This window comes from Streptococcus anginosus subsp. whileyi MAS624 (assembly GCF_000478925.1).
Taxonomy (GTDB): domain Bacteria; phylum Bacillota; class Bacilli; order Lactobacillales; family Streptococcaceae; genus Streptococcus; species Streptococcus whileyi.
Window position 1 is genome coordinate 1,367,789 of sequence record NZ_AP013072.1, and the last position, 57,010, is coordinate 1,424,798.

66 protein-coding genes, 1 pseudogene and 2 other annotated features (1 of these 69 only partly in view) are annotated in these 57,010 nt (G+C 38.5%); of the genes and pseudogenes, 9 read left to right on the forward strand and 58 right to left on the reverse strand.

Annotated features, from left to right (window positions below):
• Positions 1–36: 36 nt before the first annotated feature.
• The 30 genes from ANG_RS06935 to ANG_RS07075 all read right to left on the reverse strand — a co-directional run bounded on the left by ANG_RS06935 (position 37) and on the right by ANG_RS07075 (position 23,568).
• Positions 37–1,302, reverse strand: a complete 1,266-nt coding sequence (locus ANG_RS06935; RefSeq protein WP_001019353.1) for a tyrosine-type recombinase/integrase — start codon at positions 1,300–1,302, stop codon at positions 37–39.
• 96 nt (positions 1,303–1,398) lie between these two features.
• Positions 1,399–1,662: a MerR family transcriptional regulator gene (locus ANG_RS06940; RefSeq protein WP_000097742.1), complete on the reverse strand. Its 264-nt coding sequence runs from the start codon at positions 1,660–1,662 to the stop codon at positions 1,399–1,401.
• Positions 1,663–1,740: 78 nt separating this feature from the next.
• Complete coding sequence (locus ANG_RS11485; RefSeq protein WP_231847263.1) at positions 1,741–2,298, reverse strand: hypothetical protein; 558 nt, start codon at positions 2,296–2,298, stop codon at positions 1,741–1,743.
• A 59-nt stretch (positions 2,299–2,357) separates the two neighbouring features.
• Entirely contained in the window at positions 2,358–2,990 is a 633-nt protein-coding gene (locus tag ANG_RS11490; protein WP_231847265.1) for a replication initiation factor domain-containing protein, read from the reverse strand.
• A gap of 318 nt (positions 2,991–3,308) precedes the next feature.
• Entirely contained in the window at positions 3,309–4,055 is a 747-nt protein-coding gene (locus ANG_RS06950) for a type IV secretory system conjugative DNA transfer family protein (protein WP_025271559.1), read from the reverse strand.
• 13 nt (positions 4,056–4,068) lie between these two features.
• The gene (locus ANG_RS06955) at positions 4,069–4,536 is read right to left on the reverse strand and encodes a hypothetical protein (protein ID WP_024053244.1); all 468 of its coding nucleotides are present in this window, start codon (positions 4,534–4,536) and stop codon (positions 4,069–4,071) included.
• A 47-nt stretch (positions 4,537–4,583) separates the two neighbouring features.
• Entirely contained in the window at positions 4,584–4,880 is a 297-nt protein-coding gene (locus ANG_RS06960; protein WP_021002216.1) for a hypothetical protein, read from the reverse strand.
• Positions 4,881–4,943: 63 nt separating this feature from the next.
• On the reverse strand, positions 4,944–5,879 hold the full coding sequence (locus ANG_RS06965; protein ID WP_020999450.1) for an IS30 family transposase: 936 nt from the start codon (positions 5,877–5,879) through the stop codon (positions 4,944–4,946).
• A gap of 133 nt (positions 5,880–6,012) precedes the next feature.
• The gene (locus ANG_RS06970; RefSeq protein WP_025271857.1) at positions 6,013–6,303 is read right to left on the reverse strand and encodes a hypothetical protein; all 291 of its coding nucleotides are present in this window, start codon (positions 6,301–6,303) and stop codon (positions 6,013–6,015) included.
• A gap of 95 nt (positions 6,304–6,398) precedes the next feature.
• Positions 6,399–6,788, reverse strand: a complete 390-nt coding sequence (locus ANG_RS06975; RefSeq protein WP_003033500.1) for a hypothetical protein — start codon at positions 6,786–6,788, stop codon at positions 6,399–6,401.
• Complete coding sequence (locus ANG_RS06980) at positions 6,767–8,008, reverse strand: replication initiation factor domain-containing protein (protein ID WP_003033496.1); 1,242 nt, start codon at positions 8,006–8,008, stop codon at positions 6,767–6,769. The genes ANG_RS06975 and ANG_RS06980 overlap by 22 nt, the downstream gene beginning before the upstream one ends.
• Before the next feature lie 282 nt (positions 8,009–8,290).
• The gene (locus ANG_RS06985; RefSeq protein ID WP_025271858.1) at positions 8,291–9,964 is read right to left on the reverse strand and encodes an FtsK/SpoIIIE domain-containing protein; all 1,674 of its coding nucleotides are present in this window, start codon (positions 9,962–9,964) and stop codon (positions 8,291–8,293) included.
• Between the two features lie 10 nt (positions 9,965–9,974).
• The gene (locus tag ANG_RS06990; RefSeq protein WP_003033304.1) at positions 9,975–10,838 is read right to left on the reverse strand and encodes an IS982 family transposase; all 864 of its coding nucleotides are present in this window, start codon (positions 10,836–10,838) and stop codon (positions 9,975–9,977) included.
• Between the two features lie 236 nt (positions 10,839–11,074).
• Complete coding sequence (locus ANG_RS06995; RefSeq protein WP_003035004.1) at positions 11,075–11,782, reverse strand: glucosaminidase domain-containing protein; 708 nt, start codon at positions 11,780–11,782, stop codon at positions 11,075–11,077.
• A 120-nt stretch (positions 11,783–11,902) separates the two neighbouring features.
• Entirely contained in the window at positions 11,903–12,490 is a 588-nt protein-coding gene (yihA, locus tag ANG_RS07000) for a ribosome biogenesis GTP-binding protein YihA/YsxC (protein WP_003035043.1), read from the reverse strand.
• An 11-nt stretch (positions 12,491–12,501) separates the two neighbouring features.
• Positions 12,502–13,734, reverse strand: a complete 1,233-nt coding sequence (gene clpX, locus ANG_RS07005; protein ID WP_003027977.1) for an ATP-dependent Clp protease ATP-binding subunit ClpX — start codon at positions 13,732–13,734, stop codon at positions 12,502–12,504.
• A gap of 37 nt (positions 13,735–13,771) precedes the next feature.
• Entirely contained in the window at positions 13,772–13,945 is a 174-nt protein-coding gene (locus ANG_RS11110; protein ID WP_003035049.1) for a hypothetical protein, read from the reverse strand.
• The gene (locus ANG_RS07015) at positions 13,945–14,457 is read right to left on the reverse strand and encodes a dihydrofolate reductase (protein WP_003035097.1); all 513 of its coding nucleotides are present in this window, start codon (positions 14,455–14,457) and stop codon (positions 13,945–13,947) included. Before ANG_RS07015 ends, ANG_RS11110 begins: the two co-directional genes overlap by 1 nt.
• Positions 14,458–14,643: 186 nt before the next feature.
• On the reverse strand, positions 14,644–15,483 hold the full coding sequence (locus ANG_RS07020) for a thymidylate synthase (protein WP_025271859.1): 840 nt from the start codon (positions 15,481–15,483) through the stop codon (positions 14,644–14,646).
• Positions 15,484–15,568: 85 nt separating this feature from the next.
• Entirely contained in the window at positions 15,569–16,786 is a 1,218-nt protein-coding gene (locus tag ANG_RS07025; protein ID WP_003034942.1) for a voltage-gated chloride channel family protein, read from the reverse strand.
• Positions 16,787–16,801: 15 nt separating this feature from the next.
• Positions 16,802–17,065, reverse strand: a complete 264-nt coding sequence (locus tag ANG_RS07030; protein ID WP_003035068.1) for a chorismate mutase — start codon at positions 17,063–17,065, stop codon at positions 16,802–16,804.
• Between the two features lie 38 nt (positions 17,066–17,103).
• Positions 17,104–17,946, reverse strand: coding sequence for a hypothetical protein (locus ANG_RS07035; RefSeq protein WP_025271860.1), 843 nt, complete (start codon positions 17,944–17,946; stop codon positions 17,104–17,106).
• Between the two features lie 197 nt (positions 17,947–18,143).
• Positions 18,144–18,779, reverse strand: a complete 636-nt coding sequence (locus ANG_RS07040; RefSeq protein ID WP_003035071.1) for a Pr6Pr family membrane protein — start codon at positions 18,777–18,779, stop codon at positions 18,144–18,146.
• Positions 18,780–18,786: 7 nt separating this feature from the next.
• Positions 18,787–19,128: a zinc ribbon domain-containing protein YjdM gene (locus ANG_RS07045; RefSeq protein ID WP_003035020.1), complete on the reverse strand. Its 342-nt coding sequence runs from the start codon at positions 19,126–19,128 to the stop codon at positions 18,787–18,789.
• 84 nt (positions 19,129–19,212) lie between these two features.
• Positions 19,213–20,181 carry a phosphotransferase gene (locus ANG_RS07050; RefSeq protein WP_003035041.1) on the reverse strand — a complete coding sequence of 323 codons (969 nt, stop codon included), beginning with the start codon at positions 20,179–20,181 and terminating at the stop codon, positions 19,213–19,215.
• A gap of 44 nt (positions 20,182–20,225) precedes the next feature.
• Positions 20,226–20,567 carry an amino acid kinase family protein gene (locus tag ANG_RS07055; protein ID WP_267471890.1) on the reverse strand — a complete coding sequence of 114 codons (342 nt, stop codon included), beginning with the start codon at positions 20,565–20,567 and terminating at the stop codon, positions 20,226–20,228.
• Positions 20,568–20,714: 147 nt separating this feature from the next.
• On the reverse strand, positions 20,715–21,611 hold the full coding sequence (locus ANG_RS07060) for an RluA family pseudouridine synthase (protein WP_003035060.1): 897 nt from the start codon (positions 21,609–21,611) through the stop codon (positions 20,715–20,717).
• On the reverse strand, positions 21,601–22,062 hold the full coding sequence (gene lspA / locus ANG_RS07065; protein WP_003032263.1) for a signal peptidase II: 462 nt from the start codon (positions 22,060–22,062) through the stop codon (positions 21,601–21,603). The genes ANG_RS07060 and lspA overlap by 11 nt, the downstream gene beginning before the upstream one ends.
• A complete protein-coding gene (locus ANG_RS07070; protein WP_003034976.1) occupies positions 22,059–22,967 on the reverse strand; it encodes a LysR family transcriptional regulator in 909 nt (302 codons plus the stop codon). The genes lspA and ANG_RS07070 overlap by 4 nt, the downstream gene beginning before the upstream one ends.
• Positions 22,968–23,127: 160 nt before the next feature.
• The gene (locus tag ANG_RS07075; RefSeq protein WP_020999552.1) at positions 23,128–23,568 is read right to left on the reverse strand and encodes a hypothetical protein; all 441 of its coding nucleotides are present in this window, start codon (positions 23,566–23,568) and stop codon (positions 23,128–23,130) included.
• Between the two features lie 173 nt (positions 23,569–23,741).
• Here ANG_RS07075 and ANG_RS07080 point away from each other — a divergent pair, with 173 nt between their 5' ends.
• Both ANG_RS07080 and ANG_RS07085 read left to right on the forward strand, forming a co-directional pair.
• Positions 23,742–23,999 carry a metal-sensitive transcriptional regulator gene (locus ANG_RS07080; RefSeq protein ID WP_003024959.1) on the forward strand — a complete coding sequence of 86 codons (258 nt, stop codon included), beginning with the start codon at positions 23,742–23,744 and terminating at the stop codon, positions 23,997–23,999.
• A gap of 781 nt (positions 24,000–24,780) precedes the next feature.
• Positions 24,781–25,269 carry a prolyl-tRNA synthetase associated domain-containing protein gene (locus ANG_RS07085; protein WP_003035018.1) on the forward strand — a complete coding sequence of 163 codons (489 nt, stop codon included), beginning with the start codon at positions 24,781–24,783 and terminating at the stop codon, positions 25,267–25,269.
• Positions 25,270–25,317: 48 nt separating this feature from the next.
• Here ANG_RS07085 and ANG_RS07090 read toward each other — a convergent pair whose 3' ends face one another.
• From ANG_RS07090 to ANG_RS07140, 11 genes and pseudogenes are all read right to left on the reverse strand, one after another.
• The gene (locus ANG_RS07090) at positions 25,318–25,614 is read right to left on the reverse strand and encodes a rhodanese-like domain-containing protein (RefSeq protein WP_003034922.1); all 297 of its coding nucleotides are present in this window, start codon (positions 25,612–25,614) and stop codon (positions 25,318–25,320) included.
• The gene (locus tag ANG_RS07095; RefSeq protein WP_003035025.1) at positions 25,604–27,259 is read right to left on the reverse strand and encodes an FAD-dependent oxidoreductase; all 1,656 of its coding nucleotides are present in this window, start codon (positions 27,257–27,259) and stop codon (positions 25,604–25,606) included. Before ANG_RS07095 ends, ANG_RS07090 begins: the two co-directional genes overlap by 11 nt.
• A 22-nt stretch (positions 27,260–27,281) precedes the next feature.
• A pseudogene (locus ANG_RS11205) lies at positions 27,282–27,505 on the reverse strand (rhodanese-like domain-containing protein).
• A gap of 180 nt (positions 27,506–27,685) precedes the next feature.
• Complete coding sequence (rpmA, locus tag ANG_RS07105; protein WP_003032879.1) at positions 27,686–27,979, reverse strand: 50S ribosomal protein L27; 294 nt, start codon at positions 27,977–27,979, stop codon at positions 27,686–27,688.
• Between the two features lie 17 nt (positions 27,980–27,996).
• Positions 27,997–28,341 (reverse strand): ribosomal-processing cysteine protease Prp, encoded by a 345-nt coding sequence (locus ANG_RS07110; RefSeq protein ID WP_003035082.1) that lies wholly within the window; start codon positions 28,339–28,341, stop codon positions 27,997–27,999.
• A 16-nt stretch (positions 28,342–28,357) separates the two neighbouring features.
• A complete protein-coding gene (gene rplU / locus ANG_RS07115) occupies positions 28,358–28,672 on the reverse strand; it encodes a 50S ribosomal protein L21 (protein WP_003035040.1) in 315 nt (104 codons plus the stop codon).
• Between the two features lie 34 nt (positions 28,673–28,706).
• Positions 28,707–28,778: a sequence feature (ribosomal protein L21 leader region), on the reverse strand.
• A 135-nt stretch (positions 28,779–28,913) separates the two neighbouring features.
• Positions 28,914–30,128, reverse strand: coding sequence for a tRNA uracil 4-sulfurtransferase ThiI (thiI, locus tag ANG_RS07120; RefSeq protein ID WP_003035081.1), 1,215 nt, complete (start codon positions 30,126–30,128; stop codon positions 28,914–28,916).
• Positions 30,129–30,131: 3 nt separating this feature from the next.
• Positions 30,132–31,274, reverse strand: a complete 1,143-nt coding sequence (locus ANG_RS07125; RefSeq protein ID WP_020999550.1) for a cysteine desulfurase family protein — start codon at positions 31,272–31,274, stop codon at positions 30,132–30,134.
• Positions 31,275–31,386: 112 nt separating this feature from the next.
• Positions 31,387–33,306 carry a fructose-bisphosphatase class III gene (locus tag ANG_RS07130; protein ID WP_003034979.1) on the reverse strand — a complete coding sequence of 640 codons (1,920 nt, stop codon included), beginning with the start codon at positions 33,304–33,306 and terminating at the stop codon, positions 31,387–31,389.
• Positions 33,307–33,348: 42 nt separating this feature from the next.
• Positions 33,349–34,167, reverse strand: a complete 819-nt coding sequence (locus tag ANG_RS07135; RefSeq protein WP_003034963.1) for a pyruvate, water dikinase regulatory protein — start codon at positions 34,165–34,167, stop codon at positions 33,349–33,351.
• A gap of 13 nt (positions 34,168–34,180) precedes the next feature.
• Positions 34,181–34,810 (reverse strand): CBS domain-containing protein, encoded by a 630-nt coding sequence (locus ANG_RS07140; protein WP_003034927.1) that lies wholly within the window; start codon positions 34,808–34,810, stop codon positions 34,181–34,183.
• Positions 34,811–34,986: 176 nt separating this feature from the next.
• Here ANG_RS07140 and ppdK point away from each other — a divergent pair, with 176 nt between their 5' ends.
• Both ppdK and ANG_RS07150 read left to right on the forward strand, forming a co-directional pair.
• The gene (ppdK, locus tag ANG_RS07145; protein ID WP_025271861.1) at positions 34,987–37,596 is read left to right on the forward strand and encodes a pyruvate, phosphate dikinase; all 2,610 of its coding nucleotides are present in this window, start codon (positions 34,987–34,989) and stop codon (positions 37,594–37,596) included.
• Between the two features lie 199 nt (positions 37,597–37,795).
• Positions 37,796–38,224, forward strand: a complete 429-nt coding sequence (locus tag ANG_RS07150; RefSeq protein ID WP_003034958.1) for a DUF6556 family protein — start codon at positions 37,796–37,798, stop codon at positions 38,222–38,224.
• 243 nt (positions 38,225–38,467) lie between these two features.
• On the opposite strand, the gene ANG_RS07155 is transcribed toward ANG_RS07150, so the two are convergent.
• The 7 genes from ANG_RS07155 to lepA all read right to left on the reverse strand — a co-directional run bounded on the left by ANG_RS07155 (position 38,468) and on the right by lepA (position 46,019).
• A complete protein-coding gene (locus ANG_RS07155; protein ID WP_003034905.1) occupies positions 38,468–39,538 on the reverse strand; it encodes an ABC transporter substrate-binding protein in 1,071 nt (356 codons plus the stop codon).
• Positions 39,535–40,308 carry an ABC transporter permease gene (locus tag ANG_RS07160; RefSeq protein ID WP_003034885.1) on the reverse strand — a complete coding sequence of 258 codons (774 nt, stop codon included), beginning with the start codon at positions 40,306–40,308 and terminating at the stop codon, positions 39,535–39,537. Before ANG_RS07160 ends, ANG_RS07155 begins: the two co-directional genes overlap by 4 nt.
• The gene (locus ANG_RS07165; protein ID WP_003034879.1) at positions 40,305–41,111 is read right to left on the reverse strand and encodes an ABC transporter permease; all 807 of its coding nucleotides are present in this window, start codon (positions 41,109–41,111) and stop codon (positions 40,305–40,307) included. Before ANG_RS07165 ends, ANG_RS07160 begins: the two co-directional genes overlap by 4 nt.
• A complete protein-coding gene (locus tag ANG_RS07170) occupies positions 41,092–42,249 on the reverse strand; it encodes an ABC transporter ATP-binding protein (protein WP_003035037.1) in 1,158 nt (385 codons plus the stop codon). The genes ANG_RS07165 and ANG_RS07170 overlap by 20 nt, the downstream gene beginning before the upstream one ends.
• A 96-nt stretch (positions 42,250–42,345) precedes the next feature.
• Positions 42,346–43,248, reverse strand: a complete 903-nt coding sequence (gene murB, locus ANG_RS07175) for a UDP-N-acetylmuramate dehydrogenase (RefSeq protein WP_003035047.1) — start codon at positions 43,246–43,248, stop codon at positions 42,346–42,348.
• A 194-nt stretch (positions 43,249–43,442) separates the two neighbouring features.
• Complete coding sequence (locus ANG_RS07180; protein WP_003035027.1) at positions 43,443–44,087, reverse strand: hypothetical protein; 645 nt, start codon at positions 44,085–44,087, stop codon at positions 43,443–43,445.
• Positions 44,088–44,195: 108 nt separating this feature from the next.
• The gene (gene lepA / locus ANG_RS07185; RefSeq protein WP_003035034.1) at positions 44,196–46,019 is read right to left on the reverse strand and encodes a translation elongation factor 4; all 1,824 of its coding nucleotides are present in this window, start codon (positions 46,017–46,019) and stop codon (positions 44,196–44,198) included.
• Positions 46,020–46,155: 136 nt separating this feature from the next.
• On the opposite strand from lepA, the gene ANG_RS07190 reads away from it, so the two are divergent.
• On the forward strand, positions 46,156–46,971 hold the full coding sequence (locus tag ANG_RS07190) for a Cof-type HAD-IIB family hydrolase (RefSeq protein ID WP_025271862.1): 816 nt from the start codon (positions 46,156–46,158) through the stop codon (positions 46,969–46,971).
• 132 nt (positions 46,972–47,103) lie between these two features.
• Positions 47,104–48,327 carry a peptidase T gene (gene pepT, locus ANG_RS07195; RefSeq protein WP_003035052.1) on the forward strand — a complete coding sequence of 408 codons (1,224 nt, stop codon included), beginning with the start codon at positions 47,104–47,106 and terminating at the stop codon, positions 48,325–48,327.
• A 59-nt stretch (positions 48,328–48,386) separates the two neighbouring features.
• Here the strand turns inward: pepT and ANG_RS07200 are convergent, their stop codons facing one another.
• Positions 48,387–49,067, reverse strand: a complete 681-nt coding sequence (locus ANG_RS07200) for a YoaK family protein (protein ID WP_025271863.1) — start codon at positions 49,065–49,067, stop codon at positions 48,387–48,389.
• 39 nt (positions 49,068–49,106) lie between these two features.
• Positions 49,107–49,742 (reverse strand): uridine kinase, encoded by a 636-nt coding sequence (gene udk, locus ANG_RS07205; RefSeq protein ID WP_003035036.1) that lies wholly within the window; start codon positions 49,740–49,742, stop codon positions 49,107–49,109.
• 104 nt (positions 49,743–49,846) lie between these two features.
• On the opposite strand from udk, the gene ANG_RS07210 reads away from it, so the two are divergent.
• Together ANG_RS07210 and ANG_RS07215 are read left to right on the forward strand one after the other, a co-directional pair.
• A complete protein-coding gene (locus ANG_RS07210) occupies positions 49,847–50,836 on the forward strand; it encodes a Gfo/Idh/MocA family protein (protein WP_020999547.1) in 990 nt (329 codons plus the stop codon).
• Positions 50,820–51,908: a DEAD/DEAH box helicase gene (locus ANG_RS07215; protein WP_025271864.1), complete on the forward strand. Its 1,089-nt coding sequence runs from the start codon at positions 50,820–50,822 to the stop codon at positions 51,906–51,908. Before ANG_RS07210 ends, ANG_RS07215 begins: the two co-directional genes overlap by 17 nt.
• A 52-nt stretch (positions 51,909–51,960) precedes the next feature.
• On the opposite strand, the gene ANG_RS07220 is transcribed toward ANG_RS07215, so the two are convergent.
• The 7 genes from ANG_RS07220 to ANG_RS07250 form a co-directional block, all read right to left on the reverse strand.
• The gene (locus tag ANG_RS07220; RefSeq protein ID WP_025271865.1) at positions 51,961–53,325 is read right to left on the reverse strand and encodes a polysaccharide deacetylase family protein; all 1,365 of its coding nucleotides are present in this window, start codon (positions 53,323–53,325) and stop codon (positions 51,961–51,963) included.
• A gap of 101 nt (positions 53,326–53,426) precedes the next feature.
• Positions 53,427–53,813 (reverse strand): lactoylglutathione lyase, encoded by a 387-nt coding sequence (gloA, locus tag ANG_RS07225; protein WP_003034949.1) that lies wholly within the window; start codon positions 53,811–53,813, stop codon positions 53,427–53,429.
• A 278-nt stretch (positions 53,814–54,091) separates the two neighbouring features.
• Positions 54,092–54,451 carry a 50S ribosomal protein L20 gene (gene rplT, locus ANG_RS07230; RefSeq protein ID WP_000124834.1) on the reverse strand — a complete coding sequence of 120 codons (360 nt, stop codon included), beginning with the start codon at positions 54,449–54,451 and terminating at the stop codon, positions 54,092–54,094.
• Positions 54,452–54,497: 46 nt separating this feature from the next.
• Positions 54,498–54,698, reverse strand: coding sequence for a 50S ribosomal protein L35 (gene rpmI / locus ANG_RS07235; RefSeq protein ID WP_003034914.1), 201 nt, complete (start codon positions 54,696–54,698; stop codon positions 54,498–54,500).
• A gap of 33 nt (positions 54,699–54,731) precedes the next feature.
• Complete coding sequence (gene infC, locus ANG_RS07240) at positions 54,732–55,262, reverse strand: translation initiation factor IF-3 (protein ID WP_003025051.1); 531 nt, start codon at positions 55,260–55,262, stop codon at positions 54,732–54,734.
• 15 nt (positions 55,263–55,277) lie between these two features.
• Positions 55,278–55,407, reverse strand: a sequence feature (ribosomal protein L20 leader region).
• A gap of 26 nt (positions 55,408–55,433) precedes the next feature.
• Positions 55,434–56,111 (reverse strand): (d)CMP kinase, encoded by a 678-nt coding sequence (cmk, locus tag ANG_RS07245; RefSeq protein ID WP_003035090.1) that lies wholly within the window; start codon positions 56,109–56,111, stop codon positions 55,434–55,436.
• Positions 56,112–56,120: 9 nt separating this feature from the next.
• A complete protein-coding gene (locus ANG_RS07250) occupies positions 56,121–56,573 on the reverse strand; it encodes an SAG1386/EF1546 family surface-associated protein (protein WP_003035029.1) in 453 nt (150 codons plus the stop codon).
• 45 nt (positions 56,574–56,618) lie between these two features.
• On the opposite strand from ANG_RS07250, the gene ANG_RS07255 reads away from it, so the two are divergent.
• The gene (locus ANG_RS07255; protein WP_003035062.1) at positions 56,619–56,816 is read left to right on the forward strand and encodes a ferredoxin; all 198 of its coding nucleotides are present in this window, start codon (positions 56,619–56,621) and stop codon (positions 56,814–56,816) included.
• Here ANG_RS07255 and ANG_RS07260 read toward each other — a convergent pair.
• Positions 56,803–57,010: the 3' end of an EbsA family protein gene (locus ANG_RS07260; protein WP_003035038.1), read on the reverse strand. The gene runs 287 nt beyond the window's last position; only the last 208 of its 495 coding nucleotides appear in the window; its start codon lies beyond the right edge, outside the window — the gene reads right to left on this strand; it ends in the stop codon at positions 56,803–56,805. The two genes, ANG_RS07255 and ANG_RS07260, sit on opposite strands and share 14 nt — an antisense overlap.

The following is a 57,010-nucleotide window of genomic DNA, read 5'->3' on the forward strand; positions in this document are numbered from 1 at the left end:
AACTGTCAGAGGTTGCCAAAAAGGTTGCCATGAATTTCATGAGGTTAGCTCCGCAATTTTATTTAAATAAATATCTACCGCTTGTGTTTGATTTTTAGGGGCAAGCTCGGCATATATGTCCATAGTAGTCTTGATAGACTTATGTCCCATACGAACCTGTAACTCTTTCCAATTCATACCAGCATTTAACATCATAGAAGCGTGTGTATGACGGAATAAGTGAAAACCATAGTCAGGTAGACCAACTTCCTGTAATCGTCTTTTGAGTGTCGCACGTTCATTCCTATCGCACATATAGTTTCCGTAAATAGTTGGGAAAATCAACTTACTTTTTGAAAGACCGTTCTTCTTGAAATAAAGATTCATTTCATCATGGAAGTTTTGAAGTTGCTCAATAATTTGGTACGGAACAGCTATTTTTCTATTGCCCGAATCAGATTTAGGAGTATTTTTACAAACAACCTTTCCTTTTAATCCTAACTTAGGTTTCGCATTTTTCCAAACAAGAGTTTTAGTGACTAATATTTCAGAACTTTCAAAATCAAGGTCATAGATAGTCAAAGCTAATAGCTCATTGATTCTCATTCCTGAAGCAAGTAGACTGTCGCAGATAACTTTAAATCGCCGATTAGCCCTAGTATTAGGTAAAGTATCAACGAAATTTAGCCAGATAGTTAAATCTTCATCATGAAGAACCATAATGCGTTTTTGATTGCTTTTAGGTTTTGGGGGAATTTTGATAGATTGAGCAGGATTATGCTTTAATTCAAAGTGTGTTATTCCAAAATCAAAAATATCACTTAATTTATGGGCAATAGCTCCAAAATCTTTAGCACAGCCTTTTTCAGCTCTTTTTATTCCAGAATCTACAGATTCTTTTGATTTTGTTGCAAGCTCATTAACCCAGTTTTGAATATCAGACGAAGTAACTTTATCAGGCTGATATTGCCCAAATTGGGGGAGGATATAGGTATCTAGATAGTTCCTCACTCGGTTTAGAGTGTTATCTGAGCTGACCCAAGTCTCGTAGTTGGAGAACCACAGTTCAGCTAAATCTGACAAGGTAGCAATGCTAAAAGTTTCTTTCCTTGTTGAACCACTTTCTTCAAAATCAATTTTAGCTTGAATAATTTTACGGTCTAAGGAGCGTAGGGTTTTAGCTGTTACGGTTGTTTTTACAGGTTTTCCAGTCTTTATATCTAAGCCTAGATAGATGCTCTTTGCTGAATAACTAATCTCGCCATTGTCCTTTACTTTCTTGAGGACGGTTTTTCCTTTATGGATAATTTTTTCTATATTCATTGCTGCTCTCTTCAATCAATCGAAGAATTGAAAAAAGCTAAAATAGATAGTATCTCACTTTCTTTTTTGATACTCCTATTTTAGCACATTTCACTTCTAGTTGTGGCTTAAAAACTCTAAAACAGTATCAATATGATAGTAAACGGTTCTAGTACCCTCAATAGGTGGTTCTAAACGTTTAAGACCTCTATTTTCCCATGACTTCAATGTATTTGGAGATATACTCAGTAAATCTAATAACTCTTTTTGAGTATAAATAATACCAGTTCTATTCTTTTCACTATTTAAATGTTTTAGTAGGTCAATAACAGTAAGAAGCATGAGTTCAATTTGCTTTAAATCAAAATTATTGCTAGACATACTATTCTCACTTTCTTTGGTAAATATAATTGAAATATGAGATAATAGCAGTAGGGGTAAGCTACTGCTTATCTCTCGCTAATCCGCAACATCACTTTTAGGCTTCTTGGCGGAATCTTTAGGAGTGATGTTGTTTTTTTGGTAAAAAATTTGAAAGGCATCTTCAAGAAAATCTTCAAAATTAAATTTCTCAAGTTCCCTACTAAATTTATTTAACCATAACCCTACGTCTGGGTTGGGGGTGTAGTTGGTCTCATACTCTTGAATGAGCCTGATGATGAAGTGATTGCGGGCTTGAGTGCCCCAGACTTTTTCAATTTTCGTTAGAAGAGGAAAGAGTCCACTACCCTTCATTAAATATGAAATGGTTGATAAAAGGTCATTGTTACGAGAGTTTAAAGATTCAAGATCTGGGAAGATGCCAGCCCCTTTAAGTAAATCACTAGTGAATTGCAACGGTTGACCAGTCTCTGCATCATGGAAACAATATTTATCAATCATTTTGTTGACAATGAGTTTACTCAAATCTTGAGGGTTATCAATATCAAGAAGTAAGGTTAGTATTTGATTGCTATAAGTTCCTTTGTAAGAAGCTTCCATACGTACCCAAGAATTGCAATACTTAGTTAAGTGCATATAGCGACCTTGATTGTCTAATTGTTCCTGATACTTGTTATAGATACGCAGCAGAGCATTTACATTCTTTTTTTGCTACCGATATACATCGTTTGCGCTTGACCATTTACTTCTTGAGCGCTGATGTTAGAAATATTTTTACGTCCCTTATGATTAGTAATGATATATCGCTTGTTTTTCAGCCCTTGATACAGGTCATTGACAGACATTGAATAATTAAAGTAATCAACAGCAAGGTCAATACGAGAAAGGCGCAAATCATAATAGTCAGTATATAGCAATTGTGCTATATTGTGGATGTCAACTGCTTCACTATAATAGTCTTGATAGGAGGCTTTATAGTGAGACAAAGCCGATGCAGAAAATTTCAGGATAATGCCCATCGTGAAATCCATCTCATGCCATGCAATGGCAAAATAATAGGGCAAATGTTGAAAGGTAAAGCCATTTGTATAGCCTGCTGGCGGGGTTTCCAGTGGAACATAATTTCCAAAGAGAACTGGGAGGGATAGCTTTTCTGCTACTGTTTCAGACAGCGATAAAGCAAATTGATACCAATTATCTGGGTATTCTCCCACAGTATCTTCTGTCGGTTTGATGACAAATGTAGCTTCATCGACACTGGTCATAATGACTGGGTTACGGTCGTTATCTTTTTGAAGATATTTTTCAATTTCATTTCTACAAATCATTTTATCTTCTTTCTATCCGCCTAAAGAGTGAAAGTTAACTGGGCGGTAAATATTGTTTTGGTTAACTATTTATTGTAATGTAGCAAAATTCCTATGCTTTTATTATTCCACAGTTTTAGGAGGTAGTCACCCTAAATAAAATGTTGTAGAATAACGTTGATATAACAACTCTTTAAGGCAATAGAGTATAGTTTCCCTAAAGTGGAATTTGCAAAGCTTTAAAAAACAAGGTCAAATGGAACGGGGGTCTTTACATGTCCCCCGTATAACAGCCAGCTAAAGCTGGCGAGACAGTAAGCCAGCGTTTCCGCCGCAAGGCTACCCCTCGGCAACTGTCTCATCAGAATAGAAATAGCGGTCTGAACGATTAACAGCTTCTCGAATCAGGTTTTCTAAAGGAAGCATGTTATAACTTGGTACAATGATGTGACGACTATCTTGCCCATCTACCTTCATGTATCCTACACCTCGAGGGTTGTTTCTCACAATATTTTCTTTTTCATCTGAGAAGAGCATTGAGACAGTTTCCTTCGAGAGTTTGCCTAGTGCAATCACTGTACCTATCGAATCCCTTGATAGACCAAGTGAACTTTTATGAGCATCTTGCTGCGAAATAATTACATAGATTCTAAAGGAACGTCCTAGCTGAATTAAGCGAGTATAGTCTTTAATTGCCTGCTCACGCTCCTTTTTGTCAAGGCTATTTTGCCACGCATTAAACTCATCAAAACAGATAACAACAAATTCTCGTGATTTATCAATTCCTTTTTGACGATTTTCTAAAATGTTCAAGCCAATTTTTAATATGTCTGATACAGAATCAAAACGCTTAAAAGTTTTGCAGTCATTTAAAAAGGCAAAGTCAGAATCAGCCTTATAGTCCGCAATAAGGAATGGGGATTTTGGGTAACTATGAGCAAAACGAGCTAAGAAAATTTTTGTCGCATAAGTTTTTCCAGAACCACTGGAACCTACCAATAGAGCATGGGGCACACGCTCCACGGGTATATCCCAAAAGAATGGAGCCCCGTAGTCATATAGGCTTGCATCAAGAAAACATTTCATGTATAGTGCCTTTCTAAATGTAGGAAAAAGACATTTGGAGATTAAGGTAATATTGATTGTTATACCGTAAAATTTTTCCAAATTGAGTGTCAAATTGCAGTCTGTGTCCTTTGTCGGACCAGCTTTCATAGGTTGTAGATTCAGCTAGGTATTTGCTAAACTGTGTTAAAAAGACTTGTTGGATATAGCTTTCTTCTTCTTCATCAACAGGCTTCTTAGATAGCATAATAGGAAAACTAACAAGGTAAGAACGATTGTCATTGCTACTTTGCAAAAATCGAATGTAGCGACTATCAAAAAGAAGTTTTTGACCTGAAACAGTGGCGCTTTCTTCAATTACCTGCTCAATATCTGCTGTGATTGCTGGGAGGTTTAACTGAAGCATCTGAGCCTGTCTCTGCTTTTCGATAGTTTCACTAATCCTAAGAGCTAAATAAAGAAATCCAGTAAATAAGATAATTAGCCATGATATAAACGACATATAACAATTCCTTTCTATGGATAAGGGGAAATACTCCCCACTATCCATTAAACAAGTTCAATAAAAGCAGACTTAGCTTTTACTGAGAGTGCAGCACGATTCCCATTGGTATATGCAGTGATAGAAACATTCTCTAGAACAATTTCGACTTTTTCATCAAACAAAGTTGCAAAGTCAGATACATTAACCATATCAGCCTTGATATTTGTTTGATTGAACCGACCGTCTGGAGTTCGTACACCGATAGTTAATTGGGTTTGACCAGTGCTGAGACCAGAAGTAAAATCTTTTACTTCCGATGCGCCGATAAGACGACCTTGTATTGTTGTTTGTGTAGCTTCCACAGGCTACCTCTTTTCTAACCGTTTTATTAAATACATGATAAATTGCAAGAATAAGTGCAACATTTACTCGTACTCATCCACTAGAGCTTCACAAGCAGTTCTGTAAGCTAAACATTTTCGTGGTCGGTGATTGATATCATATAAGGCCTTGTTCAAAGCCTCATCAGAGATAGCGGCTAAATCTGTTTTCTTTGGAAAATATTCTCTTAGTAAGCCATTGGCGTTTTCATTGCTTCCTCTCTGCCAGGATGAATAGGCGTCCGCAAAGAAAAAGGAAATTCCTAAATTCTCTACCAGAGGATAGCAGGCAAACTCTTTTCCCCTATCTGAAGTGAAGGTTTTAAGAGCCTCTTTTGGAAATAGCTTATAAAGTTGTTCGATGGCTGAAAACATGGATTTGGCTGTTCTGTCTGGTATCTTGAAAGCTAAGTAAAAGCGCGTTTTTCGCTCCAGAAAGGTCGCTAAACAGCCCTTGCTTTTGCCTCTGGAAGACACCACAGTATCGAGCTCCCAGTGACCAAAGGTCTCACGATTCCTGACCTCTTTAGGACGTTTGGCAATCGATGTGCCAATCCTAAATCTTCCACGTGTTTCTTTAGGTTGTCGAGTTTTTCCTTTACGACGAAGGACACTCAAATCCAGAGCAATCAAACCAGCATAGAGCCAGTTATAGATTGTTTTAAAAGCTACCATCGGCCTTTGTTCAAGCTGATAGCGGCCACAAATCTGTTCAGGCGACCAGGAGGATTTTAAACCGTCCTCAATTTCCTTTTTCAACGTTGGTGTCAAACGAGACTTCCGACCTTTTTGCTTAGCCCTGTGGTCATACTGTTCCTGTGCTAGGGCTGCGGAGTAACCATTTTGGCATCGTCTTAACTCTCTTGAAATGGTAGACTTATGGACGCCAAGTTTACTTGCAATTTGGCAAGGTTTCAAACCTAATTCCAAGTAGGTTTCTATCTTTATTCGGTCGGTTATGGTAAGATGGAAGTAGCTCATAGTTTTTCCTCGGGATTCTGTTTGTGTGGTTACTTACAGTTTACACCAATGAAACGCTATGAGTTTTTTTGTTGCACTATATTTTACAATTTATCAATAAAAAAAGAGAGGCTTTCACCTCTCAAGTTTTTAACTAATTTGCCAACTCAGACAATGCTTTTCCACATCCACGAAGAATGCCTTGGAAATGTCGCATTTCTTTATTAGCCCACCAATATTTTTTCAGTTCGCTTTGAATATCTTCAAGTCCTGATTCTTTTATCTGTTTACCAGTCAATTCCTCAAACTGTTCATTTTTCAAAAGATTATTTAATCGTTGGGAAGCGTCAAATGCTTCCTCGAATTTATTTGTCTGTAAAAGTTCGCCCAATTCAGAAGAAGTGCCTTTTACTTGTTTAATAAACGTTTTTGTTGTTTCAGCCATTTTTGTTTCTCCTTTTTATTATATTATTTATAGCTTTACTTTTATAACTAACCTACTTCTTTGTAGGTGAACGAATCATCCTCATCTTTTTAACTCTACTTTCTAAAAGATTCCCTTCGTGCTAACAAACGCTTATACAAACGATGTTCCGCACAAAGTTTTAATATAACTTCCCTTTGTTTCTTTTCAGATTGCATTAAAATTCCAAAAATCAATAACCTTCTTTTCAAAGTAACTAACTGTCTTAAATCCCGTTCATAATCTTGTTGTAAAACAAATAAACCTGCAAAAGTATCTTTATCACAAGAAGAACGAGCTTGACGAACCAATTCTTGAATATCCATTTGATAAGTATTCATTGTCCCTTGTTCTATTTCAGGATGATAAAACACTCTATCTGGAATCATCAAAACACAACTTTTTACAATTGGTTCTAAGTCCTCTCTGCTTTCCAAAAATAACTTCAACTGCTTTTCTGCATACATGAAAGACTGCTCCTTACTGAATTTAAAATTTTCTCACCTCGATCGTTTAGTTCTCCTGAATTGATAATCATTCGCAAATTTTCTTCACAAACTAATTTGTCATATTCTTCTACCAAAGCAAGTGAATCAGATACCTGGTGCATTAACCAGCGGATAGTGCGTTCAATGTTATATGCTTCAGGCTGAGTTGATAATTTCAACGGTTCAACTCCGCCAAATAACAATTGCCATTTTTTATCCATAAGATAAGCACCATAATCATTCAAGCCGTCATAAACATTGATTTTACTATTGATTAAAGCTCGTGCAATTTCTGCTAGGTCTACACCTAACAAGTATTCTTCCACCACTCCTTGAGCCTTTCCATGAGATAAACGAATTTCATACCGATTCCAAATTCCAAATACTTCCAAGGACTCTTCTATACTTAGATTTTCTTGTTTCGCTAACTCATATCGTTTTTCATAAAAGTTAAAATACATTTCAGATTGACGACTGCCAAAATAAAGAGAAATACCTTGACGATTTTCCTCAATTTCCTGTTCATCTTCAAAATTTAAAGAACCACCACCAATGTAATTCCATGTCCGCATACTATTGAAATCCAATTCTTTATGATAATACTTTGTAATCATATCTGATAACAAAAATTGTTCTGTTTCCTTTTCATATCCTTGATACAATTCATCAATTGCCAAATCTAAGCGAGTAACACGCATATCTTCTCCGTAAGCTATCTTTAATTCTCGAAAAAAATCAAGCCAAGTAATTCCCTCATTTTCAAAAATGAGTTCCATTTGGCGACAACCTTTCCCAGACAGCTGCATTGTGATTTGATAATTACCTGCTTCAAATTTATCAAAATAATCAAAAATCCAAATATCACCCCGTTTCCACAAGTGGTTATAATTCATCAGCTTAGATTCATACGACTGAAAGTCTTTAAAAGCAACATGCAAAAATTTTTTACAAAAAAATTCTAAGTCTCGTATGCTCATTAACGTAATTCTCACATAGTCCACCATCACACGTAATCGAGACGGATCATGCTCTAAACAACCAAACTTAGACTTTATTTCACGAAACTTATCTAGTGTCAATTCACGACGACCTGTTTCATAGAATTTTAAACTCTGCAAACTAATTCCTGCAGATAAAGCAAATTCTTTTTGAGTTAATTTTCGTTTCTTTCTAAAATCCTTTAAGTACATTGGATTCATGCAAATTTTCTCCTTTTTCTTCATAAAGTTTACAGTTTTCCGCCCAAAAGTTTACAGTATCAAAAACTCGTAAACCCTTGATACACTTGGGATAAGGCGGGTTGTAATTTGTATTTTTTCAAATATTACCCCCCTATTAGAAATCAGGGGTTGAAAATTGAAAATCCCTCTGATGAGAGATAGGATAACCGGTGTATCGGGATAAACGGCTGCCCTACGGTCAGACCTATCCCTACACCTATCCTATCTCTCATCAGAAGGAGCTCAATAGCCCTTCTTCTACTATTCTCCCGTAAAATACTGAGATAATAGCTGTTTCCACGTGCCTGTATAATTCTCTTTCTTTTCAAAAAGACGACTTACCAACTGCAATTCATCATCTGAAAAAATAATATTTCCTTCCTCACGTGTAAACTGATGATAGTCTTCCTCTTCCAGGAGAGCTACCAATTTTGTAACTTGACTAAAAGTTTTTTTCGCTTCTTTAGCCACGTCCATTACACTAAACAATACTACATCTTCCAATGGCATTTCCTCCATTTCTTCTACATCAAATGGCTCTAATTTCTCTTGAACAATAGATTGACCTTCCGTCGCCTTCTTCGCAAACTCTAACAAATCATCACTCATCAGCAAATCTGCTTGTAATTGTGTATTCTCCATTGGATCAAATTGATTTTCATGACGTTCAATTTTCACAAACTCATCATAAAATGAAAAACCTTTTGTCAACAATGGTGAATAAAATTCTCGTGCTACTTCTCCAAAAACAGCTGCATAGCCTCGCCCATAGACACGACGACCAGAAACGTATTTCACATACTTAAATTCCTTATTACGATTTTCAGCACCAAATAAAGAATCATAACCATACTCATCCAATCGACCTACAGAAATCCGAAAGTTAATATTTGCTTGTAATTTTGAACCTAAATCATCACGAGATGGCTTTTGCATAGCTATAATCCCAAAACATCCAGCTTGGCGTCCTAACAACAGAAATTGACCAATTGCATCATCTACTAAATTCCTTTGTTTAAAATCCAGCATAGACATTAAAGCATTGTACTCATCACAAACAAAAAAGTATGGCTCTAACCCATACTCATAATATTTCTTCAAATCCTTATGTCCCAAACGTTGCATTTCACTACGCATAAAATCGTATCTAGCCATCATTATAACAACAGCATTTTGAAAACGCTGAACAATATCCTGAATTTCAAAAACAACACGACCTTGAAAAGCAGGCATATCCGCCATCGTGACAAAATCTGCACGTTTTGGATCACAAATATCTACTACACCAATCTTTGCCAAGCAATCAATCAACAAACGTAGTAAAACAGTCTTACCTCCACCAGCACCACCTGCAACAAGTAAATGAGGATCATCAATAAAATCCCAATAAAGATTTTTCATTAAGCGAACCCCTTTTTCCTTATCCCAAATAACTTCTGGTATTGAAATCCGATTCAAATAAGCAGAATAAGCCAATTTATAAGTTTTAAACTTTGGTTCATCTAACGTTTCCATGAAATCCATAAAAAACGTATCTTCTAGTTCTCCACCCATTTTTTTAAATTTTTCCTGAAACTTATTTCCAGCCATTTTAAATGAGATAGATAAGTCATATTTACCTTGTTGCATATAAACAGGCGGAAATTTAATAGACTTCTGCTTACTCCCCTGCTTTGTCTTTTCATAAACATAACCATGTTCAAATGAATAAAAAGACAATTTACCCAATCGTTCCATTTTCTTAAAAAATGGTGTGACTTCTTGCAAAAACCAAGTTAAATAAATTGAGAAAAAAACAGATAATAAAAAGAAACCTACTGTTAAACCAATTTGAACATAATCAAGAGCTTGATAATCTTTTATATGTAAATACATATAAAATAATACAACCACAAAAAAAGGAGAAAAAAAGAAACCAAATAAAATATAATTCATACCCGTGGTGCTAGTTAAGTTCAAAATAGCTCAAATTATAAGTCAATAGGATTTGTTCAATCCTCAGTTGTAGTCCAGCTACTCCTCTGGCAAAGGTGTGTTCCATATCAAAGAGAGCACATAACTCAGAAAAGCGCGTTTCAATGGTTCTCCTCATAACTAGTAATCTCCAGTTGTTATGCTGGCTCGCGCTTCCCATATTCTGACGTAAGGGCGTCCATAAATGATACCCTCTCTGTTTCAACCGATCTTTAAGAGCCTGACTGAGATACCCTAAATCTGCTAAAATCACAGATTGTTGGCAGCCTTCCAATAAATCCTCCACCACTTTGATATCATGAACAGAAGCTGACGTGACAATATAGTTCAGAATATAACCAGATAAGGTAACGAGCATGTGAACTTTAAAACTATAGAACCATAAGTGTTTTGACGCATTGTAGCCAATGTCTACCAATCCTTCGAAAATACTTGCTCTATGGTTACGAACAGACTGACAAAGTGGTAGGGGAAAACTGTCTACGATGGCAATCGTATTGGGGGAGATTTGGTCATTCATCGCCTGACGAATGAGTTGTAGCAACCAAATCAACTGCCTTGAACGACGATTGAAGCGACTTCTTTCCAGCAGTCGGCCACAGGGAAATAGTTGGCAGATTCGGTGAAAATGACGTTGGGATTTGATTCCTAGTTCAGCTTGCAAGAGCAGTAAGACTAATAGAGATTCATCCGAAACTTTTGACAGGCTGACATTATGACGATGTTTCAATGAATCAGGGCAATAATCCCGATAAAGCTGATGACAAATTTTTGATAATTGCTTCATATTCCATTGTAAATGATGGGATTTAGCGGTATACTGTAAGTGGCTCATTTGGACTAACCTCCTGTATGTTTCGTCACTTACAGTATAGTCCTTTTGGGCTTTTTATGGTGTTTTGAGGTTAACTAGCACCACGGGTTAGTTCTATTTTATCATAATCTAGCCTTCTCTGTGATTTGTTAGCGGATACAATTATTTTTATAGGAGAATTTTTGTTAAATGAATTCCAGATAAAAAGGAGAAGAACGATGTCGTTCTCTCCTACTAAATTTCTTTCAAATAAAATATTATTGATGACGATTTGCCCAAGCAACATCCAAATCTAACACTTCTTGTGTTGTGTATTGTTGACGATAAGGATTGTAGACTTTGTTAGTTGTTGCAACATTGGTTGCTTGCACATTTGGTACATCGTATTGTGTCAAATTATACTGTTGAATCAAATTATTCAACTTAACATTATAGCTTGTATCCGTTGCATAGACACCTGTTAAAGCAGCAGTCGCATTCATATAGCTGGTCGTATTACTCTTCCAAGCAGAAGTGTAGCGGCTATGTTTTAAAATCGCCACATAGTCTTGTAAAGATTCAACATAACTTGGATAGGATCTAAATTCTGCATTGACATTATAAGTATTTCCTTGCCCATCATCTTCTAGTGTAGCCATTGTTGCTGATTGCCCAGCATACTGTCCTTTGATGCCAAATAAATTATGATGAGGAGCGGCTGATAAAGCAGAACGTCCAGAATTGCTTTCCAGAATGGCTTGTGCAATCATAACCGAAGCATACAAATCATTCTCTTGTCCTAATTGACGAGCCGTTTCACCAATTTGTGAAATGAACACCTCTGTTTGAGTTAACGGACGTTGGTAAGTCTCATCATTGGCACTAGCTGGGTGAACTTGCTTGGACAAAACTGCACTAACCAATAAAGCGGCGACCGCCAAAGCTAGAACTGTTAAAATTCTTTTTTTCAATTTTTTCTTTCTCATAGCTTATTCTCCAGTATAATATATTTTGATTATAACATAAAATTCCCAGCCCTTAGTTACAATTTGGTGACAGATTCATTATAAAAAACCGAGAAAATGATTCTCAGTCTTTCTTCAACTCTAAATTTTTTCCAAAATCGCATCCCAAGCTGCTTCTAAACCATCTTTATTGACAGATGAAAAAACAATAAAATCATCATCTTTATCAAAATCTAACTTTTTCTTAATGACTGATTCGTGCTTGTTCCATTTGCCGCGTGGAATTTTATCAGCTTTCGTGGCTACGACAATGACTGGTATTTCATAATATTTGAGAAATTCGTACATTTGTACATCGTCTGCACTTGGCTCATGCCGAAAATCCACTAGACTGACAACTGCTCTGAGATTTTCCCTGCTCGTAAGATATTCCTCGATCATCTTGCCCCACTTCGCTCGTTCTGTCTTAGAAACTTTAGCATAGCCATATCCTGGGACATCCACAAAACGAAGTTTGTCATCAATATTGAAGAAATTCAGCAATTGCGTTTTTCCTGGCTTGCCAGAAGTTCGAGCTAGATTTTTTCGATTTAACAATGTATTGATAAAGGAAGATTTACCAACATTTGATCGTCCAGCAAGGGCAATTTCAGGAATCTCATCTTGCGGATAATGAGATTTATTTGCTGCACTTAGCAAAATTTCTGCATTGTGTGTGTTAATTTCCATTGCACACCTCTTTATGCTGTTTCTAAAATCGGCTTATCCGTTCCGTCAACTGCTTCCTTGGTAATCCGCACTAACTTCACATTTTCTTGACTTGGAACTTCAAACATGACATCCATCATAGTTTCCTCGATAATCGACCGCAATCCACGCGCACCTGTCTTGCGTTCAATGGCCTTGTTAGCAATTTCCTGAAGAGCATCATCATCAAACTCTAGTTTAACATCATCATAAGAAAGGAGAGTCTGATATTGCTTCACTAAAGCATTCTTTGGTTCGCGCAGGATTCGCACCAAATCATCAACTGTCAAAGGCTCAAGCGCTGCAAACACAGGCAAACGACCAATCAATTCCGGAATCAAGCCAAATTTTTGAATATCTTCAGAGATGATTTCTTGCATATAAGAACCAGTTTCATCAATGGCTTTATTATTTTGACCAAAACCGATAATTTTTTCGCCTAGACGTTGTTTAACAATTTCTTCGATACCGTCGAAAGCTCCTCCAACGATAAAGAGGATATTTTTCGTATCTACTTGAATCATTTCTTGTTGAGGGTGCTTGCGGCCGCCTTGCGGAGGTACGCTGGCAACAGTTCCTTCAATGATTTTTAGAAGCGCTTGCTGAACGCCTTCACCAGACACATCGCGAGTAATAGAGACATTTTCGCTTTTCTTCGCAATTTTGTCAATCTCATCTACATAGATGATACCACGTTCTGCACGCTCAATATTGAAATCTGCTGCTTGCAAGAGTTTCAAGAGAATATTTTCAACATCTTCTCCGACATACCCAGCTTCTGTCAAAGCTGTCGCGTCTGCAATCGCAAAAGGAACATTCAGACTTTTCGCCAAGGTTTGAGCGAGAAAGGTCTTGCCAGAACCAGTTGGTCCAATCATGAGGATATTGGATTTCTGCAATTCGACATCTTCCTCATCTTCACGATTATCATGAAAATTGATGCGTTTATAGTGATTGTAAACAGCAACGGCCAATGCTCGCTTAGCACGGTCTTGTCCAATCACATAATGATTCAAAATATTGAGTAGTTCTTGCGGTTTTGGTACTTCTGACAAGTCTGCCAGCACTTCTTCTGCTAATTCTTCTCTAATAATTTCTTGTGCTAATTCCACACATTCATTACAAATAAAGGCATTATTTCCTGCGATAATTTTTTGAACTTCTTCTTGGCTTTTACCACAAAAAGAACAATAAACCATCATTTCGTTCGTACGATTTGTAGGCATTTTTCACTCCAATTCTATTCGTTGTTTATTCTTTTTCTTATTTAAATAAGGTCATATAAAAAGCATGAATACTATTCACCAAATTTGTAAAAGCATTCAGCCAAAAGAGCACTGACAATCCATACCGTTTTTTACGAAAAGCTTGCGTTGCCGCCATAACACAAACGGCACACAAAAGAGCCGTAAAAAATCCGAAAATACTACGTTCCATTACGACTCCCTTCTCTGAAAGGTTGTGACAGTAAAGTCATACTCATTCTTTTCATCTTTGGCATGAAACTGATGAGACAGCTCCTGAAATTTCGTCATATCAAATTCTTTTGGGAAATAAGTATCACCTTGTAAACGAGCATGAATACGGGTAATAACTAATTCATCTATTAAGGGTTCGAATGCAGAAAAGATCTGACCGCCACCGATAATATAAAGAGTTCTTTCTTGATTCTTATACCATTTCATGACAGAATCAACATCATAAAACACCAGAACTTGCTCATTCTCTGCTTGATATGATTTGTCTCTCGTCAAAATAATTGTCGTGCGATTGGGCAATACTCTGCGGTTCATCCCATCAAATGTCACTCGCCCCATTAAAATAGCCTGCCCAGTTGTCATTTCTTTAAAATGCTTGAGGTCAGCTGGTAAATGCCAAGGCAATGTGTTGTTTCGCCCAATCAAGCCATTCTCATCTTGCGCCCAAATAGCTACAATTTTCTTTGTCATTTCCTCATCCTTTGAATTGATATTTCTATTTTATCAAATTTCACAAAAAAAGGCTGACTTTAACTATCAAATCAAAGCGCCAATTTATATTGCACAAGAAATCCGTTCTTTTATGATGTCTTGTGAAAATAGTTAGATACAGCCCTTTATTTTTTAGATTTTGAAAATCTGAAAACCACTTCATTCTCAAATGGCTAAATCAAATTTCAACTGTGGCTTAACAGGGATATAATCAACTAATTCAAAATTTTCTGCTTTAATGTCAAAAAAGTTGGTTCCGTCTGGGACATTCAATACTAATCGTGGCAGGCAATCCGTCGGTTCACGTCGAAGTAATTCTTCAGCTTGTTCAAATTGATTATCATAAATATGCAAGTTGTTGACAAAATAAAAGAATTTACCAACTTTCCAGCCAAAATGCTTGGCAATCATCATTTGCAATGCTACATACTGCATGGCATTGATGTGATGAGCTACCAGCATATCATTTGAGCGTTGTGTCAGAGTTGCATCCAGATAAATGTCACCGTCTACACGGCGTACGTCAAACATGGTCTGAAAAGCACAAGGCAATAGACCTTCTGTTTCCTCAAATGCTTCGTAATCCCAAAGCGAGATAATATTTCGTCGATTCCAAGGATTGATTTCTAGCTGTTTCAAGATTTTATTGATAATATCATGTTTCTTAACAACAGCGCCATAGCGTAAGCCAATCGTGCGAGTATCTCCCACTTCCCAATCATTCCAATAATGAACATTGTACTTTTCTTCTAAAATATCTAAGCTATTGGATTGGTCTTGGTAAATCCAGAGCACCTCTTTGATTGCTGACTTGATAGCAATTGGGCGAAGCGTTGTAATAGGAAATTCTCCCTTGCTCAAGTCGTATTCAGTAAAAGAACCGGTGATATACTTAGAGTTAGCCACTTTACCGTTTTTATAACGAGGGCGAGCATTTTCAGAAAAAACACCTTCAGTCAAGATTTTTCGAATATTTTCTTTAAAAATAGTATCTGCTTTTGTCATGATTTCCCTTTTCTAATATTGCTTTTTCTAGTATAACACAAAACAAAAATCTCCTACAAGTCAAAACTTTGCAGGAGAACATTCTTCAATATCGAATTTTCTGAGCTCCATAAATCGAATGCTGACGATGTAGAGAAAACGCCACCGCACACACTATGAAAAAATAGGGGAAATTAGTAAAACCAAACACCTCACAACCAATCAGAATCGGTCCCAAGAAAGTAGAGGTCGCACTTCCGAAAACTGCAGCATAGCCTAGCGCCGCAACCAAGCTAACTGGAAGACCAAATAAACCTGCCAGTAGAACGCCTAGACTTGCCCCAATTGCAAAAAGCGGTGTTACTTCTCCACCTTGAAAACCTGCTGATAAAGTCAAAACTGTTAGAAGTAATTTGAAGAACCAATCATATAAATAAATAGATTGTCCAGCAAAACTAGCCGTAATTAAATTTGTTCCAAGCCCTGAGTATCGACCTTTATCCAACAATAAAAAGACAATACTTAAGACAATTCCCATCACCACGATTCGTTTGTAGGGATTTGGAAAAATAATTGCTGCTTTCTTTTTGCTCCATGAGAGAGCATAAGCAAATACATTGCCGCAAAGTCCAAATAGAACTCCAAGAAACACTAATTTAATAAGGAGCGTTGCTGACAATGCCAGATGAACAGAAATTGGCTGTACAAACTTCTCAAGCCCTAACGCATGCGATGTCCAAGCAGCAACGAGAGAGGCTATCATGGCAGGATACAAAGCAGTCAGCTGCAAGTTTCCTACAACCAAGACTTCCATCGCAAACAAAACTGCAGCCAGTGGCGTTTGAAATAGCCCAGCAAAACCAGCAGCCATTCCTGTAACTAAAAATACTTTTGAAGTATTAGGAATAGAAAAGTTCTTGCAAAACCAGTGTGAGACTGTGGCACCCAATTGTACTGCTACTCCTTCTCGACCGGCCGATCCACCAAAAAGATGCGTCAACCAAGTCGTCACTATAACAAGAGGGATTAAGCGCTTGGGAATGTGATTTTCTACACCATGCCCAACTTCAAAAATCAAGGTCATTCCTTTGCTACTTTTCCCACCATATTTCTGATAGAGAAATACATTCACTAATCCTGCAAAAGCTAAAAAAGAAATCAAATAAAGGGAATGCAAAGTGCGGACTTCACTTAAAAATATAAGCGTTCGCCCAAATATCGTATCAATAGTTCCAATTACTAGCCCCATAAGAATGGACAATACCGTAATAGCTATCACTTGATTTCCGATATTGACCCACTTTAACCTATGAATTTTTTTCATTTTATCATTCCTATATTAGATATGCCGCTCTTGATAAGCACGTGAATGTTTTAAAAGATCTGAAAAAGTCTGCACAAGGGTGTCTTCATACTGTTTTTCCTGCACACTATTTGCAACTTTCTCTAAAATAATATGCTCACGCTGAGTATCCAATACTGCTTTCCCGGTCTGACGTTTGTAGAGAGCTACCTGGCTCACTAACGCCATTCTTTTTTCTAACAAGGTAATCAAGTCTACATCTATTTGATCAATTTCTTTTCTAATTTCTGCTAAATCCATAGCTGCCTCCTAATTACTTTCTATCTTATCAAAATCTTTTACAATATGCTAGTGGTCATCCTATCTCTACCATCTAGCTCAAGCACTTTTTCATATACCTTATCATTCCATTTTACCAGTCCATCGTTTTGATAATCTAAATAATGAATCCTGTTTTTTAAATAATTTGGAATAATACCTTCAAATTCCTTTTTATTTTGACTTGCAATAATGCAGACACAAAGACTGAGATCTAACAATACCTCATCTTTCACTTTTGCTGCATGATAACCATCAAATACATAGCCCTTTTGATTCACAATAGTTTCATACCGGAAATGAAAACTAACACCAGGTATGAAAGCTTCTTCCAGATCGACTTCCGTGGGATTTCTTTCTAGCAATCGTTCCATTGCTAACCTATAACCAGATGTCGTATTAGACCACTCAAACATGACATAGTCAAAATAATCCGCTGGATCACCTGCTGCATTTCGTTTATCGTTCACAAGCTGTTTGCCAGCCAAACCAAAAGCCTTCGTGGTAGACAATAATTTCCCACTTTTCAAAATCTCCTTAGCAGTTTCCACAGTGCAAGTATGACTGAGATAATCTGACATCACACATTCACCATATACATTAAAGGTTCTAGCTTCTTTTCTGTCACGCGGGGTAAACGGATATATTACTTTACTATTATCCAGATACTGACAGACTAGGCTTTGTAGAACAGGATTTTCACACTCTATTTGAGTCTTCCTATTGTACTTTTTTTCATACGCCACGAACTTGGCAATTTTTTCCAATTCCCAGCTGTTAATCTCAGGATAATCTACTAAGGCAAAATTGTAAGTGCCATTCCATTGAAGACTAAAATCATTTTTACAAATTTTTACTTTCATACATATAATACCTTTTTCATCATTTTTCAGATTTATGCTTATTCTATTAATTATACACCTATCAGTCATAAATGGTTCTATAATTATAGATAATGATAGAAGTTTTGACTAGCTTCAAACAATTTTATTTTTCAACAAAAAAGCCTGAAGAAAATAACTAAAAAGTGTTTCTTCAGACACAATCTGCTTTTTGTGTATTAGGATAATGATTTTCTACGTGAGAAAACAGACATAAATCCAAAAAGCAAAAAGCTCGCCAATAGATAGCCGATAAAGATTTTAAGTGACCACTGTAAAACATAAGGCCAACCATATTTTGGAATATTTAAAAAAAAGTAAGCAAAAGGACTGTCCTTAGCACCTGGAATAGGCCACTTGATAAGCAAGCCATTAAACAGAGCAAAAACCATGTAAAGTAAGGGAACACTCGTCCAAGCAATAGGGTCATACCATCGATATTGTAAACGTTTATCAAAAAGCAAGGTATCTGCTAAAAACCACAATGGGACAATGTAATGGCATAGAAAATTTTCCAAGCGATAAAAATCAGTTGCTAAAGGAGCAAGCATAAAATGATAAATGACACAAGTAATCATGATACACATGGTCACACCACCCTTTATCCGAAAGAGTGATTGCGTTTGCCAATGATTTTCAGAACGCGCCATTAAGTATAATAAATATGCTGTGAAAGCTGTTACGATAATGTTAGACAAAACAGTATAATACATGAGCATGCCAAAACCACCATGCTTTGTAATTTCAAGATAAACTCCCACAAACCCTAAGAGAAAGAGCACCATACGGCTATAAAAAATTACATTTCGCTTCATTTTGACCTCAGATTTTCTTAACAAATTCTGACTTAAGTTTCATCGCACCAAAACCATCAATCTTGCAATCAATATTATGGTCACCTTCTACAATCCGAATATTTTTAACACGCGTCCCTTGTTTTAAATCTTTTGGAGCACCCTTTACTTTTAAATCCTTAATTAGAGTAACAGTATCGCCATCCACAAGTTGATTGCCATTTGCATCAATCGCTTTGATACCATCATCATCTTCTTCATTGACTTCAGCCGGATTCCACTCATAAGCACACTCAGGGCAAACGAATAGTAACCCATCTTCGTAAACATATTCTGACTGGCATTTTGGACAATTTGGTAATTGATTCATCTTCTCTCCTTGCTAATACTTAGAATTTATGACGCCTTCCCATTTTACTATAAAATAAAAAATTTGACAAATGAGAGAAATTGACTAATTTTTAAAAGAAATATGATGGTTTAAATAATCTATCATTACTTTTTCTTTTGTAAATTTTACCTTTTGATACTTCATTAAGGCACTATTCTTTTGATTTTCTACCAAGTAAAATAAATGAATCTCTAAAAAACGTTGCAAAGCAAAACGATAACAAAGCTCTGGATTAATATCCCTAATATAATTTGAAAAAAATAAGTTAGCCAATTCAGGAAATGATGAAACATCAGTTTTCAAAGATAATCCCCATAAAAATGTTCCAATATCTTCCTCTGGAAGGGAATAACGTGCATCACCAAAGTCTAGAATAGTTAATTTACCCTTGTGAAAAAGAATATTGTCAGCGTGCAAATCGTTATGAATAAAAAGGGCAGGCTGTGCTTGTTTCGCTTTCTCCAAAATACTTGTGTTTATTTGAAACAATTCCCAATAATTTTTATAATTTGAAATATCCTTTTCTAATTCCTTTTCGTAAGAGAATAACCTGATATGCAAACTAGAAACCAAATCATCATAGACTGGAATTCTCTGATATTCTATACAACTTTCCTTTGAGAAATCATGAAAATGGACGATCTTTTGGGCTATCTGAGGAATTATATTCTTCTCAAAGGAAATGGTTTTTCCTTTTAAATAGACAGATTGCATCACATATAGAATACCTTTATTAACATTTAATGAGAAGATCCACTCTCCGTCCTGAAAAGGAAGGTAAGCAAAATCATTTAGTTCTTCCTCATACAACGCATTTACAAATTGAATTTCTCTTTTCAAATAAGATTTTGCCTCATAAAAAAGTGGGGAAGTCTGGGGAAGATAAAGAATACGCACGACAACTCGTTCATTCATTACATAATTTAAATTTTCAGTCCCGCCTGATAATGGACGTAATGATATATCTTCACCATATAAATCTCGAAGTAAGTTTTTAATTAATATTTCATTTTGAAATGGTTGAAAAAACATTTCCCACTCCTCCAAACTTTCACACTAAAGTATACCACAAAGTTCTATGGTTCAGTTTCCTCGAGTTCCTGAGTACGCTTATAAAACACAGCAACGGCTTTGATAATTTTGCCTCTGAAAACATCCGCTTCATGGCTAGCCACCTCTACCATCTCAAACGAATCTGATATAACCTTTTCTATTAAATTCAAGCCCTTTGCATCTAGATAATGAATAGGATTTGCCGTATAAAAACTATCAACATCAATCAATAGAACCAACAACTCTACCTGCACCATGAATGCAATCTGCGTGCTCAATGTATCATCATTATTACTAACTTTTAACTCAACAAGAAAAACCATATCATTTTCATTGATGAGGGGAACATCTCTCCGATTGAACAAGATAAAGATTAATTACTTGGGTATGCATTTTTATAGCGTCACTTATCCATAAAATCATTTTTATTCTCTACCAAGCCTGATATACTGCGTTATTACACCAAAATTTTAAGCAAAATAAAAAGAAATGAAATACGATTCCTTTATGTTTCACTTCTTTCCTTTTCGCAATTGTTCTAGCGTTTCTTGGAAAACGATCGGCACTTCTGCTGTAAATTCCATGACTTCTCCTGTCTTAGGATGAGTAAATCCAAGCGTTCTGGCATGTAAAAATTGACCGTGCCCTTTTAGCGTTTTACGTGGTCCATATACTTCATCACCTGCCACTGGGTGACCAATATAAGCCATGTGCACACGAATTTGATGTGTACGACCTGTTTCCAGTTGCAACTCCACCAGCGTATAATTGCCAAAACGTTCTAAAACATGGAAACGTGTAACAGCTGGCTTTCCTTTTGCCGTTACAGCTTGTTTTTTTCTATCTTTTTCACTGCGTCCAATCGGTGCTTCAATAACGCCTCTGTCATTCGGTAGATTACCATGCACAATAGCCCAATACTTCCGCAGGGATTTTTTATCTTTTAATTCCTCAGCAAGCTTGATATGCGCATCATCGTTCTTGGCAATCATCAACAATCCTGATGTATCTTTGTCAATCCGATGGACAATTCCGGGGCGCAAAACACCATTGATACCGGACAAATCCTTGATGTGGTACATCAGCGCATTGACCAGTGTTCCACTCGTATGCCCCGCACTTGGATGCACCACCATACCTTGAGCCTTGTTCACCACTGCGACATCTTCATCCTGATAAACAATATCTAGTGGCAGATTTTCTGCAACATACTCCAGCGCTTCTGGTTCGGACAATTCATAAGTAATCACATCACCTGCCTTGACAGCATACTTTGCTTTCTTGACTTGCCCGTTGACTAAGATTTGCCCATTTTTGATTTGTTCATTGGCATGGCTGCGGGATAATGGTGTCAAATCAGCAACCGCCTTGTCCAACCGTACACCACCAATCTCTACTTTAACTTGCATTGCCCTCTTCCTTTAACATCATCACTATCAGTACAAGCACACCAATCGTCAGATAACTATCCGCAACATTAAAAATTGCAAAATTGATAAAATCAAGCTGAAACATATCCACAACAAAACCTTGGCGCATGCGGTCAATAAAATTTCCAATTCCACCTGCAATAATCAAGCTCAAAGCAGATAGCAGCCAGACAGAACCTTTGATGTGCTTGCTCAAATACCAAATAGCAGCTCCAATCACCACTAAAGTAATCACCGCAAACAACCATTGCTGGTTCTCCAGAATTGAAAATGCCGCTCCTGTATTTCGCAAATAAGTCAAACTCAAAATCTTTGGAATGAAAGGCTTCACTCCGCCTAATTGAATGTTTTTGACAATTTCAAACTTGACCCATTGATCCAGCGCAATCAAAGCCACAATCACAATCGGCACGATCACTTTTCGTTTCATTTTTTACCTCTTTTTGCAAAATATTCTTCCATAACAGCAACAAAAGCTGCACCGACTGGTGAAAGCTCTACTTCTTCGCGTTTGACATAAACCATACGGTTTTCCAAATTGTCTTTTAACCGAATTACCGTAATGCCGTTTACACTATTGCTATCCAAAAATCCAGAGCCTGTCGCATAAGCATCTGTCCGCTCTAAAATACCATTTAAAGTGGCACGGTCCGTCACATTAAACATCTGCGAACTAGCACTAGTGTCCACGAAATTCTCTGAATAATAGAGATATTCGTCCTTTTCCTGTGTAAAACGAACCGTCGGCAAATCTGCCAAATCGTCCATAACCAGCTCATCTTTTTCAGCTAAAGGGTGATCTGCTCGCAGATAGATATGTGTCTGAAAAGGAATCAAATCTACCACTTCCAGCCCCAATTTATCCATCCGCTGCATCATTCCCTTGGTATTTTGGTTATTCAGATAGATAATGCCAATCTCGCTGTGTCCTTGTGCGACTTCGTTTAAAATCTGCACCGTTGTAGATTCAAAAATTCGGAAATTCTTATTTTTTGGATAGCGTTTGGCAAATTCCGTTATCAGAGGCGGCAAGAAATCATAGTGCTGGCTGGCAATGGAAAATTCTGCTTTTTCTTCCTCTGGATTGGCATACTGATTTTGAAAGACATCAAATCCTTTAACCAATTCTTGAGCTTTTTCGTAAAATTCCATCCCTCGACGTGTCAGAAATGTACCGCTACTCGTTCTGCGAAATACTTTAAAACCCAGTTCTTTTTCTAATTCTCGAACCGCAATGGACAAACTAGGCTGGCTGACATACATTTTCTCAGCGGCTTCACGAAAGGTGCCACTATTGGCAATGGCTACAACATAGCGCAGTTGTTGAATATTCATCCTTTTATCCTTTTTATCCTCTTTCAAGTGTTTTATCATTATACCATAAATCAAGGCATAACTAAACCGTCATACACCCATGAAATCCAGTCGTCGCTTCTTTCATATCTTCCTAATAAAGCAGATAAAACAAGTTGTTTTTGGCTGCTGCAAGTGACATTCAACTTCTTTCACTCATGTAGCGGCTTATCTCATCAGCTGTCAATTTTCGCACTTCTGTATTTGGATACTCTTTGTATTCATGAACGGTAAAAACAGGTGCCAGCAATGGGCATGTTTTATCCTTATTCTTTTTTAAAAATACTTGTAAATCTTCTTTTGCTACAAATATTTTATAAGACAGCCTTCCCTTGCTATTTTTTATTTCATAAATACCGCATGGCTTTTTCATCGTATAATCAGCGGTTCGCAAGTATAGCTTTGCGATTTCTAATGATTTAAACGGAAAATGCCACCTTTGCAATCCTCTCTTTGGGTCTTTTTCAATGCAGATACACCGCCCACATGTTCCGCAAATATACTGCCTGTGGTGTTGCAAACAATCCAAAGGATTCAGTAAAGTCGTTCTTCTACTTTCCCTAGAATAACATTCTTGACACATGTTTCCCTCCTGTTACTGACCGACATAGACGGCTTCTGTCATGGTGAACATCCAAGTTTGACACAAACCATTCACATCATACCTCCCTCATTATATCATAAAGAAAGAGCGAGAACTTTGACAAAGAGGTCTATTCAAGATATAATGTAAAAAAATAAACAGAGGACAAGGACATGGCAAATTCAAAGCTTATTACGCGGCTGAAACGCTCTGAAGGACAATTGCGTGGCATTCAAAAAATGATAGAAGAAGAGCGCGACTGTGCGGACATTATCACTCAATTAACCGCTGTGCGCTCTAGTGTCGAGCGGGTCATTGAGTTGATGATTACCGAAAATCTCACTGAATGTCTCAACCATCCTTTAGACGATCCCGAAGCTCAAAAAGAGCGACTAGAAAAAGCCGTCCAATACCTTATCAAGCGAAAATAACCTCAGCAGGCGACGAAAACTGCTGAGGTTTGTTTATTTACGGTACACAATATAAGGGATGATTCCAACTATCACTTTTTTAGAAAAATAGAACTGTACAATGGGCAAAAGTAGTTCTTAAAGGAGTGTGTCCGCCCGGCGGACGAAATGAACTACTTTCAGGGCAAGCCGTCAGCCCGGCGGACAGAGCAAACTTGTTTCTAGGCAAGCCGTCCGCTCGGCGGATGAAGTGAACTTGTTTCTGGGCAAGCCGTCAGTCCGGCGGACAGAGCAAACTTGTTTCTAGGCTAGCTGTCAGCCCGACGGATGAAGTGAACTGCTTTTAGGACAGACTAGTGACCCGATCGACGGAGTGAACTGCTTTTAGGACAGATTATCGACCCGGTCGACGAGGTGAACTGCTTTTAGGACAGATTATCGACCCGGTCGACGAGGTGAACTGCTTTTAGGACAGACTAGCGACCCGGTCGACGGAGTGGACTGCTTTTGGGACAGACTAGCGACCCAGTCGACGGAGTGAACTGCTTTTGGGACAGACTAGCGACCCAGTCGACGGAGTGAACTGCTTTTGGGACAGACTAGCGACCCAGTCGACGGAGTGAACTACTTTTAGGACAAGCGGTCGAACCCGGTCAACGAGGTGAACTGCTTTTAGGACAGACTAGTGACCCGATCGACGGAATGGACTGCTTTTGGGGGCAGGTTGCCAACCATTGAAAGAAAAGTCCTCCTCAATATGGTATAATAAGAGTAATAAAACAAATCAAAGGAGGCAAGTAAAATGGACTTATACGCAAAAGTAGAAGAAACCTTGAACAAGTTAAACATTCCATTTGAAATCGTGGAACACGAACCGGCACTTACGACCGAGCAGGCAGACAGCTTTATCGAAGGCATTGAAGGCGTCCGCACCAAAACGATGTTTCTCACTAACAAGAAGAAAACCGCCTACTACTTGCTCATCATGGACGACAAAAAGCGCTTGGACATGGACTTATTTAAAGAACTGGTAAAAGCTAATAGAATTCGCATGGCATCCGCTGACAGTTTATTTGAAAAAATGATGTTGCCAGCAGGTGTTGTTTCTCCATTTGGATTGTTAAACAATGCCGATAAAGACATTCAAGTTTATTTTGACAAAGAAATCATGTCGGAAAAACGAATGAGTTTTCACCCCAATACCAATGAAAAAACACTCTTTTTAGACACAACGGACTTACTCAAATTCCTAGAAGCCATTGGCTACGAAGCTCATATTGTTGAATTGTAATACGAATAAACCCGATTAAGACAGCACTTAATCGGATTTTCTTTTATTTTACTCCACCTCTCCGGGCCAGATATTCATGCCCCCAGCCACATTGGTTACATCAAATCCTTGCGCACTTAAAAACTGACACGCAGCCGCAGAACGTGCGCCAGATTGGCAGATGACATAGTATTTCTCCTGCTGGCTGAGTAGTTTGTAGCCTGCCTCCAAACTACTCAAAGGCAGGTTTTGTGCCGTCGGAACGTGCCCTGACACGAACTCATAAACTTCTCGCACATCAATAATGGACAGCTTTTCTGCTTGGTATTTCTTATAAAATTCAGACATAGTGATATTAGTTTCCATATTCTACCCCCTCTGGTTTTACCATTTTGTACAAGGCAAAGGCGCCGTCTAGATTTTGAACAGAAAATCCTGCTTGTTTGAGAATGCGCTCGGCAATATAGCTACGAAGTCCACTATGACAGCTCACGATATAATCCTGCGACTTGTCTAACTCTCCTAAACGCTCACGCAATTCATTTAAAGGAATGTGAACCGTATCCACTTTCAAACGACCTTGTTGAAGCTCACTGGCCGTCCGCACATCTAGGAACTTCTTACCAGCAGCTAGTTCATCTTCCAATTCATACCACTGGATATTGTCGCTCAAACCTTCTACTAAGTTTAAGGCTGCATATCCCAGCATATTGACCGGATCTTTAGCAGAGCCAAACGGTGGCGCATAGGTAAATTCCAACTCTGGCAAGTCAAAAATGGTTAGATTACCTTTGATAGCCGTTGCCAAAATATCAATCCGCTTATCAACGCCTTTTTTCCCAACACCTTGTGCACCATAAATTTTGCCACTTGTTGGCTCAAAGAGGAGTTTCAAGGTCACATCAGTCGCACCCGGATAGTAGCCAGCATGATCCTTACCACTGACATGAATAACTTGATAAGGCAGGCCATTCATACGAAGAATGCGCTCGCTCAACCCTGTCGAAGCTGCCGTCATGTCAAATGCCCGAACGATAGCTGTACCAATGCTACCTTTATTCTTGCGAGCTACCCCAGCAATCACGTCCGCCACTTGGCGACCTTGACGATTGGCAGGCGAAGCCAATGAAATCAGCGCGTCTTCTCCTGTAATCTCTTGCTTAACCACAATCGCATCACCGACTGCATAAATATCAGGTTGACTGGTTTCATAACGCTCATTGACTAAGATACCGCCACGCATTCCCAGTTCAATACCTGCCGCCTGTGCCAAAGCATTCTCCGGTTGCACCCCGACAGATAAAATGGTCACATCAGAAACAATTTTTTGCCCATTCTCCAGTACAATGACCTTTCCCTTGTCCTCAAACCGCGTAGCAGACTGAGAAGTCATTACTTGAATACCGTTTTTCAACAATTCAGCTTGAACAAAAGCAGCCATTTCTTTATCCAGCGGCGGCAAAACATGCGGTGCTTTCTCAACAATCGTCACCTTCAAACCGCGCTTCCGAAGATTTTCTGCCATTTCAAGCCCAATGAATCCAGCCCCAATCACCACAGCTTCTTTTGGCTCTTTCTCCAAAGCCAACATAATCTCATCTAGGTCAGGAACATTACGTAAAGTATAGGTATTTTCAGCTGTTTCCAAACCGTCAATCGGAGGCACAAAAGGCTTTGCTCCCGGAGACAAAATCAGCCTGTCGTAACTCTCTGTAAACTCTTTTCCGTCATGCCGAACCGTCACTGTATGTTGATCTGGCGAGATAGCCGTCACTTCATGAAAAGGACGAACATCTAGATGAAAGCGTGCCTTTAAACTCTCAGGCGTTTGCACTAACAAATCTTCCCGATTAGCAATTTCTCCAGAAACATAGTAAGGCAGACCACAGTTCGCAAAGGAAACGAATGGTCCCTTTTCAAAAATAATAATCTCAGCGTCTTCCATTAGCCTTCTTAAACGCGTCGCTGCAGACATTCCACCTGCAACTCCACCAACAATGATAATTTTCATTCAACTTCCTCCTTTATAGCTTTTAAACAATTTTTCCAGTCCAAGCACTCATACCGCCTTGAATATGGACAACATCGTAGCCTTTTTTCTTTAACTTTTTTGCTGCCGCTTTGAGTGACAAATGACATATATTGTCTCATTTGTTTTCTATACACACCTCGTGATTTCATTGTGCAGAGCATTCTTTTCGTTCTTTATATGACCATTCCAATCTTCAAAGGGCATTCGTACATCTACTAATTGAATCTTCTCTTTTTATTTTTTATCTAATTCTCTTGTAAATAAGTGAAACATAAGCACCTCCATTTATACCCTTGTGGGGTATATTAAACCATGAAGCTTTATTTTTGTCAAGAATGTTGTTTCTAGAAAGTTCTGAATTAATTTGTAACAAAAAATCCCTGCCTTTTGGCAAGGAATTCAGTTTTATTTCGCAATTGGGTAAACAGAAACTTGTTTTTTATCGCGACCTTTGCGTTCAAAGCGTACAACGCCTTCAACTTTTGCAAACAAAGTGTCATCTCCACCGCGTCCAACGTTGACACCTGGATAGATGTGAGTACCGCGTTGACGGTAAAGAATAGATCCACCAGTTACAGTTTGTCCGTCAGCTGCTTTAGCTCCAAGACGTTTTGCTTGTGAATCACGTCCGTTAGATGTAGAACCTCCACCTTTTTTATGAGCAAAAAGTTGCAGGTTCGCAAGATTCATTTTCAACATAATGTTTTTCCTCCGTGTTAGTTTTCTGTGATAACTCTTGTCTGGACGAACTCAGCTGAGTCCTCCGATAAGTTTGCCATACCCAAGAAGAATGATTCAAAGAAAAGTTGAGTCATTTCTCTTTGGTGAGATGGAATATCTGTAGGAATCTCTACCCGTAAGAATCCACCTTCTTCTTCGTTTAATTCTAAGATTGGTTCATAGCCTGCGAATTTTTCAATCGAATTGATGAAATTTATGGCAAGCGTAGAAACCGACGCACACACGACATCAAAGCCGTATTCGCCACTTTCGGCGTGTCCAATAATTTCTGCACTCCTCAGCTCACCATCCTCGGCTCGTTCAAAGACTGCTTGTATCATGTGCTCTCCTTAAAAATTAAGCGTTGATTGCATTGATGACAACCTTAGTATATGGTTGACGGTGACCTTGTTTACGATGGCTACCTTTTTTAGGTTTGTACTTGTAAGTAACGACTTTCTTTTGTTTTCCTTGTTTTTCAACAGTTCCAACAACAGTAGCTCCAGAAACAAGCGGAGTTCCGACAACAGTGTTCTCACCACCAACAAGAACAACTTCGTCAAATGTTACATCTTGACCAGCTTCAACGTCTAATTTTTCAACGTAAATTGCTTGACCAACTTCAACTTTAACTTGTTTGCCGCCAGTTTTAATGATTGCGTATGTGCTCATTATGCACCTCCTATGAATTTTACGGGTTTCCCCTAATTTTGTGAAGACTCGCCTAGCATCGTGGGACGAACCACTTATGACGACGTTCGAGCGGTTGCACAGGCTGTGCATAGTCAACTCTATAAGTATAGCATTTCTGATAGCCCTTGGCAAGTATTTTTTATCAAAAGACTAACTCAGTAGCTTTTAGTAATTTTTAATAATTTCCCAGAATAACTTCCAATCTCAAAATCCGTTCTTATTACAACAATCCCTCAATCATTTCATCCACCTCGTCTGTTTCTGCTTCTGGTGTGATTTCAGTCATGATGATACCAGCAACAGCACGTTCCACTAAAGCATCCACATCCATACGCGCTTCGTATTGCTCTGCATTTTTTATCTTTGGATTGGTTTTCGGACGGTCTGGGGCAAAAATGGTACAACAGTCTTCAAAGGGCTGAATTGAGATATTAAAGGTATCAATCTTTTCAGCAATGTCTATGATTTCCAGCTTATCCATGGTCACAACTGGGCGAATAATGGGAGTGTTAGTGACAGCATTAATCGCTTGCATACTCTCTAGCGTTTGGCTAGCAACTTGACCAAGACTTTCTCCGTTGATGATAACGAGCCCACCGCGTTCTTCACGAATCCGATCCGTGATCCGCATCATAAAACGACGAGTTAAGGTCATCAGATAAGCTTCTGGTGCTTTCGCTTTGATTTCTTCTTGAATTTCCGTAAATGGCACTTCAATAAATTGGATATTACCACCAAATTTGGTTAACTTGCGTGTCAAGTTCTGCGCCTTTTTAAGAGCACCTGGACTTGTATAAGGCGGGCTCGCAAAGTGAACCGCTTCAATATCCACTCCACGTTTAAGGGCTAGATAGCCCGCAACCGGGGAGTCAATTCCGCCTGACAGCATCAACATCCCTTTTCCAGATGTCCCAACAGGAAGCCCACCTGCTCCACGGATTGTTTCATAAGACAGATAAGCTGCTTCCTCACGTATTTCCACTTGTAGGATAATATCCGGCGCTTTCATCTTGACTTGAACATGTGGGATGGCATCAAACACGGCATTTCCAAGAGTTTGATTCAGCTCACGGCTATCCAATTCAAAATTGTGGTCGCTACGTTTGCTGGCAATCTTGAAAGTCATCCCCTCTTTATAAATTTCTTTCATAATTGTCTGCACCGCTTCAACCAAAGCAGGAACTGATTTTTCAATCTTATAAGACGGAGAGAAATTTTGAATCCCAAAAATTTGTTTAAGCGATTCTGCAACAGGTTGATAGTCCGTTCCGTGAAGATAGACATGTGCACGATCTCGGTCTGCTTTCACATGCACATCTGGGTAAACAGAGAGGACTGCTTGCATATTGCGTTTCAATTTGTTAATAAAACGCATGCGATTTTTTCCTTTGGTTGAAAGCTCGCCGTAACGAACCATAATTTCTGAATATTGCATTGTTTACCTTACTTTTCTAGTTTTTTCATAAATGAGTTTAAACGTTGTCAGAAATTGCTCAATCTGACTCATGTCATTATCTGCATCCAGACTAATTCGCACAGCCGTTTGAGCTAAGGATTTGTCAACACCCATGGCTATCAAAGTTCCAGCTGGTTTGCCAGCTTTAGAGGAACAAGCACTCGTAGTAGAGATATAAATGTCATACTCTTCAAAAGCATGAACTACCACTTCACCTCGTACGCCTTTAATTCCGAAAGTCAAAATATGGGGCGCAAACTCTTCTATTCCTGAAAAAATCGTCACATCAGGATACTTAGCTAGCTCTTCTAGGATAATCTCTTTCATTTTTGCGGTTCGTGTGGTGAAAGTTTTCAGATTTCCCATAGACAAGCGCAAGGCTTTTGCAGTTGCTGCAATACCCGCCAAATTTTCAGTCGTAGAACGCTTGTCTGATTCTTGACCGCCACCATTCAACAGCGGACTGATTTTCTTACCAGACTTGATATAGACAAAACCAACACCCCGTAAGCCATGAAACTTATGGCTGGAAAATGTCGCAAAGTCCACGCGCTCAGTTAAATAATCTTCCGTCAGGATCTTAGCTACAGCTTGCACTGCATCTACATGAAAAGAAATAGTAGGCTTGTCCGCTAAGAGTTCTGAAATAGCCTTAATCGGCTGAACAGAGCCGATTTCATTGTTGACCGCCATGACTGAAATTAAAGTCGTATCCGGTCGGATAAGGGTAGCTAATTTTTCAACATCTACAAAACCTTTGTTATCGACAGGTGCAAAATCCACTTCAAAACCTTGCTGCGTCAGCCAGAGAGCGGATTCTTTCACTGCTGGATGTTCAATAGCAGATACAATGATATGCTTGCCATAGCGCGCTTTTTCAAAAGCCACACCCTTGATAACCCAATTATCGCCTTCCGTCCCTCCAGACGTAAAGAAAATCTCTTGAGAGGATTTACCGAGAATCTCCGCAATTTGCCTGCGAGATGCATCTAACAAGCGGGTCGCCTGATTGCCCAAACTGTGGAGACTAGAAGGATTTCCCCAAATTTTAGAAGCAACTTCTGTATAGGTAGCCAAAGCCTCTGGGTAAGGCTTGGTTGTTGCTGAATTGTCTAAATAAATCATCTTAAACCTCTCCATTTCAATACTCCTATTGTAACACGAAAAAGAAATGGGGACAACAGCAAAACTTGAAATGAAAAGGCTCTCCAAGTTTTGGCTTGGAGAGCCGTAAAGGTTAATCATAAAATTCATGCAAGAGAGCAGATAGTTCCTGTTGTTGTTCGATGAGACTTTGACCGATTGTCGTTGATTTTATCAAAGTTCGCTCACGGACATGCTCAATCACTTTCTTCAAGGATGAGAGATCCACAGCCTTCTCAATCATTTTTTGCACATTTTGAAAAGGTTGGTGTGTGACAATTTGAAAACCATATGAATTATTGAGCAAGGAATAACCAGCAATACCCGTTTTCTTTTGATAGGCTTCACACAACCCACCGTCAATGACAAATAGCATGCCTTCTCCTCGGATTGGAGATTCGCCTTTCAATGTTTTTACAGGTGTATGCCCATTTACAATCCTAGAATCTTCAGAAAAGAGACCGAATTCTTCCAAAATCAACTTGCAAATCTTAGCAGAATTCCGATAGGAGAAATAGGGATTTTCCTTTTCAACGTGCGTTTCCTTGTCCTCAATAAAATAACGCTCTAAGGTGGTCATCTTGTCCTTGCCAAACAAGGGAGATAGTTTTCCATTCCAACAGTACCAGATAAGATCCGTTGAGAAATCGTTCTGAATTTCTGGATTTTTAGAACTTTTCCGAATATGGTATTCAAAAAAGTCGAGCAATTCTTTACCAGCATAGCGGATTTGATTGATTTGCAAAGGTTGAAAGTCTCCTGATGTCTCTAGAGGGATACAGCCATGAAACAGGAGATGGTTGTTATAAATCTTATACATGGAACCCTTGTTCATCAAAAAAGAAATCTGGTTCTTGAGCTGAATAGAATGCTGGAATGAATCCAGCAAAGTAGCAACCACTTCTTCTTCTTCATCCGTTAATTCCTCTGGCTTTTGGGGATTAATCGTTTGAAAACAAGTATTAGCTAAGAAATGCTTCTTCTCTTCTATCATGACACTCTCTTCCCAGTAATCAATCTTATCCAGAGTAAGGTGTTGAGACATATTAAATTCTGGTCGTCTTTTGATGAGCTGATTTTCCAATTTAAACTGGATAATCGCTAAAGCTTGGTGAATCTTCTCCAACTGAAGAATTTCCTCAGGAGAATAATCGTCACTTCTTTTTCCTAACTTAGGTTTGAATTTTGCATTTTCCGAATAAGTCTTTTCAGCAAAGAGGACGAGTGGTCTTAGATTAAGACCATAAGCTCGCTCAATATCGTAAAGATACCCGTACCTAGCAGCTATTCGTAAGAGAATGAGTAAACATTCTTTTGAGCCGAAGAAAGCCCCCATCCAGATAATGTCGTGGTTGCCCCACTGAATATCAACAGAATGATAAGCCATGAGTTCATTCATTACTTTATCCGCTGCTGCTCCGCGATCAAAAATATCACCAACTATGTGAAGATGATCAATGATTAATTGCCGAATGACCGTTGATAATGTCGAAATAAACTGACTTGCTTCACCTAAATCAATCAAATAGTTCTGAATCGTTTCAAAATAAATATTGCTATCCGGCAGATTTCTATCAGTGTAAAGCAATTCCTCAATAATGTAAGCATATTGTGGCGGCAAGGCTTTCCTTACTTTAGAGCGTGTGTATTTGGCTGCTACAAAAGCTAGCAAAGTCAACAGATTTTGAATGATTTCTCCATACCAACTTTTATCTTTCAAAGGATAAAGGAACCCATCGCTCAAAACTTCCTGAGGATACGCAATTAGTAAGGTCAGCTTGTCTTTTTCCTCTTTTGATAATTTCTCTCCAAAGCAGTCGTTGATTTTTTCGTTCAGATTCCCCGCACAGGTCCTTAGGATATAGTCAAAAGCCTCAAACTCACCATGAATATCACTAAGGTACAACTCGGTTCCTTTCGGCAAGTTTAAAATAGCTTCCAGATTGATTAACTCTGTGATGACCTTTTGCTTGGAATCAAACTCTTTTAATAAAATTCGTTTGTATTGCTCCATTCGTTCACCTCGTTTAAATACAGCACCTTAGGGCTTTAATTCTTATTTTGAAGTCAGAGATTTTAAATGTCCTTCAATGATGCAAGCCGTTTCTTCAATAGATTTATCTGTCATATTGATAACATGTGCTTGATATTTTTGAAATACTTTTTTAGAATAGTCCAATTCTTCATAAATTTTTTCAATATCTGTATAGCTTGTAGTTTGTGTCAAACCAAGCGCATCCAAGCGATTACTTCTCACTTTTGCCAATTTATCTGGGTCACACACCAAGCCAATCATTCTTCTTCTATCTACTTTATCCAAGATTTGCGGTAGCGGAACCTCTGGAATCAAGGGAAGATTGGACACTTTGTAACCTTTATTGGCTAAATAGATACTGAGCGGAGTCTTGGAAGTTCGAGAAACTCCTAGAATCACAAGATCTGACTCCAAAAATCCTTGCGGGTTCTTGCCATCATCATATTTAACAGCAAATTCAATAGCTGAAATTTTATTGAAATATTCCGTGTCCAAACGGTGCAGAACTCCCGGAACTTCAATCGGTTGCGTGCCTGTTTTTTCTTTGATGATTTCAAAAAATGGATTCATCAAATCCAGATAAGACAAATGATTGACTCTGCTAAATTCCCTCGCAGTTGCTGCCAAATGACTGTCTACTAAGGTACTAATCACAACTGCGTCATCTTTGATAGCGTCCTGCAAAATATCCAACAATTCAGACTCCTTATTTATAAAAGGAAACCGATAGCTATTATTAAAAATCAAATCTGGGTATTGAGCCATAACGGCTGACAGTAATTTTTGGGATGTTCCTCCCAAAGAATCAGAAATGGCGTAAATGGTAATCTCTTGTTTCATGAAAACTCCTTTTTTATCTATTCACTTCTGCATTTCTAGCTTCTTGGATAATAAAGTCCAACAAGGCTGATTTAGTAATTGTTCCGATAATATGACCTTCATTTTGCTCCTCCACAACAGGCAAGGAATCAATGGCAAAATCCTGCAAAAGTGCCGCAGCTTCAAGGATATTCAAATCTTTATGGCAGGTTTTTATATGCGGCATTCTGGTCATGCAAACAGCTACCGGTGTCACATCAATATTGGCATTGAGCGCCGCTCTTAACAAATCCTTTCGCGACAAAATACCTAGTAGCTGCTTTTTTTCATCTATCACATAGAGAACATCTGCATCATACATAAATAAAGTAATAATGGCATCTTGAATAAACGAATCGTGCGCCACCAATACTGGTGATGTCATGACATCTTCAACTTTCTTCTGAAAAGTATCAAAGAAAAAGAGCATTTCCAAATCCGAACCAGCATAAGTGTAGCCAACTTTCGGACTTGCTTTTAAAATCCCCACTAAGGTTAGAAAGGATAAATCTGAGCGCAAAGTTGCCCTAGACACATCTAGCAGTTCTGAGATTTTTTCACCGCTAACCGGTTGATCTTTCTTTACAATTTCAACGATCTCTTTTTGTCGTTTTGTTAATTTCAAATTTTACTCCTTTTCCAATATCAATTTCAAATCATTATTATGTGTCATATTATAACAAATAAAACTTGTTTGTCAACGATTTATGATTGGTTTTTTCAGTTGACAAACATATATGACGTATATTACAATGTATTTGTCTTTTATTATGACACATATTTAATAAATTGGAGGCAAAAATGGATAAATGGATTTATTCTTTTGAAGAAGGACGCGCTGAAGACAAGGCGCTACTAGGTGGTAAGGGTGCCAATTTGGCAGAAATGACCCATTTGGGACTACCTGTACCTGAGGGATTTACGATTACAACTCAAAGTTGTCTGCGTTATTTAGAAACTCCTTCCTTTTTTGAATCTATTTTAAAAGAGGAAATTTTGAAAGCGATTACTAAACTAGAAACCAAAACGAATAAATTTTTCATGGGGAATGAACCCTCACTACTACTGGTTTCTGTCCGTAGCGGAGCTAAAATTTCTATGCCTGGTATGATGGACACGATTCTCAATCTTGGGCTAAATGACTTGCGTGTTCAAACTTTAGCAGATGCGACAAATGCCAATTTCGCTTACAATTGTTATCGGCGTTTATTGCAGATGTTTGCTGATGTCGTTTACAGCATTCCCAAAGAAGAATTCGACCAATGTTTAGAAAAAACCGAAAAACAATTGAATAAGAAGGTCAATGACTTTTCAAAAGAAGAACACCAATCACTTATTCAACAATATAAAGAAGTCTATCAGGAGCACTATCAAAATTTCCCGCAAAGCCCCAAAGAGCAACTCTACGCTGCTATCAAGGCTGTGTTCAAATCATGGAACAATCCACGCGCTAAAGTTTACCGCGAATTGAACCAAATTCCCCACGACTTAGGAACGGCTGTCAACGTGCAGAGTATGGTTTTTGGAAACAGCGATCAGAATAGTGGAACGGGTGTCGTTTTCACAAGAAATCCTGCCACTGGTGAGCATCACTTATTTGGTGAATTTCTGATTAATGCTCAAGGAGAAGATGTCGTAGCTGGTATTCGGACTCCAGAGCCCATTGACGCTCTTAAACGAATCTTACCGCAAGCCTATGAGGATTTCTGCAACTACGCCAAGATTCTTGAAAAACACTACAAAGATATGCAGGATATTGAATTTACCATTGAAAAAGAAAAGCTTTATATTCTGCAAACGCGAAACGGAAAACGGACGGCTAAAGCAAGTTTAAAAATTGCTTTGGATTTAGTAGATGAAAAAATGATTTCAAAGCAAGAAGCTCTCCTACGAGTCAGTCCTTCTACCATTGACCAACTGATTCACCCTGTTTTTGAAGAAAAAGCTTTAACATCAGCTCATCACTTAACTCAGGGACTTCCTGCTAGTCCAGGTGCCGCAACAGGAGAAATTGTCTTTACTGCCGAGCGCGCCAAAGAATTTCATGCACTTGGAAAGAAAGTGATTTTGGTTCGCCAAGAAACTTCTCCCGAAGACATTGAAGGAATGGTAGTTAGTCAAGCAATCGTGACCAGTCACGGTGGCATGACTTCTCATGCAGCTGTTGTAGCTCGTGGCATGGGCACTTGTTGTGTCGCAGGATGCGGAGAATTATCTATCAATGAAGACGGAAAAACACTTGTATGCGGTAAGGTAACCTTAAAAGAGGGAGACATCCTTTCTGTAGACGGCACTTCCGGCAAACTCTACATTGGAAGCATTCCAACCACTATGATTGATAATAATGACGAATTACAGATGTTCCTTTCTTGGGCAGATGAAATTGCACAGCTAACCGTTCGAGCGAATGCTGAAACCATTCAAGATTTGAAAACAGCTGTTCAATTTGGTGCCAAGGGAATTGGTCTGGCTCGTACAGAGCACATGTTCTTTGGTGAGGAACGGATTTTAGAAATGCGCAGATTGATTTTATCAACGAATGAAATCGAAACTAAGTCTGCTTTAATGACACTTTTAGCTTTCCAAGAAGAAGATTTCTATCAGATGTATCAAACCATTCAAGATAAACCGATGATTGTCCGTTTACTAGATCCGCCTATGCACGAATTTTTGCCAAAAACACAACAGGAAATTGAGCAATTAGCCGGGAAATTGCAAGTACCTCTTGATACACTAACGCGGAAAATCACTTCTCTACAAGAAACGAATCCAATGCTGGGACATCGTGGTTGCCGCTTGGGAATTACACAGCCTGAAATTTATAAAATGCAGGTAGAAGCCGTTTTTAATAGCGCTATAAGACTAGCAAAAGAAGGCATGGTCATTAAACCAGAAATCATGATTCCTTTAATCGCAGAAAAGGCGGAGTTGGTTTCAATCAAAACATCTCTTTGTCAGCATATTGATAACATTTTCAAAAAACATCACATGCAGCCATTCCCTTATGAAATCGGTACAATGATTGAACTGCCACGCGCTTGTTTCATCGCAGATCAATTAGCCGAGGAAGCAGACTTCTTTAGTTTTGGTACCAATGACTTGACACAAATGACCTATGGTTTTTCTCGTGATGATATTGGAAAATTTATCCAGCATTACAAAGAGGAAGAAATCATGTCATTCGATCCATTCCAAACCATTGACCGAGCTGGAGTGGGCGAGCTCATGAAAATAGCTATTTCTAAAGCTCGTCAAGTGAAGCCAGAACTTCCAATCGGCATTTGCGGTGAAGTCGGAGGAGATCCAGCTTCTATTCCTTTCTTCCAAGAGATTGGCATTACTTATGTTTCTTGCTCACCTTATCGCGTTCCTGCTGCACGATTAGCTGTTGCGCAAGCACATCTTTCCTAGTTCCTTCCTTATAAGTGAATCAGCTCTTTCTATCTGCTAACAGGACAGACAAGGATGGAGCTGATTTTTTGTAAAAGGTAATTTTTTTCAATCAATTTTCAATCGCTTTACATTAAATTTTCAACATTTTGAATTTTTTTAAGACAATTTTAAATAAAGAGGGTATAATGGAGATGAGAAAGGAGATTAGCAACTCACAATGGAAAATTATTCTCGAAAAAACAAAACTTCAAATACAAAAGAAGAAAAAACGCCTACTCGTCATCATATCAAAAAAGGACTTTCTGCTTTTCAGAAGACCCTTGCTACGATTGGGAGTATTCTTGGGATTATCACTGCAACAATTACAATCTTGACTTTCATGAACAATAATAAATCTGATACCAAGACAAAAAGTAGCCAGACGACACAAACAACTATTATCAAAGAAATTCAGAAAGAAACAACAACAGACGGGGCTAAGTCTAGCGACACAACAGCTGCAAGTCAAGGCGAGACAGAAACGAGTAGCGCTAGTTCTGACACCACGCAGTCTAGTAATACATCAAGCGATACTAGCTCTAGTCAGACAAGCAGCACAACGACTGACAACGACACAAATACAACTACTTCAAGCTCTAGCAATTAAAAAAGCGGAAGCGAGACAACCAATCAGACCAAGGTCTAGGAGTTGCTCAACTTCCGTTATTTTTTATATTTAATTTTATACTCTCAATGAAAATCAAAAAGTCTGAATAAGATTCACTGCGTGAATCCTGTCCTACAACTCTAACTGGCTTCCAGAAGGTTTTTGATGGAAACCTCAGTTTCTTTATCCGCAGACTTTAACAGTCCGGTGGCTAACAAGGCTCGAAACAATTTTCACGGAACATTATTTCCGATACATTTTCACTTGAAGATACAAGTCATTATAAATTCCTAGCCACTTAGCACCGAGTTGTTGATAAACTTCTAAGTGCTTCAGAGTTTCCTCATCTGGGTAAAAGGCTTTGTCTTCTTGGATTTCTTTTGGCAGCATCGCCTTAGCAGGCATGTTAGGCGTTGAGTAGCCAACATACAAAGCATTTTTATAGGCATTTTCAGGTCTTAACATAAAGTTAATAAATTGATAAGCAGCTTTTTTATTTTTGACGGTTTTTGGAATAACGATATTGTCAAACCAAATATTGCTGGCTTCTGTTGGGACAACATAGCGAAGCTTGTCATTCTTTTCCAACATTTGCCGTGCTTCACCTGAAAAACTAACGCCAATCGCCGCATTGTTTTGAATCATATAGCCTTTCATTTCGTCTGCTACAATTGCTTTGATATTCGGTGTCAACGTATAAAGCTTATCAACTGCTTCTTGTAATTGCTTAGTATTTTTGGAATTTAGGCTATAACCTAAAGCATTTAACCCAACACCCATTACCTCGCGCGCTCCATCAATCATCATGATAGAGTTTTTATATTCAGGTCGCCACAAATCACTCCAATGCTTAGGAACTGTTTTGACTAATTCTGTGTTGTAGACAATCCCAAGCGTTCCCCAAAAGTAAGGAATAGAGTATTGATTTTTAGGATCAAATGATTGATTTAAAAACCGTTTTCCGATATTTTCCAACCCTTTAATTTTTGAATGATCCAACTTTTCTAGTAAGTATTCCGACATCATTTTAGAAATCATATATTCACTGGGAATGGCAATATCGTAGGTTGTCCCGCCTTGCTTAATCTTGGTGTACATGGATTCGTTAGAATCAAAGGTTTCATATTGGACTTGGATACCGGTTTCTTTGGTGAACTTCGTCAGTAACTCTGGATCAATATAGTCTCCCCAATTGTAGATAACCAGTTTGTCACCAGAGCCGCTTTTTGTCCGACTTTCAATGTGATAACTCATTCCCCAGAGAACAAGGATAATGGCAACAATGCCCATTAAAAATGAATAGAGCTTTTTCATACCGCATCCTCCTTCTCACGAGAAATAAAGTAATAGCCAATCACTAAAAGAATACTAAACAGAAATACCAAAGCAGAAAGAGCATTGATTTCTAGCGAAATTCCTTGCCGAGCCCGCGAGTAAATTTCAACAGACAAGGTTGAGAAGCCATTTCCTGTCACAAAGAAAGTCACTGCAAAATCATCCAAGGAATAGGTAAAAGCCATAAAATACCCTGCAATAATGGCTGGTGTCAAATAGGGCAACATGATTTCTTTTAACATCTGAACTTGGCTTGCCCCTAAATCATAGGCTGCCTTAATCATGTCATCATTCATCTCTTTTAGCCGTGGCAATATCATCAAGACGACGATAGGAATTGAAAAGGCAATATGACTCGCCAAAACGGATAGAAAACCTAATTGAAATTTGATAGTTGTAAAAAGAATTAAGAAACTTGCCCCAATCATGACATCTGGCGCCACCATGAGGATATTATTAACCGATAAAAAGGCATCTTGGTATTTCTTTTTAGCTTGATAAATATAAATGGCACCAAACGTTCCGATTGCTGTTGCAATCAAAGAAGATAGAAATGCTAAGAAAAAGGTCTGCGCTAAAATGAGCATCAAGCGAGTATCACTGAACATATTTTGAAAATGCGTCAGACTAAAGCCTGTGAACTTGTTCATATCGTCACCAGCATTAAAGGCATAGCCAATCAAATAAAAAATCGGCAAATAAAGAATTAAGAAGATGACTGTTAAATAAATACTAGCAGTTTTTTTCATCGTTCTCTCCTTTCTTTTGTTGCCCACATGATGATAAGCATGGCTACAATCAAGACAACACCAATGGTTGAGCCCATTCCCCAATTTTGTGTAGTCAAAAAATGCTGCTCAATAGCTGTACCTAGCGTAATAACGCGATTGCCACCAATCAAACGCGTCAACATAAAAAGACTGAGGCTAGGAATAAAGACAGACTGAACTCCACTTCTCACTCCATTCATGGATAAAGGAAAAACGACACGACAAAAGGTTTCCCAACGGTTGGCACCAAGATCATAGCTAGCATTGATCAGATTTTGATCCATATCCTCTAAAACATTAAAAATCGGCAATATCATAAAGGGCAGCTCAATATAACTGGCTACAAAAATAAAAGAAAAGTCTGTGAACAAAATTTGCTGAGGACCAATCCCGATAAAACTTAAAAACTGATTGACTGAACCATTTTGTCCAAAAATCCCGATAAAAGCGTAAGCTTTGAGAAGTAGATTGACCCATGTCGGCAAGATGATGAGCATCAACCAAAGCTGTCTGTGCTTTAGTTGCGTCAATAAAAATGCAGTTGGGTAACTGATTACTAAAGTGACAACTGTGATAATCCCCGCATATAAAACAGAGTTCAAACTCATTTTGAGATAAGTCAGATTTTGCGAAGTGAAGTAAGTCTTGTAGTTTTCAAGGGTGAAATGACCTTCGATATTGAAAAACGACTGCCAAACAATCATGGCAACAGGTGCCAATACAAATAATAAAATCCAAAGAATATAAGGAGCAACAAAAAGATTAGAGGTTGTTTTCTTCATCGCGCTCCTCCTCAATGGCATTGATTAAGCCAGCCTCTTGCTCTTCCATTTCCACATATTCTTCAATCCGAGCATCGAACTCTTCCTCTGTTTCATTAAGCCGCATGATATGAATGTCTTCTGGTTCAAAGTCCAGCCCAATCTCTTCTCCGACAATGGCCTTGCGAGTCGAATGAATCATCCACTCATTGCCCAATTCATCATAAGCGATAATCTCATAATGCACGCCACGGAAAAGCTGCGTATCAACCTTAACTTGCAGTTTTCCTTCTTCCGGAAGTGTAATCCGCAAATCTTCTGGACGAATGACGACTTCCACCTGCTCATTAGGACGCATTCCTCCGTCAACGGCTTCAAATCGTTTGCCATTAAATTCAACCAGATAGTCTTCAATCATCTTTCCTGGAAGAATATTGGATTCGCCGATAAAGGTCGCTACAAAGTGATTGATAGGTTCATCATATATATCAACAGGTGTCCCTGACTGCACAATCTCCCCGTCATTCATCACAAAAATCCAGTCGCTCATGGCCAGTGCTTCTTCTTGGTCATGGGTGACAAAGACAAAGGTAATTCCCAAACGCTGCTGTAATTCCCGCAATTCATACTGCATGTCTTTCCGCAACTTCAAATCTAGTGCAGACAAAGGCTCATCCAGCAAAACAACCCGCGGTTCATTGACAATAGCACGCGCAATAGCCACTCGTTGGCGTTGTCCACCGGACAATTTGCGAATAGAGCGTTTCTCAAAACCATCCAAACGCACCATTTTCAGGACTTCTGCAACCCGTCGCTCTATTTCTTGTTTTTCAACTTTACGCAAACGCAACGGAAATGCCACATTTTCAAAAACAGTCATGTGCGGAAAAAGGGCATAGGACTGAAACACCGTATGCACATCACGTTTGTTGGTCGGAATATCGTTGATTCGGACGCCGTCAAGAAAAACATCACCGCTGGACGCATCCAACAAGCCAGCGATGATATTTAGAATGGTTGATTTTCCTGATCCAGAAGCACCTAAAAGAGTATAAAACTTCCCTTCTTCTAATTCAAAATTGATGTCTTTTAAGACGACTGTATTATTATCCTCAAAAACTTTTGATACGTTTTTAAATTCAATGATTGGTTTGTTCAATTGCCATAAATTCCTTCTTTTTCATAGATTGACAAATTAAAGTCTTGTCCTGACTGATTTTCTTGGAGAATGTCATCGAAAAATACCAAGATATTATCACTTCTCGCCAATAATTCGGACTTCTCTTTCCAAAGTCACACCTGAATGAGCTTTGACAGTCTCAATCACATGTGCAATCAAATTTTCATAATCAGCTGCTGTTCCATTATCAACATTGACCATAAAACCTGCATGCTTTGTCGAAACTTCTACCCCACCAATGCGGTGCCCTTTTAAATTTGCTTCACTAATCAATTGCCCTGCGAAATGCCCCACCGGACGTTTAAAAACAGAGCCACAAGAAGGATACTCTAAAGGCTGCTTCAATTGACGAAGGTGGGTCAAACGTTCCATTTCTTGACGAATCACACGGTGCATTCCTGGTGCTAAGGAAAACTTGGCAGAGATTACCACATCGCCTGTCTGTTGAACGTAAGAACGGCGATAGCCAAATTTCATGTCTTGAGCACTAATATTTTTTATTTCTCCATCTCGTGTCAGCACCTTACAAGAAAGTAAAATATGCGAAATTTCACCACCATAAGCACCAGCATTCATAAAGACAGCTCCGCCAATACTCCCTGGAATCCCGCAAGCAAATTCAAAACCTGTCAGGCTATGATGAAGTGCAATATGAGTCGTTTCAATGAGATTAGCACCTGCCTCTGCTTCAATGGTGTAGCCATCTACTGCCACTCCGTTTAATTTGTCAAACATAATCACAAAACCACGAATACCACCGTCGCGAACGATGATATTGCTAGCATTCCCTAGTACCATCCAAGGAATCTGCTCCCGATTAGCAAATTTTACCACTCGTGCCAATTCATAACGATTTCGCGGAAAAACCAAATAATCCGCAGCTCCACCTACTTTGGTATAAGTGTATTGTTTCAAAGGTTCATCAAAACGGATATCAATTCCGTTTAATTCTGATTTTAACATTTCTAAAGTTGACATTTTCTCTCTCTCTTAAACAAAACTCAATCTATTATACCAAATTTAGCAAATATTTACGATAAATTGAAGAAAAATATTCTTTCAAAAAAGCCCCAAATAATGACAGAACCCTTTCTTATAGCTTTCCAGACTATTTAAAAAGTGGATTGAAATCGCGATGCTTGTAAAATCACAATTTGAACTCCACTTTCCTTTTAAATTTTTGTTTTTTCTTTACTCAAACTCCATGTCTTTTCAATATAAGGAGGAAGCTTTATTAGGGTTTCTCGATTGCCTTCAAGTGCAATAAGATAAACTTTCTCGTCTTTTTTGAAAATCCAACTAATCAAGTATTGACCTGATTTCATTATAACATTGACTTGATAGGCTTCGTTACCTGCAACCGCTCCTTTTGAGCCCCAAACCCTATTTACATTTTTATTGTTTTGCCAATTATAATAAATACGATTGGCAATTGTCTGAGCTGTAAACTCTTCTCTTTCTTGAATCTTAGCTTTTTCTTTCGTATAGGCATTCATGGTCACAATATTATAGGCAGAACCATCTGTATATTGAATACTATCGCCACCATTTACATCAGTAAACTTCACCCACTTTTTAGGAATATCAATATAACCGTAATCATCCGAACCAACACGTTGCATTTCTTCCATCTTCACATCTTTTTTCGTAGCATTTGATGAACTTGAGCTACTGCTTTCTTTTGCAGAGACTCTACTTGACGAAGATGACTGTTGTGATGATTTTGGTTTATTCCCTCCGCCTGAACTACATGCCTCTAGTGTAAAGATAAGGAGTACTGCTAAAAATAAAATCAGCCAGCTCTTTTTCTTCTTCATAACCAATTCCTCCTATCTTTTTATTTTAGCATATTTATTTAGAGTTCACAATTATTTCACGACACAAGAAAAGAGAGCATTCCACTCTCTTTATAACTTTTGTACATATCACTCGTCATCCATGCTGAGGACGCTGAGGAACGCTTCTTGTGGCACTTCAACAGATCCGATGGCCTTCATCCGCTTCTTACCAGCCTTTTGTTTTTCCAAGAGCTTACGTTTACGGGAAACATCTCCACCATAACATTTGGCAAGTACATTTTTCCGTAGAGCTTTGATGTCTGTCCGTGCCACAATTTTCTGACCAATTGCTGCCTGAATCGGCACTTCAAATTGCTGACGCGGAATAATTTTCTTTAATTTTTCAACAATCAATTTTCCGCGTTCATAGGCAAATTCCTTGTGAACAATGAAGCTAAGAGCATCTACTTTGTCACCATTAAGGAGAATATCCATTTTAACGAGACTCGACTTGCGGTATTCTGAGATTTCATAGTCAAAGCTAGCATAACCACGAGTTGAGGATTTTAGTTTGTCAAAGAAATCAAAGACAATTTCTGCCAACGGAATTTGATAGATGACATTGACCCGATTTTCATCGATATAGTCCATAGTCACAAAGTCACCGCGTTTACGTTGAGCCAATTCCATGACTGCTCCGACAAATTCCTGCGGCACCATAATCTGTGCTTTGACATAAGGCTCTTCAATGGAATCAATCTTGGTCGGTTCTGGAAATTCGCTCGGATTGGAAACATCAAGGGATTCGCCGTCTGTCATATTAACCTTGTAGATAACCGACGGTGCCGTCATAATCAAGTCAATATTAAACTCTCTCTCCAAACGTTCCTGAATCACATCCATGTGGAGCAAACCGAGGAACCCACAACGGAAACCAAAACCTAGTGCCTGAGACGTTTCTGGTTCAAATTGCAGACTGGCATCATTAAGTTGGAGTTTTTCTAGAGCTTCTCGCAGATCATTATATTTATTTGATTCAATTGGATAAAGTCCGGCAAAAACCATCGGATTCATTTGCTTGTAGCCATGAAGTGGTTCATCTGCGGGATTATTCGCCAAGGTCACCGTGTCTCCGACCCGAGTATCCTGCACCGTCTTGATAGAGGCTGCGATATAGCCAACATCCCCTGTTGCAAGAAAATCTCGTCCAACAGCTTTTGGAGTAAAAATACCCACTTCAGTTACATCAAAAGTCTTGCCATTACTCATGAGCTGAATGGTATCACCTGGCTTCACAACTCCGTCCATCACGCGCACTTGCAGAATAACTCCACGATAAGCATCATAAACCGAGTCAAAAATAAGGGCTTTGAGTGGAGCGGTCACATCTCCTGTCGGCGCAGGAACTTTCTCCACGATTTGCTCTAGAATCTCTTCAATCCCGATACCAGCTTTAGCCGAAGCCAACACAGCTTCGCTTGCGTCCAAACCAATGACATCTTCAATCTCAGTCCGTACTCGCTCTGGATCAGCAGCAGGCAAGTCAATTTTATTGATAACCGGCAAAATTTCTAAATCATTATCCAAGGCGAGGTAGACATTGGCTAAAGTTTGTGCTTCAATGCCTTGTGCTGCATCAACCACCAAAACAGCCCCTTCACAGGCTGCCAATGATCGGGATACTTCATAAGTAAAGTCCACATGCCCTGGTGTATCAATCAAATGAAAAATATAAGTTTCACCGTTCTTAGCTCTATAATTAAGTTCAATCGCATTGAGCTTAATAGTAATGCCCCGCTCCCTTTCCAAATCCATACTATCTAAAAGTTGAGCTTGCATTTCCCGGCTGGATACAGTATCCGTCGCTTCCAAAATTCGATCTGCCAAAGTTGACTTACCGTGGTCAATGTGAGCAATGATGGAGAAATTCCGAATCCGCTCCTGCCGCTTTTTTAATTCATCTACATTCATTTTTCTCTTCCTTTTCGGGTATTCTATTTATTATAACATAAGAAAGGTGACTTTTACCAGTCCTGAAAAGGCATGCCATATTCCGTTTCATTTGTGCTATAATAAAAGTAAATACATTTACAGAAATGAGGGGGCTATGATTAAATTAATTGCATTAGATATGGATGGTACGCTTTTAAATAGTCAAAAAGAAATTCCCCAAACACATATTCAGGCTATTCATCAAGCTATCGAAAACGGAGTGAAGCTCGTTCTTTGTACAGGTCGTCCCTTGGTCGGAGTGAAACCTTACTATGAACAATTAGGATTGAGTGGCGAAAATGAATATGTCATTATTAACAACGGTTGCTCCACTTATCAAACGAAAGATTGGAATCTTGTTGCTTGGAAAGAGCTAAGTGCGGAGGATATGCTTTATCTGGATAGAATCACCAAGCAGACTCCTGCCCAACTAACTCTTTTTGACGAAGAACGCTATTTAGTAGTTGACGAAAAACCAAGCGACCTAGTCACCTATGACGCTAGCCTTGTCTTTACAACCCCAACAGAAATCAGTCTCGAAGAAGCTATCAGCGGCAAGAATATCATGTTCCAAGCTATGTTTCTAGCACAGCCTGATGAATTAGATACCTTTGAAAAGCAATTTGCAAGCCAGATTTGCCAGCATCTCAGCGGTGTTCGTTCCCAACCAGTCATTTACGAAGCTATGCCCAAAGGCACTACTAAAGCGACTGCTCTTAAGGAATTAGCTCAACGATTAGATATCAAGCCTCAAGAAATTATGGCAATTGGTGACGCCAATAATGACATCGAAATGCTAGAGTTTGCAGGTCTTGGTGTGGCTATGGGAAATTCCAGTGATTATGTAAAAAAACTCGCTGATTACGTTACAGATAGCAATGATGAGAACGGTGTCGCTACAGCTATTGAAAAACTCATTTTAAATAACTAATAGGATGAATCATGAGCTTCTTTTCAAGTTCATGATTTTTATTGAGAATATTGTCATTCTTTCACTATTTGTAAATAGCCTTCCCTCCCAAAATATGATACACTAGTTACATCTATGCAAAAAGGAGAACTTATGAAATACCCTAATCTTTTAAACCGTTTTCTGACTTATGTTAAAGTCAATACACGCTCAGACGAGACCTCCACTACTACTCCCAGCACCCAGAGTCAAGTGGACTTTGCAACTAATATCCTTATCCCTGAGATGAAGCGGGTCGGCTTGGAAAATGTCTACTACTTACCTAACGGCTACGCCATCGGTACTCTTCCTGCAAATGACCCAAGTTTCACGCGCAAAATCGGTCTTATTTCTCACATGGACACCGCAGATTTCAACGCAGAAGGTGTCAATCCACAAATTATTGAAAATTATGATGGCGAAGCGATTCCGCTTGGGCAGTCTGGTTTTAATCTTGACCCTGCTGATTTTGCTAGTTTGAAAAAATACAAAGGACAAACCTTGATTACAACTGATGGAACAACCCTTCTCGGCTCTGATGATAAATCAGGTATTGCTGAAATCATGACAGCGATTGAGTATCTAACAGCTCACCCAGAAATCAAACACGGCGAAATTCGAGTTGGTTTTGGGCCGGATGAAGAAATTGGTGTCGGAGCTGACAAGTTTGATACGATAGATTTCGATGTAGATTTCGCTTATACGGTTGACGGTGGACCTCTCGGAGAACTTCAATTTGAAACTTTCTCTGCAGCTAGTGCAGAAATCACTTTCCAAGGACGCAATGTCCACCCAGGCACTGCCAAAGGACAAATGATTAACGCTCTGCAATTAGCCATTGACTTTCATAATCAATTGCCAGAAGGTGCTCGCCCAGAGCTGACAGACGGCTACGAGGGCTTCTACCACCTTATGAATGTAGAAGGAACTGTCGAAGAAGCAAAAGCAAGTTATATCATTCGTGACTTCGATACAGCAACTTTTGAGCAACGCAAAGAACTCATGCGCTCTATTGTCGATAAGATGAATGCAACGCTTGGAGGCGAACGTGTTCAGTTAGAGCTTAAAGATCAATACTACAATATGCGTCAAGTCATTGAAAAAGACATGACACCTATCAATCTTGCAAAGGCTGTTATGGAAAAATTGGACATCAAACCGATTATCGAACCTATTCGTGGCGGAACAGACGGCTCAAAGATTTCCTTTATGGGCATTCCGACACCAAATATCTTTGCCGGCGGTGAAAATATGCATGGACGCTTTGAATATGTCAGTCTGCAAACAATGGAACGCGCCGTTGATACTATTATTGGTATTGTTTCTTACAAAGACTAACATTCCACAACTCTATCAAAAAACTGCAACTCTCATCAAAGCTGAGTTGCAGTTTTAATTTATCTTCTGCGAATGTATTGCACCATTCTAAAAGTTAAAAATACTAGTAAAATAATAGCTACAAGCCAGATTGTTTTCAACAAATAAAATTGTATCAAATAAGTGGAAACAATCGCTCCTGTCACAAAACTTCCTAATAAAGCAACGAAGAAAATGCCTTCTGCTAAGTAAGTTTTTTCTTTTGTCCGCACATAAGTACCAAAAGCAACCATTGTTTTTTTGATATTGCCCGTCATAAAGGAATTATTGTAGACAATGCCGCCCACTTCACCAAAAGCTGTTGCCACCAACCCCATACAAAAACCAATCGGCGGAACAATGAAAAGATTGGACACGGTTGCTGGTAGAAATCCTGTAAGTCCACAAACCAAAATCAGTGGAAGAATGCTGGATAAGCGCCATAAAGAATTTTCAAAGTTATTTTTGAAAATAGTTAGCACAAAAATGCCTAGCATAAAAGCCAGCATCGTTGCCAACTTCACTTCTATTTCTCCTGTCTCATGATGAATCAATTCAACTGACAAGAACACAACGTTTCCTGTTTGACCCGCAACCAATGTCCCGCCTCTTTCAATAAATGTATAAGCATCAATAAATCCCGCACAAAAAGTCAGCAGACCGGCAAAAAATTTCGAGCGTGAATGAAATTCTCTTTTTCTTTTTACATTATTTATCATCATCACCTAAAAAGTCTAGCACTCCCTCACTAGACTTCCTTTCTATTGCTCTCTTGCTTCCTGCAAGATTTTTTCAATTTTCGTTGTAATCAAATCAATCGCTACTGTATTAGAAGCTCCTTCTGGAATAATCACATCCGCATAGCGCTTCGTAGGCTCGATAAACTGATGATACATAGGTTTTACCACACCTAGATATTGCTCAATGACACTGTCTAAACTACGTCCACGCTCATCCATATCTCGCTTAATCCGACGAATGATTCGAACATCATCATCTGTATCCACAAAAATCTTAATGTCCATTAAATCACGTAAGCGTTTGTCCTCTAAAACCAGAATCCCTTCTACAATGAAGACATCTTGAGGATCTTGACGATACGTTCTATCACTGCGTGTATGAGCTGTATAGTCATACGTCGGAATATCTACTGGACGTCCTGCCAACAATTCCTTGATTTGCTCAATCATCAAATCTGTATCAAAAGCAAAAGGATGGTCATAATTGGTCTTGATTCGCTCTTCAAACGTCAAATGTGACTGATCCTTATAATAAGAATCATGCTCAATCATAGAAATCTTTTCATTTGGAAAATTTGACAGAATGGCTCTTGAAACACTCGTCTTACCGCCGCCAGAACCACCAGTAACGCCAATAATAATCGGTCTATTTTGCATTATTCACTCCATTTTTTATCATCTTATCTATTTTACACCAAATCATGATATAATGAAAGAGGTAAATTAAAATAAGTAACAAGACAAAAAATAAGGAGAAAACGATGTTAAAACTTGGAACGATTGGAACAGGAGACATTGTTCACCAATTTGTCAAGGCTGCTCATGCGACAAAAGAGTACCAATTGACTACGGTGTATTCACGGACGATACAAGCTGCTCAAGCATTTGCCAGTCATTATGAAAATGTAGATTGCTACACAGATATGGCTGATTTTTTAACTAGTGATATAGACATTATTTATATTGCCAGCCCCAACTCTCTGCATTTCCCACAAGCAAAAGCTGCCGTTTTAGCAAGCAAACATGTAATTGTAGAAAAACCTGCTGTCTCACGCCCAGAAGAATGGGCTGAATTGGTAACATTAGCTCAAGAACAGCATGTATACATTTTTGAAGCAGCTCGTAACTATCATGAGCAATCATTTGATGTCATTTCAGATTTTCTCAAAAACAAAAGGATTCTTGGGGCACATTTCACCTATGCGAAGTATTCTTCCAAAATGCCAGACTTGCTAGCTGGAAAAGAACCAAATGTCTTTTCGGCGAAATTTTCAGGCGGTGCTCTAATGGACTTAGGCATTTATCCTGTCTATGCAGCCATACGACTTTTTGGAGCACCAGAAAATGCCTGTTACACCGCTCAGCAATTACCAAATACTGTCGATCTAAATGGAGTAGGAAGCTTAATCTATCCAGAATTTCAAGTGACTATCCAAACCGGAAAAAATATCAATAGCTTTTTCCCTGCTGAAATTTACACAACAGACGGTACACTAACCTTGAATTCAATCGAATTCATCACTTCTGCTGTTTTCCAAAATCTAAACAAGGAGAAAACAACTCTTGAAATTGCGTGCTCTTCTCACACCATGGCTGAAGAAGCCAAACAATTCGCTAAAGCATTAAGTGGTGAAATAAAACAAGAAACCTACCAAAACTGGCTAGACGCTGCTGCTGCCGTGCATAAAACTCTGTTTAGCATGCGACAAGATGCTGGTATTAGATTTGAGGCTGATGATGATAACAACTAAATTTCCCAAAAGTTGGCAAGACCAACTCACTAAACTTGGCTTTGAGCATTTAACTCCCATTCAAGAACAACTCTTTTCTCCCATTACGGAAGGAGAGAATGTCCTTGGGATAAGCCCTACCGGAACTGGAAAAACACTTGCCTATCTTTTCCCAGCTCTTCTAAAACTAAAACCTAAGAAATCCCAGCAATTACTTATCTTGGCTCCCAATACTGAGCTAGCTGGACAGATTTTTGACGTCACCAAAACATGGGCTGAACTACTTGGCTTAACAGCTCAGCTCTTTCTATCTGGCTCCAGCCAAAAACGACAAATTGAACGGTTAAAAAAAGGCCCTGAAATTCTCATCGGGACGCCAGGACGCATTTTTGAATTGATTAAACTAAAAAAAATCAAAATAATGACTGTCGATACAATCATTCTGGATGAATTTGATCAACTGCTTAGCAATTCGCAATATCATTTTGTTCAGCAGATCCTTCACTATGTACCACGTGAACATCAATTGATTTACATGAGTGCGACTGCTAAGTTTGACCAAGACAAGCTTGCTGAAAATACTTTGCTCATCAAACTAGAAGAGCAACAGCTTGACAATATTCGACATTTTTATATGCAGGTCAAACAGCGCGACAAAGTTGAATATTTGCGAAAGCTCGCTCATGTCTCAGAATTTCGTGCCCTTGTATTTTTCAATGCTCTATCAGACTTAGGAAATGCTGAAGAAAAGCTACAATATCGCCAGATTCAAGCTGTGTCCTTAGCTAGTGATGTCAATGTCAAATTCCGCAAAGTCATCTTGGAGCAATTTAAAAACGACGAACTCACACTCTTACTTGCTACTGACTTGGTAGCTAGAGGAATTGACATTGATTCTCTCGAATGTGTCATCAACTATGACCTGCCTCGCGATCTTGAAACCTATACCCACCGCGCCGGACGGACTGGTCGTATGGGCAAAGAGGGCTATGTCATTACATTCATCAGCCACCCAGAAGAATTAAAAACGCTTAAAAAATATGCTCATGTTCAAGAAATTATCTTAAAAGATCGTGAGCTCTATGTAAAATAAAAAGAGTATATAAAAAGGATAGGACGCAATCATTTCTATCCTTTTTTTCTATCTAATTTGCACCGTAATACAGCCGATGTCCTTCCAATCGATGATTCAGAAGTTCACTAACTGTAACCAAAGTGTACCCATTCTTTTGCAAATATTCAATCACACTCGGCAAGGCATTAATGGTTGTTTGATGAATATCATGCATTAAAATGATTGATCCTGGACAAGTCTGCTTTTTCACTTGCTCCATGATAGACCCAGTATTGCGATTTTTCCAATCCAAGCTATCCACATTCCACATAATGAAAGACATATCAACAGCATTTCGGAGTGTATTGTTGATAGCTCCATAGGGCGGACGCATCATTTTTGGACTCTCTCCGATAACAGCCCGAAGTGCTGCTTGTGTATCCTCAATCTGTTTTTTTGCTTGCTCAAGAGCAAGAGTTGGTAATTGTGGATGACTCCAACTATGATTGCCAATCTCATGCCCCTCATCATGAACACGTTTGACAAGTTGCTCATTTCCAGCTATATTTTTCCCCAACATGAAAAAAGTTCCTTTGACATGGTATTTGGCTAAAATATCCAAAGCCTGCGGTGTCGTTGCTGCATTGGGACCATCGTCAAACGTCAAAGCTACTAATTTTTGCTGTTTTTTAGCCTGATAGGACTGATATGCTGCCAAATCCTCTTCCTTTAAATAATGATCATCAATTACCTCATATAAGGCTGGTAAGGCGATTTCCACCTTTGAAACTCGATCATTGTTTTTATAAAATAGATTGAGTTTTCCTTTTTCATAACTGAATGTCCATTGGGAGATATCTCTTGTTTGAAATGCTTGTAGAATCTTCTGTCCTTCTGTTTTATGGAGAGCGGTGATTTGCTGCTGCATTTCTTCTAGCAATAACTTTTTGGCTTGCTCAGTATTTTTAAAAAGTCGATTTAAGCTAAACAATTTATTGTCAGACGACATGTAAAGCGAGTCCAAAACCTCTTCTCTAGCCTTTCCAACTTTCGTAGTCAACACTGGATAAGAGATTCGCTTGATTTCAACTTGCTTTACTCCAGAAAAATTTGTCTCTGTAAAATGACCCACATAAAAAATAAGGTTATCGTATTGCGATACTTGACTTTGTTTATCTGAAAATTTCTGAATATCGGCATTGATTTTCTCTTTAATAACACCAATATCTTGCTTGCTCTCTGTTAATGGATAGTAAGACGTAATGAGCTGACTTCCTACACGTCCTGTCTGCTTTCGTACTGAACCATAATGATATTTTGTATCTGCCCTTTTCAGAACTTGTGAAATTTGTCGATTTAATTTTCTTTCTTGTAGCAATTTTCTAATCCGAAAACTCCCAAAAATAATAATCATTAAAAAAGCGACATTTAGGACAATGAGAAGTATTTTTTTCACTACACTACCTTTCTACCTCGTCTCTTTCGTTTAAAAAAGACTTTACCTACTAAAAAAGGCTAAAATAATTTCAAGCCTTTCATTTTCAATTATTTACAAACTTATAAAGTTTTTTCTTGAATCACTTCAACTTTATAACCATCCGGATCCTTAATAAAGTAATAATTCGGCTTTGTTCCAGGAAGTCCATTTGGCTGTGTAACCTCATATCCTTTAGCAGTGTGTTCAGCGTGAAGCTGCAACAAATCAGGCGTACTCAAAGCCACATGAGCAAATCCATCGCCAATCACATAAGGTCTGTGTCCATAATTATAAGTTAATTCCAACTCATACTCATCACCGTCAAGCCCCAAATAAACAATTGTAAATTGATGTTCTGGGAAATCCTTGCGCCGTAATTCTTTAAATCCAAATGCATCTGCATAAAATGCAATAGATTTTTCTAGATTTTCCACTCGCAAGCACGTATGCAACATTTTCGAAGCCATAACATCCTCCTTTGCTTTTTTCCATTATATCCTAAATCACAATTTTTCTCCAGCTTCAGCTATGAAAAAAATAAGGAGTGGGATCGAACTAAACAAAAATTTAGTCCCATTCCATTCCTATAAAGTTGCTGAGTTAAAAAAACGAATAGCCTTGATATTTGTTTCGCACATTCTATCTTGCAATCACAAGGCTCTCCTTTGAATAATCAACTATTGCATCGTTGGTCTATGACACAGTATAATTTAAGGCTGGAAACATTCTCCCAGCCTATTTTTCATTATTTACCTAACTTTGCTTTAGCTGCATCTGCAAGAGCTGTGAAAGCTGCTGCATCGTTGACAGCTAGGTCAGCAAGCATTTTACGGTTGACTTCAATTTCAGCCAATTTCAAACCGTGCATCAATTGTGAGTATGACAAACCATTCATACGAGCTGCCGCATTGATACGCGTAATCCACAATTTGCGGAAATCACGTTTCTTTTGACGACGGTCACGGTATGCATAGTAGTAAGAGTTCATTACTTGTTCTTTTGCAGTACGGAACAAGATATGTTTTGCACCATAGTAACCTTTAGCTAATTTTAAAATACGTTTACGACGTTTGCGTGATACAACGCCACCTTTAACACGTGCCATTTATATTTCCTCCAATATTTCCTAGAATAATCTGCTACAATATCTCTTATTTAAGACCTGTCAGCATTGCTTTGATACGTTTGAAATCTCCTGCAGATACCATTGCTGCTTTACGAAGATGACGACGTTGTTTTTTAGTTTTTCCGTGGAAACGGTGAGAAGTGTAAGCACGGAAACGTTTCAAGCCACCAGAACCTGTACGTTTGAAACGTTTAGCTGATGCGCGGTGTGTTTTTTGTTTTGGCATGATATTTTTCTCCTTTTTCTAACTTCTGACAAATTACTTTTTGTCAGGGATTGGTGCTAATTGCATGAACATTTGACGTCCATCCATTTTAGCTCTTTGTTCAATAATCGCAATGTCTTGCGTTGCTTGAGCAAAGTCGGCTAATACTTTAGCTCCGATTTCTTTGTGAGTAATCATCCGCCCTTTAAAGCGAATAGAAACCTTCACTTTATTTCCTTTTTCAAGGAACTTGCGTGCGTTGCGAAGTTTTGTATCAAAGTCACCTTTGTCAATCGTTGGACTGAGACGAACTTCTTTCACGGTAACAACACTTTGCTTTTTGCGTTGTTCTTTTTGTTTTTTCTGATACTCAAATTTGAACTTTCCGTAGTCCATAATTTTCGCAACAGGCGGTTTAGCTTGTGGTTGAATTAGAACAAGGTCCACATTTGCATCGTCAGCAATTGCTTGCGCTTCGCTAAGTGGTTTAATGCCTAATTGCTCACCATCAAGACCGATCAAACGAACTTCACGCACACGAATTTCATCATTGATGAATAAGTCTTGTTTTGCTATGGTTTTCACCTCTTTTTTATTTTTAGAGAAAAACAAGAGCGGACTTGCTAACGCAAGTCCGCACTACATGATAGTATTTCATTCCTGAAACTTAATCCGTAGAGCCAGACAACGTTAGTCGCAAGGCGAGAAGTTCTCACTTCTGCTTTTCTCAACTTTTATATGATAACAAGTTTCGGATTATTTGTCAAGGATTTTTTTAGCTTTTTCTTCGATAAAATTCACAACTTCCACAATTCCGACACCAGTCGTATCAAAATGAATAGCATCATCTGCTGGTTTTAAAGGAGAAACTGAACGGTGGCTGTCCTTATAATCACGATCTGAAATTTCTTTTTTGAGGGTTTCCAAATCAGTTGGAATACCTTTTTCAAGATTTTCTTTATAGCGGCGTTGAGCTCTTTCCTCAACTGAGGCTACAAGAAAAATTTTTAACTCTGCATGAGGCAAAACAACTGTTCCAATATCACGCCCATCCATAACAATACCGCCTTGAGTGGCAATTTCTCGTTGTAAATCAACCAACTTTTCTCGTACTTCTGGAATTGCAGACACCCAAGAAACATTGTTAGTGACTTCATTTTCTCGAATCGGATGCGTCACATCTACATCTCCAACAAAAACGAGTTGCTCTCCATTTTTACCACGTCCAAAACTAACAGGATAAGTATCTAATAGCGCAACAATTTCAGACCATTTTTCCGCTGATAAATCATTTTTTAAAGCTAAGTAAGTCGCTGCACGATACATCGCACCTGTATCCAAGTAAGTGTAATCAAAATCTTTTGCAATAATTTTTGCAACTGTTGACTTTCCACTTGAAGCTGGACCATCAATAGCAATTTGAATCTGTTTCATTCGGCACTCCTATCGAATTTTTACTACATCACCTGGATTAGCGTACCACGCACCTGTTGTCATGTGAGACGGATTTAAACGCTCTAATTCCGCAATTGAAATCCCCGCACGCGCAGCAATGGCAGCTTCTCCTTCTCCAGCCTGAACGGTAATCGTTCCTTCAGATGATTGCGGCTGACTGCTATCACTTGCTGCTTTAGAAGAAGTGGGAGCACTAGAACTTTCACTTGATTTACTAGTAGTTTTTGCAGCATTATAAAAGCCCTCCGTTGCTGCTTTCTTACTACTTCCACCAGTAGATAAATAAATCATCATTCCTACCATTACAATCACTATAACGAAAAAAATAACAGCTAAAATCGTCAACACACGATTAGCTACTACACCGTTCGTTCTTTTGCTTCTCGCCAATTCATTTTCTCCCTTGTCGTAAATATCTTCTTCCCATGGTTCCTTTGCCATGACTTCCTCCTTGTATTTTTTCCAAATTCCGATTACAATATGAGTATGAAAGTTACACTCATTCCTGAACGATGCATTGCTTGTGGTCTTTGTCAAACCTATTCTGACCTATTTGATTACCATGATAATGGTATTGTCAAATTTTATAAAGATAATGAGCTTCTGGAAAAGGAAGTTCCCGAAACACCTGATATTATTGAAGCGATCAAAAACTGTCCTACAAAAGCTCTTATGAAAGAGTAGTTTTTTTAGGATGAGCATAATATAGTTCAAAATAGTCTACATGGGTTAAATTATCCACTAATTCAACTTCCCCTTTAAAATGGTCATTCAAAGCCAAAGCATTTACAAAATACTTCTTAGGCCACTTGCGCATACAAAACGTACGGCCTTTTTCTTTGCCATCAAAGAAGAGAGTAATAGAGGTCTTTGTTACC

Coding starts and splice junctions, on each gene's coding strand:
- ANG_RS06955 (WP_024053244.1), bottom strand. CDS start 4,536: ATGTCGTTTATATCATGGCTAATTATCTTATTTACTGGATTTCTTTAT.
- cmk (WP_003035090.1), bottom strand. CDS start 56,111: ATGAAACAGATTCAAATTGCTATTGATGGTCCAGCTTCAAGTGGAAAG.
- ANG_RS06985 (WP_025271858.1), bottom strand. CDS start 9,964: ATGAATTATATTTTATTTGGTTTCTTTTTTTCTCCTTTTTTTGTGGTT.
- ANG_RS11490 (WP_231847265.1), bottom strand. CDS start 2,990: ATGATTTGTAGAAATGAAATTGAAAAATATCTTCAAAAAGATAACGAC.
- ANG_RS07135 (WP_003034963.1), bottom strand. CDS start 34,167: ATGAAACAAGAGATTACCATTTACGCCATTTCTGATTCTTTGGGAGGA.
- rplU (WP_003035040.1), bottom strand. CDS start 28,672: ATGAGCACATACGCAATCATTAAAACTGGCGGCAAACAAGTTAAAGTT.
- ANG_RS07165 (WP_003034879.1), bottom strand. CDS start 41,111: ATGAAGAAAACAACCTCTAATCTTTTTGTTGCTCCTTATATTCTTTGG.
- rpmI (WP_003034914.1), bottom strand. CDS start 54,698: ATGCCAAAACAAAAAACACACCGCGCATCAGCTAAACGTTTCAAACGT.
- udk (WP_003035036.1), bottom strand. CDS start 49,742: ATGCAAAATAGACCGATTATTATTGGCGTTACTGGTGGTTCTGGCGGC.
- ANG_RS07080 (WP_003024959.1), top strand. CDS start 23,742: ATGGCAAATTCAAAGCTTATTACGCGGCTGAAACGCTCTGAAGGACAA.
- ANG_RS07190 (WP_025271862.1), top strand. CDS start 46,156: ATGATTAAATTAATTGCATTAGATATGGATGGTACGCTTTTAAATAGT.
- yihA (WP_003035043.1), bottom strand. CDS start 12,490: ATGGAAATTAACACACACAATGCAGAAATTTTGCTAAGTGCAGCAAAT.
- ANG_RS07075 (WP_020999552.1), bottom strand. CDS start 23,568: ATGTGTCAAGAATGTTATTCTAGGGAAAGTAGAAGAACGACTTTACTG.
- ANG_RS07150 (WP_003034958.1), top strand. CDS start 37,796: ATGGAAAATTATTCTCGAAAAAACAAAACTTCAAATACAAAAGAAGAA.
- ANG_RS07130 (WP_003034979.1), bottom strand. CDS start 33,306: ATGGAGCAATACAAACGAATTTTATTAAAAGAGTTTGATTCCAAGCAA.
- clpX (WP_003027977.1), bottom strand. CDS start 13,734: ATGCCTACAAATCGTACGAACGAAATGATGGTTTATTGTTCTTTTTGT.
- ANG_RS07160 (WP_003034885.1), bottom strand. CDS start 40,308: ATGAAAAAAACTGCTAGTATTTATTTAACAGTCATCTTCTTAATTCTT.
- ANG_RS07060 (WP_003035060.1), bottom strand. CDS start 21,611: ATGCAAGTTAAAGTAGAGATTGGTGGTGTACGGTTGGACAAGGCGGTT.
- ANG_RS07045 (WP_003035020.1), bottom strand. CDS start 19,128: ATGAATCAATTACCAAATTGTCCAAAATGCCAGTCAGAATATGTTTAC.
- ANG_RS06935 (WP_001019353.1), bottom strand. CDS start 1,302: ATGAATATAGAAAAAATTATCCATAAAGGAAAAACCGTCCTCAAGAAA.
- ANG_RS06990 (WP_003033304.1), bottom strand. CDS start 10,838: ATGAGCCACTTACAGTATACCGCTAAATCCCATCATTTACAATGGAAT.
- ANG_RS07050 (WP_003035041.1), bottom strand. CDS start 20,181: ATGTTTTTTCAACCATTTCAAAATGAAATATTAATTAAAAACTTACTT.
- rpmA (WP_003032879.1), bottom strand. CDS start 27,979: ATGTTGAAAATGAATCTTGCGAACCTGCAACTTTTTGCTCATAAAAAA.
- ANG_RS06940 (WP_000097742.1), bottom strand. CDS start 1,662: ATGTCTAGCAATAATTTTGATTTAAAGCAAATTGAACTCATGCTTCTT.
- ANG_RS07250 (WP_003035029.1), bottom strand. CDS start 56,573: ATGGCAAAGGAACCATGGGAAGAAGATATTTACGACAAGGGAGAAAAT.
- gloA (WP_003034949.1), bottom strand. CDS start 53,813: ATGGCTTCGAAAATGTTGCATACGTGCTTGCGAGTGGAAAATCTAGAA.
- ANG_RS07020 (WP_025271859.1), bottom strand. CDS start 15,483: ATGACAAAAGCAGATACTATTTTTAAAGAAAATATTCGAAAAATCTTG.
- ANG_RS06965 (WP_020999450.1), bottom strand. CDS start 5,879: ATGAGCTACTTCCATCTTACCATAACCGACCGAATAAAGATAGAAACC.
- lepA (WP_003035034.1), bottom strand. CDS start 46,019: ATGAATGTAGATGAATTAAAAAAGCGGCAGGAGCGGATTCGGAATTTC.
- ANG_RS07200 (WP_025271863.1), bottom strand. CDS start 49,067: ATGATGATAAATAATGTAAAAAGAAAAAGAGAATTTCATTCACGCTCG.
- ANG_RS07255 (WP_003035062.1), top strand. CDS start 56,619: ATGAAAGTTACACTCATTCCTGAACGATGCATTGCTTGTGGTCTTTGT.
- ANG_RS06995 (WP_003035004.1), bottom strand. CDS start 11,782: ATGAGAAAGAAAAAATTGAAAAAAAGAATTTTAACAGTTCTAGCTTTG.
- ANG_RS07210 (WP_020999547.1), top strand. CDS start 49,847: ATGTTAAAACTTGGAACGATTGGAACAGGAGACATTGTTCACCAATTT.
- ANG_RS07040 (WP_003035071.1), bottom strand. CDS start 18,779: ATGAAGCGAAATGTAATTTTTTATAGCCGTATGGTGCTCTTTCTCTTA.
- ANG_RS07025 (WP_003034942.1), bottom strand. CDS start 16,786: ATGAAAAAAATTCATAGGTTAAAGTGGGTCAATATCGGAAATCAAGTG.
- rplT (WP_000124834.1), bottom strand. CDS start 54,451: ATGGCACGTGTTAAAGGTGGCGTTGTATCACGCAAACGTCGTAAACGT.
- ppdK (WP_025271861.1), top strand. CDS start 34,987: ATGGATAAATGGATTTATTCTTTTGAAGAAGGACGCGCTGAAGACAAG.
- thiI (WP_003035081.1), bottom strand. CDS start 30,128: ATGCAATATTCAGAAATTATGGTTCGTTACGGCGAGCTTTCAACCAAA.
- ANG_RS07215 (WP_025271864.1), top strand. CDS start 50,820: ATGATGATAACAACTAAATTTCCCAAAAGTTGGCAAGACCAACTCACT.
- ANG_RS07015 (WP_003035097.1), bottom strand. CDS start 14,457: ATGACAAAGAAAATTGTAGCTATTTGGGCGCAAGATGAGAATGGCTTG.
- lspA (WP_003032263.1), bottom strand. CDS start 22,062: ATGAAACGAAAAGTGATCGTGCCGATTGTGATTGTGGCTTTGATTGCG.
- ANG_RS07090 (WP_003034922.1), bottom strand. CDS start 25,614: ATGGAAACTAATATCACTATGTCTGAATTTTATAAGAAATACCAAGCA.
- ANG_RS11485 (WP_231847263.1), bottom strand. CDS start 2,298: ATGCACTTAACTAAGTATTGCAATTCTTGGGTACGTATGGAAGCTTCT.
- ANG_RS06970 (WP_025271857.1), bottom strand. CDS start 6,303: ATGGCTGAAACAACAAAAACGTTTATTAAACAAGTAAAAGGCACTTCT.
- ANG_RS07110 (WP_003035082.1), bottom strand. CDS start 28,341: ATGATACAAGCAGTCTTTGAACGAGCCGAGGATGGTGAGCTGAGGAGT.
- ANG_RS07030 (WP_003035068.1), bottom strand. CDS start 17,065: ATGGATTTAGCAGAAATTAGAAAAGAAATTGATCAAATAGATGTAGAC.
- murB (WP_003035047.1), bottom strand. CDS start 43,248: ATGTCAACTTTAGAAATGTTAAAATCAGAATTAAACGGAATTGATATC.
- ANG_RS07085 (WP_003035018.1), top strand. CDS start 24,781: ATGGACTTATACGCAAAAGTAGAAGAAACCTTGAACAAGTTAAACATT.
- ANG_RS07070 (WP_003034976.1), bottom strand. CDS start 22,967: ATGAATATTCAACAACTGCGCTATGTTGTAGCCATTGCCAATAGTGGC.
- ANG_RS07155 (WP_003034905.1), bottom strand. CDS start 39,538: ATGAAAAAGCTCTATTCATTTTTAATGGGCATTGTTGCCATTATCCTT.
- ANG_RS07180 (WP_003035027.1), bottom strand. CDS start 44,087: ATGAAGAAGAAAAAGAGCTGGCTGATTTTATTTTTAGCAGTACTCCTT.
- ANG_RS11110 (WP_003035049.1), bottom strand. CDS start 13,945: ATGGAACGTAGTATTTTCGGATTTTTTACGGCTCTTTTGTGTGCCGTT.
- ANG_RS06980 (WP_003033496.1), bottom strand. CDS start 8,008: ATGAATCCAATGTACTTAAAGGATTTTAGAAAGAAACGAAAATTAACT.
- ANG_RS07095 (WP_003035025.1), bottom strand. CDS start 27,259: ATGAAAATTATCATTGTTGGTGGAGTTGCAGGTGGAATGTCTGCAGCG.
- ANG_RS06975 (WP_003033500.1), bottom strand. CDS start 6,788: ATGTATGCAGAAAAGCAGTTGAAGTTATTTTTGGAAAGCAGAGAGGAC.
- ANG_RS07035 (WP_025271860.1), bottom strand. CDS start 17,946: ATGAAAGTAAAAATTTGTAAAAATGATTTTAGTCTTCAATGGAATGGC.
- ANG_RS07125 (WP_020999550.1), bottom strand. CDS start 31,274: ATGATTTATTTAGACAATTCAGCAACAACCAAGCCTTACCCAGAGGCT.
- ANG_RS06950 (WP_025271559.1), bottom strand. CDS start 4,055: ATGAAATGTTTTCTTGATGCAAGCCTATATGACTACGGGGCTCCATTC.
- pepT (WP_003035052.1), top strand. CDS start 47,104: ATGAAATACCCTAATCTTTTAAACCGTTTTCTGACTTATGTTAAAGTC.